Consider the following 57,671-nt stretch of genomic DNA (forward strand, 5'->3'; position numbering starts at 1 on the left):
AGTTTCATATAAAGGTTCTTCAAAAGGAGCATTAATATGAACTGGACCTTTTTGAAGAATTGCTGCTTCAATTGCTTCGTTTATTTTTAAATCGTTTATTTCAGAAGCTTCTTCAGTCAAATTAGCATTATAAACAGAATGGTTTATAAAAACATTTTCCTGTCGGATGGTTTGTCCGTCGCCAATGTCAATTTTGCTTTGAGGGCGATCTGCCGAAATTACAATCAAAGGAATCTGACTGTAAAAAGCTTCGGCTACAGCCGGATAATAATTTAACAATGCCGATCCGGATGTACAAACAAGTGCTGTTGGTTTTTTGGTTTGTTGTGCAATTCCTAGTGCGAAAAACGCAGCGCATCTTTCGTCTGCAATACTATAGGAAGTAAAATTAGGATTTTGGGCAAAGCCAATCGTTAAAGGTGCATTTCTTGAACCCGGAGAAATTATGATGTTTGTGATTCCTTTTGCTAAACAAATTTCGATAATGCTTTGTGCTAGCGGTATTTTGGGGTAAATCATTCGTACGGTGTATTATTTTATAAAGAAAATCTTTTGTCAAAGATTCTTTTCAGGAAAACAAAGTTACGAACTTCGGGTTTGATTTAACTTATAAATGGGAATATATTAAGACTGGTTATAGAAAAAGGGAATATATTTGTAAAAGCGAATTTTGATAAAATCTAAATTAATGATGCGTTTCTTCTCTATTTTCTTTTTTGTGCTTGTTTTGCAGACAGTGAATTCTCAAAATCAATTTGTGCCTCAGGATACTCCTTATAAAACAGGCCTTGAAACTGCAAAAACACAAGGGAAACCGCTTTTTATAATGCTTTATGCAGATTGGTGTCCGCATTGCAATCAAATGAAAAAAGAGGTTTTCAGCGATCCTAAAGTGATGGATTTCCTGAACAAAAATTACGTTTGCATTTGGAAAAATATTGAAAAAGAAGAAGGAACTGCGCTTAAAAACAAGTTTCGTACTACATCACTTCCGGCTTTTCTTTTTTTAGATCCTTCAAATGAAACACTTTTGTACGCTTTAAAAGGAGAAATGAAAACGCCGGAGTTTATGGCAGAAGCAAATTATGCTTTAAATCCAAAATTCCAGCTTCCGTATTTAGAAAAAAGCTTTTTAGATGATCCTTCAAATTCAGATAAATTCTTTGCTTATCTGAATACATTAAAAAAAGGAAAAGACCGAGCAGAATTATCGATTCCTACGCATACTTATTTAAACACACAATCGGATGCTCAATTAGTATCTGAAACAAATTGGCGTGCCATTGCAAATGGTGTTACGGATATTAATTCAAGAGAATTTCAGTATGTTTTGAAACATCAGAAAGAATTTGCAGCCGTAGCTTCGCAAAATCGCGTAGATCGAAAAGTAGAGAATATCGTTAATGAATTGCTTCGTCCTCTGGTTGATAATTTGGATACTATTAATTATTACAAACAACGTGAAGTTGCAAAATCAATACATTTGCAAAAAACAGATTCACTGGTTTTTAAGTTTGATCTGACCATGGCTGAGCGTACAGAAAAATGGCAGTTCTACAAAAAAGTTACGCTTGAAGATACTGAAAAATTGGTTTGGAATGATGCTACTTTCCTGAAAGATATCGGGCAAACTTATCTAAAACATATTAAAGACACGGAAAGTTTAAAAAAGTCAATTTTTTGGGTAAAACATTCTATAGAGTTAAATGACAGCTATGACGGAAATTTGCTTTTGGCTCGTTTATATAATAAAATAAAGGACAAGAAATTAGCACTTCAATATGCTAAAGAAGCAAAAATTATTTGCACAGAAATGACCTGGAATACTAAAGAAGTTGATACTTTACTGGCAGAATTAAACACAAAATAATTACATTATAAATACAATGGAAGTTACGCTTAGACCAGCAACAATAAATGATTTAGAAAAAATTCTGGAAATCGTTAATTACTCAATTTTGCATACTACTGCCAATTACAGTTATGATATTCAAACTCTTGATGTGCAAACAAAATGGTTTGAGGATAAAAAAGCTAAAAATCTTCCTGTGGTTGTTGCAGAATTAAATAATGAAGTAGTTGGTTTTGGAAGTTATGGGCAATTTCGCGAAAAAATTGGCTATCAATATACTATTGAACATTCGGTTTATGTGGTAGACAATGTGATAGGAAAAGGAATTGGATCAAAATTACTAACAGAGCTTATTCGTTTGGCAAAACAACAAGGTTATCACGTTATGATTGGTGCAATCGATGCAGAAAACGCCGGAAGCATTGCTTTTCATGAACGGTTTGGTTTTGTTGCAACGGGAACAATTCGTGAAGCGGGTTATAAATTTGACCGTTGGCTGGATTTGGTTTTCATGCAATTGATTTTAAAATAAATGCAAAATCTTCCTTTACATAAAAAAATAATTCTCTTTGACGGCATTTGTAATTTATGCGACAGTTCTGTTCAGTTTGTCATTAAAAAAGACAAAAAGGATATTTTCCGCTTTGTTGCACTTCAATCTGATTTAGGAAAAGAGATTTGCCAATATATTGGTGTCGATTCAGATAAAATGGATAGTATTATCCTATACAATCCAGGCGTTGCATATTACTACAAATCATCGGCTATTATTGGGATTGCTAATGCTCTTGGCGGAATTTACAGCCTTTTTTCAATAGCTAAAATCATTCCTGAGAAAATTCGAAATATACTTTACGATTATATAGCCAAAAATCGCTACAAGTGGTACGGGAAGAAAGAAAGTTGTATGATTCCTACACCGGAACTAAAATCGAAGTTTTTATAATTGTTGTTGGAGTTTCTTTAAAGCCTTACAAACGCTTCGTTTACTTTATAATCTCCAGCATAAGGAATTAAAGATTTAAAGAAAGGATTGTTTTCGGACATTTGATAAACCTCAAAAATAGATTTATTAGATGAAAAATGTATATTCTGTAAAAATCTATCATTTAAGTCTCCGTAAACAGTAAAAGTTTCAATAAACATGGAAATACCTTTTTTTAAGACTGAAGGATTAGTAAACTCTTTTGGGAGAAACATATTTATGAAAGTATTATTATCAATGTATAATTCACCTGTACTGTCATTAATAGGTTTCAAAGTACCATACGGCGTTCTCTCTAAAAAAAGAATTAATCTCTGACCAGCTTTTAATTCATTAACTCTCGGATCACAAAGCCATTCTTCCCAAATTGAAACTTTAATTTTTGCGCCTGATTTTCCTTTTACAAATTGGTTTATAGTGAATTCATAATCGTTTTTCGAAACTTTAGAAATAATTCCGTCAACAATTAAATCAGCTTTTGCAATAACAATTGAATATGGTAATTCATTTTTTTTAAATCCATAGTTTAAAATTGGAAGCAAAAATAAAATTAGACATGCAACTTGTTTCATACAGTTATTATTTTTTACTAAAATAACACTTTTTTGTTATACTGAACGAAGTCAAAGTTCCACAAACTAATTAAACAAATGGGACTTCGACTTCGCTTAGTCTGACAAGATTGTGTTATCGCAATTCTCCTGATTATTTCTGACGTTTTTTCAAAACTTCAATAACGTCATTTAGTTGAAAACCTTTTGCTTGTAACAAAATCAAATAATGAAAAAGTAAATCGGCGCTTTCGCTAAGAAACAAATCATCATTATCATCTTTGGCTTCAATAACAACTTCTACAGCTTCTTCACCAACTTTTTGTGCAATTTTATTAATTCCTTTTTCGAATAAAGAAGCCACATAACTTTTCTCAGAATCTGCGTTTTCTCTTCTGGTTTTGATTGTGTTTTCTAATTGCGAAATAAAACCATAATTTGCTTCATTTGGTTCTTGCCAGCAAGTATCTGCACCCGTGTGACATGTTGGCCCGACAGGTTTTGCCTGAATTAAAAGCGTATCACCATCACAGTCGTTTTTAATGCTTACCAAATTCAAAAAGTTGCCACTCTCCTCGCCTTTTGTCCAAAGTCTTTGTTTTGAACGGCTGAAAAAAGTTACTTTCTGCGTTTCAATCGTTTTTTGAAGCGATTCTTCATTCATATACCCCAGCATCAAAACATTTTTAGTTTCTGAATCCTGGATAATCGCTGGAATCAATCCGTGTGCGCTTTTTATATCTATGTCCATAATTTTAGTCTAAAGTTGTAAAGTCGAAAGTCTTAAAGTTAAAACTAAAGTCTGACTTCTATATTGTTATTTTTTAATTCTTGTTTTAACGCTTTAATTTCAATCTCTTTAAAGTGAAAAACACTTGCTGCCAAAGCTGCATCCGCTTTTCCTTTTTTGAATGAATCAACAAAATGCTGAATGTTTCCGGCTCCTCCCGATGCAATAATTGGAATATTCACTAATTCTGAAAGTTTTGCCAAAGCTTCGTTTGCAAAACCGTTTTTAGTTCCGTCATTATCCATTGAAGTGAATAAAATTTCTCCCGCGCCACGTCTTGCTACTTCAACAGCCCAATCGAAAAGATTCAATTCGGTTGGTACTTTTCCACCAACCAAATGTACGATCCATTGCCCGTCAATTTGTTTTGCATCGATTGCAACTACAACGCATTGACTACCAAATTTCTGAGCCAAATCATTAATCAACTGCGGATTTTTTACTGCCGATGAATTGATCGAAACTTTATCAGCCCCGTTATTTAGTAAGATTTCAACATCTTCTACAGATGAAATTCCACCACCAACCGTAAACGGAATGTTGATTTTCTCGGCAACACTTCGAACCATATTTACTAAGGTTTTACGTCTTTCTTCTGTAGCCGAAATATCCAAAAAAACCAATTCATCTGCACCTTCAGCCGAATAAATTTCGGCCAATTCTACCGGATCACCGGCATCGCGCAAGTCAACGAAATTAACGCCTTTTACCGTTCTTCCGTTTTTTATATCTAAACAAGGTATGATTCTTTTTGCTAACATTTATCTAATTATAAAATCCTCTAATTGTTTTAAGCTAATTCTTCCTTCGTAAATTGCTTTTCCTATAATAGTTCCTTCGCAACCTAATTCGGCTAATTTTGGTAATTCATCAAAAGTTGAAATTCCTCCTGAAGCGATTAGTTTTACTCCTTTTGCTTCCGCTAAAATTTTACTATACAAATCAAAACTTGGGCCTTGAAGCATTCCATCTTTTGCAATATCCGTGCAAATAACGTACTGAATTCCTTTGCTTTGATAATCCTGAATAAACGGAACCAAATCTTCATTTGATTCTTCTAACCAACCCGAAACTGCGATTTTTTCATCTTTTGCATCAGCGCCTAAAATAATTTTTTCTGAACCGTATTCTGAAATCCATTTTTCGAAAATTGTTCTGTTTTTTACGGCAATACTTCCACCAGTAATCTGATTTGCTCCACTTTCAAAAGCAATTCTCAAATCATCATCCGACTTTAATCCGCCTCCAAAATCAATTTTTAAACTGGTTTGTGTTGCGATTTGTTCTAATATTTTATAATTGACAATTTTGCTTGATTTTGCACCGTCAAGATCTACTAAATGCAGGAATTCAATTCCGTGCGCTTCGAATGATTTTGCCACTTCAAGCGGATTTTCATTGTAAATTATCTTGGTATCATAATCACCTTTGGACAAACGAACGCATTTTCCTTCAATGATATCTATGGCTGGTATTATTCTCATTTTTTATTAGTCTTAAAGTTTGAAAGTCTAAAGTCATAAAGCCTTTTCTGATTTTCAAAATTGATATTTTGATTGATTTTTGATATTGAAATATTTACAGCTTCAGGAAATTTCCAAGGATTTTTTCCCCAACATCACCACTTTTTTCCGGGTGAAACTGTGTTCCGTAAAAATTATCTTTTTGTAGAGCCGAAGCATATTCAATATCATAATTCGTTGTTGCAATAGTTTCGGCACAATTTGGTGCGTAAAAACTGTGAACCAAATACATGAACTCATTTTCAGAAATTCCCTTAAACAAATCAGTTTTTAAATCGTAAATCTGGTTCCAGCCCATTTGAGGTACTTTTACGTTGTTTGAAAATTTCAAAACGTCAACATCAAAAATTCCTAAACCTTCGGTATTTCCTTCTTCTGTTTTATTGCACATTAACTGCATTCCGAGACAAATTCCTAAAACCGGCTGTTTCAATTGCGGAATCAAATTATCCAAACCGCTTTCGCGAAGTTTTGTCATCGCTGAACTCGCCTCGCCAACTCCAGGAAAAATCACTTTATCTGCCAGTTTAATTTCGTCAGGATTATTACTCAAAACAGCTTCAAATCCTAATCTTTCAATAGCAAACATAATGCTCTGAATATTTCCTGCTCCGTAATTTATAATTACTATTTTCATTTTATAAAGCTTTAGGCTTTAAGCTGTAGGCTATAGGCTTATTGCCTATTGCTTATAGCTTAAAGCGTTTTACAGCATTCCCTTGGTCGAAGGCAAAATCATTTTTTCTGTATCTCTTTTTACGGCTACTTTTATTGCTTTCGCGAAAGCTTTAAAAATCGCTTCAATTTTGTGATGTTCGTTGATTCCTTCTGCTTTGATATTTAAGTTGGCTTTTGCACCGTCTGTGAATGATTTGAAGAAATGATAAAACATTTCAGTTGGCATTTTTCCAACCATTTCACGTTTGAATTCTGTTTCCCAAACCAGCCAGTTTCTTCCTCCAAAGTCAATTGCTGCTTGCGCTAAACAATCATCCATAGGAAGACAAAATCCATAGCGTTCGATTCCAAGTTTGTTTCCTAATGCTTTCGCGAAAACTTCTCCTAAAGCAATAGCTGTATCTTCGATTGTATGGTGTTCATCTACCTCTAAATCGCCTTTTACCGTGATTTCTAAGTCCATTTGACCGTGACGTGAGATTTGATCCAGCATATGGTCAAAAAACGCAATTCCGGTGTCGATTTTGCTTTTTCCTGTTCCGTCAAGATTTAAGTTGATATAAATATCTGTTTCATTGGTTTTGCGGGTAATTGAAGCCGAACGTGCTTCTAATTTCAAAAACTCGTAAATTGTTTTCCAATCCATTGACTGCAAAACAATTGTTTCATCCAGTTCTTCACGTTTTGATGAAATTTCATTGCTTCCAATTCCGTCCGTATTGTTCATGAAAATAGCTTTTGCACCTAGATTTTTAGCTAATTCCACATCCGTCAAACGATCTCCTAAAACAAATGAGTTTGCCAAATCATAATTTGGATTATTCAAATATTTGGTCAACATTCCAGTTCTTGGCTTTCGTGTAGGCGCATTTTCTTCCGGAAAAGTTCTGTCTACAAAAATTTCATCAAATAAAACGCCTTCGTTTTCAAATGCTTTTAAAATAAAATTTTGTGTAGGCCAAAATGTGTCTTCCGGGAAACTGTCCGTTCCCAATCCGTCTTGGTTGGTTACCATTGCTAATTCATAATCTAATTCATTTGCAATTTTAGCCAAATATTGAAAGGCTTTTGGATAAAATTCAAGTTTATCCAAACTGTCTAATTGATAATTCTCTGGTTCTAAAACAATCGTTCCATCACGATCGATAAAAAGTACTTTTTTCATGGTTTATTTTTCTTTTGCCACAGATTATACAGATTAAATGGATTTTTTTTCGCCATGAATTCACGAATTGCAAATTAAATTCGTGCTAAAAATCACGTCTAGAAAGAAATCATTTTAATCTTTCTAATCTGTGGCTAAATATTTTTAACTTAATAATTTCAATTCTCTAATTACAACAGTGTTTTCTTCTTTTGTTCCAATTGTAAAACGTAGACAATTTTCGCATAAAGGCTGCGTCGTTCTATTACGAATTACGATTCCTTTTTGAATTAATTGATCATATCTTTTATTTGCGTCATCTACTTTTGCTAGAATAAAATTCGCTTCTGTTGGATACACTTTTTCAACAAAATCAACTTCAAGTAAAACTTTAAGTAATTCTTCTCTTTGCTCAATTATTGAAACTATTTCTTGTTTTATCTTCTCTGAATCTTTCAGTCTTTCTATAGCTCTTTGCTGCGTTAATTCATTAACATTATAAGGTGGTTTTATTTTGTTTAAAATAGAAATCACAGCTTCTGATGCATAACAAATTCCTAAACGAATTCCAGCCAAACCATACGCTTTAGAAAGTGTTTGCGTAATTACCAAATTTGGATACGCGTCGATTTCTTGCAACCAACTTTCTTTATTAGAAAAATCAATATAAGCTTCATCAATTACAACTAAACCTTTAAAGTTTTGCAATAATTTCACCACACTTTCATCTGAAAAAGAATTTCCTGTAGGATTGTTTGGAGAGCACAAAAAGATGATTTTTGTATTCTCATCAACAGCTTCCAGAATCTTTTCAACTTGAGGCTGAAAATCTGTTGTAAGTAAAATTTCTCTGTTTTCTACCGCATTTATGTTTGCTAAGACACCGTACATTCCGTATGTTGGCGGCAACGAAATAATATTGTCTTTTTTAGGTTCGCAGAAAGCTCTGAAAAGTAAATCTAAAACTTCGTCGCTTCCATTTCCCAGCAAAATTTGACTTTGTTTTATCGAATTGTTTTTGGATAAAATGGCTTTAACCGAATTCTGTTGCGGATCCGGATAACGATTTACGCCATTTTGAAACGGATTTTCATTAGCATCCAAAAAAATCATTTCGGCTGTATCAAAATCTTCAAACTCATCTCTTGCAGAAGAATATGGTTTTAAGGATTTTACGTTTTCACGTGTTATTGTATTTATATCGAAAGTACTCATTGTATTATCTTTATTCCTACAAGGTTTTTAAAACCTTGCAGGTATTATTTATTTATCATCTAAATCGAAAATTTATTAATACCTACGAGGTTTTGGAAACCTCGCAGGACTGTAGACGTAAAGTTACTGCGTTTTTATGCGCCTGTAAACCTTCGGCTTCAGCCATAGTTTCGATCGCTTTTCCAATATTTAAAATACCAGTTTTGGTTATTTTCTGAAAAGTCATTGATTTCATAAAACTATCCAGATTTACGCCGCTGTAATTTTTAGCATAACCATTTGTTGGAAGCGTGTGATTTGTTCCGGATGCATAATCTCCCGCACTTTCCGGAGTATAATTTCCAATAAAAACAGATCCTGCGTTTATAATTCCGTTGCAATAGAAATCATCATATTCTGAGCAGATTATAAAGTGTTCAGGCCCATATTCATTAATTAAATCCAAAGCGATTTGGTCATTTTCTACAAAAATCAATTTTGAATTTTCAATCGCTTTCTCTGCAATTGCTTTTCTTGGAAGAACTTCTAACTGTGCTTGTACTTCTTCTTCTACTTCTGAAATAAGTTTTCGTGAAGTAGAAACTAAAATAACCTGACTATCTGTTCCGTGTTCTGCCTGCGATAATAAATCTGAAGCTACAAAAGCTGGAACTGCTGTGTCATCTGCAACAATTAATAATTCTGATGGACCGGCCGGCATATCAATTGCAACTCCAAATTGTGTTGCCAATTGTTTCGCCACCGTTACAAACTGATTTCCTGGTCCGAATATTTTATACACTTTCGGAATTGATTGTGTACCGAAAGTCATTCCTGCAATGGCTTGAATTCCTCCAACTTTTAAAATTTTTGTTACACCGCATAAATTCGCCGCATATAAAATAGCCGGATTAATTTTTCCTTTTTTGTCTGGTGGAGAACACAATACGATTTCTTTACAACCGGCAATTTCAGCCGGAACAGCCAACATTAAAACTGTAGAAAATAAAGGTGCAGTTCCGCCTGGAATGTATAAACCAATTTTCTGAATTGGTCTTTTCTCTTGCCAGCAATTTACTCCTTCAATAGTTTCAATTTCAACTCTTTCCGTTTTTTGAGCGCTGTGAAACTTGTAAATATTGTCTTTTGCCAATTGAATTGCTTCTTTTAACTCGTTCGGAATCAATTGAATTGCTTCCTTTATTTCTTCTAAAGAAACTTCGTAATTGTCTTGTGAAATTCCGTCGAAAATTGAAGTGTATTTTGCGACAGCTTCATCTCCTTTTCGCTGTACTTCTTTGAATATTTCTTTTACCGTAACCTCAATATCATCAATGGTTTGGGTTGGTCTTTTTAATATTTCTGACCAGTTTTCTGGTTTTGGATTGTCTATTATATTCATTTTTTTTCAGGCTTTAAGCTTTAAGCTGTAGGCTTTAGGCTTTATTATCGTTGTGTTTTTTTTAAGGCTTAAAGCTTATTGCTTACAGCCTATAGCGGGCGAAGCCCTAAAGAACCATTTTCTCGATTGGGCAAACTAAAATTCCTTCAGCTCCCACTTCTTTTAATTGATCGATTACGTCCCAAAAAGTGTCTTTGTCGATTACGGAGTGAACACTGCTCCAACCTTCTTGCGCTAACGGAAGAACGGTTAAACTTCTCAAAACCGGAAGAATTTTTCCAACAGCATCAATTTTATCATTTGGAACGTTCATCAAGATGTATTTTGAATTTCTAGCTCTTAAAACAGCCTGGATTCTAAATTTTAAAGTGTCAATGTGTTTTTGAATTTCCGGAGAAACTTTTGGTGAAACTGCAAGAACGGCTTCACTTTTTAAGATAACTTCAACTTCTTTTAAGTTGTTTTTGAATAAAGTACTTCCGCTTGAAACAATATCTACAATTGCATCTGCAAGACCAATATTTGGTGCAATTTCTACAGATCCTGAAATTTGGTGAATATCGACAGTTATGCCAAATTGATTAAAATATTCGTTGACAGTATTTGGGTAAGAAGTTGCAATACGAAGATTTGCCAAATCCTGAACAGAGTTATATTCGAATGTTTTAGGCACTGCAACAGAAACCTTGCATTTTGAGAAGCCTAATTTCTGAACCACTTCGATTCCTTTTCCTTTTTCTACCAAAAGGTTGTCACCAACAATAGCCAAATCTACTACTCCATCAATTAAATATTGAGGAATGTCTGAATTTCTAAGGTATAAAACTTCAAGAGGAAAATTTGAAGCTTCAGCTTTTAACTGATCGATTCCGTTGTTGATAGAAATACCACAGTCTTTTAAGATTTGGATGCTATCTTCGTTTAAACGACCTGATTTTTGAATTGCAATTTTTAAAGTACTCATTTTTTAGTTGTTTGTTGAATTAATAGTTTGAGTACAAAGAATTGGTATAAAAAAACCCGTTTGATGTACTCAAACGGGTTTTAAAATATGATGATTTACACACATACCATTAACACATCGCTTGAGAGCAATAATGAAAATGATGATGATGTAATTGATTTGAAATCATTGTTTGGTTTGTTTTATAATTCTTTGATTCGGTTGCAAATATACTAGTTAATTTCATAAAAAAGCAATTTTTAATATAACTTAACGTAAGTTTATTGTTAAATAAAAATTGAAGTACCGTTTTTGCTAGTGATTTTTTATTTACTATAACGTTTTCTTGTTTTCATTAAAAGTCAAAGTTACTGTTGTTCCAACGTCTAATTTACTTTCTATTTTAAACTTAATATTTAATAATTCTGTAGTTCGTTTTACAATCGATAAACCAAGTCCAGTTCCTTTAATTTCAGGATGATCGGTAGAATTTGAGCGGAAAAATGGATTTAAAATTGCTTCTAAATCGCCTTTTGCAATTCCGATTCCATCGTCCTTTATTTTACAAACTATGCTATCGTTTTGCTTGAGAAGAAAAATTAAAATATGTCCGCCATTATTGGTATATTTTATTGCGTTTGAAATTATATTTCTAAGAATTGTAATTACCAAAAAATTATCGGACTGAATATAACAATCTGCTACAGCATCAAATTTGACATCAATATTTTTAGTCGAAATTTTCTCTGAATTAAGATTTAAAACGTCCAAAATTAATGAATTCAAATACACAGATTCTGTATTAATATTATGGTGTTGGTTCTCAAATCTCGCCATTAAAAGTAATTGATCAACTAATGTATTTAAATGATCTACTTCATTAATACAATAATTTATTTTTTCTTCGTATTCCTTGTTATCTCTAGGTTTACGAATCAATACTTCAAGCGTTCCTTTAATAACAGTAAGAGGCGTTCTCAACTCATGAGAAGCATCAGATGTGAACTGTTTTTCGCGTTCAATAGCATCTTCGATACGATTTAAAAGACTGTTTATGGTTTTTGAAAGCGTATATAATTCGTCACGGCTTTTAGGTAAAGGAATTCGTGTTTTCAGGTTATCTTTTGTAATAACTTTTGAGGTATTGATAATCGCATTAATTGGTTTTATGCTTCGTCCTGCAAAGAAACGGGCGATTAAAAACAGTAAAACCAAAATGATAGGAAAAGAAATCAATAAGGTATCTAGAAGGTTTTTTAGAACTTTAGCCGAATCCGATAGTGACATTGCAATAATCAGATAACCAATCTTTTTTGATTTTAAATGAAGCGGAACCTGAATCTGTCTAATTTTATTGCCCAATAATTTGGTGTCAAACAATTCATAATGATCTTTGCTTTCATGAAAAACAAGCTTTTCATTTTTTAAATTGGGTGATTTTTCAATTATTTTCTTGTTTAAATCCAAAAACTGAACAAAAACAGGGTTTACATCAACAGAATTGTGTTCACGTTCTTCCCATTCTTCAGCATCCATAAGAATTACTTTCTTATTTTCAACCTTGATTTCTTTTAAATGATCTTGAATTTCAATCATTAAATTTTCATCAATATGCTTATAAACAGTAAATTTTACGATAGAATAAGTTGCCGAGAAAACTACTAAAATCAACAAACCCGTCGTGATAATATAGTTTAATGCAATTCTGTTTTTAAAGGAAAGCTGCATCATTTATAGATCGTTGGCGATATAACCAATACCGCGGATTGTTTTTATATAATCTTCCTCGATTTTCAGATTGAGTTTTTTTCGAATAGCATTCATAAAAACATCAATTACGCCGGTATCATATTCAAAATTGATTTCCCAAACATCTTTAAGAATTTGATTTCGTGTACAAACCTTCCCTTTATTTTGAATTAAATAAGTCAACAGTTCAAATTCTCTTTGCGTAAGAGAGACTTCTTCGTCATTTTTTAATACAATATGCTTAGACAAATCAATTTTTATTGTGCCTAATGTTAGTTCTTCTTCTCTTTTTCGATGCCTAAAATGTACTTTAATTCGTTCTACCAATTCTTCAAAACTAAAAGGCTTTTTGATATAATCATTGGCTCCGGCTTTTAAGCCCGCAATAGTTTCCTGAACTGTATCTTTTGCAGTCAGAAAAATAATTGGAGTATGCTGATCTTTAATTCTGATGGCTTTGCATAAATCCAGACCGTTAATTTTTGGAAGCATCCAATCTAATAAAATGAGGTCGTACTGATGGTTCTGAATCAATTCAAATCCTTTTGAGCCATCGTTAGCTGTTGTAATCAAATAGCCTTCTTCCTGCAATCCCTGCTGCAAAAATTGTACAATCCCTAGTTCATCTTCAACTATTAAAATATGCATGTATTGTAATTTAAATTAAGATTAATCTGTCTTAATGGTTTTTCAAAGATACCGATTTTCATGCATAGAAATCGCTTAATAATTACTTAAAAAATTTACAAGCAATTACGTTTTCATTATCTTAAGGAAACATTAAGTTAACACTAAGCAAGGTAAAAGCCTAACTTCATCAGCTATTCATTTATGCAAATTAATTTTGCATAAATTATAATGATATGATTTTTTACAAAAAACTTTCACCATTCTACAATCTCGCAATTTTCTATTTCATCATTAGTTTTATCCTGCGCATTGTTCTTTTCTTCCATCCTATAACGCAAAGTTCATTTACAATTATTGAAAGTTTAAAGATTTTCAGTTTAGGTTTGATTTCAGATTTCTTTGTGTTTATTCTGGCAAGTGTATTTTTGTGGCTTTATTTGATTTTTATTTCGAATCTAAAATACAATAAACCTTACGGTTATATAATTTTGGGTGGTTTTATAGCTTTGCTTTTATACATTCTATCGGGAAAAAGTATTTTAGATGAATACGGCGGCGCTTTGCCACGAATTGTTTTAATATTTATTGGAATAAAAACATTGCTTTTTTCTCTTTTATTATTTCTTCCAAAATGGAGAGATAAAATTAGATTCTGGCTTTTTACTTTCGTTATTTTCCTTTATGTTTTATTGATTCTTCAAAATGGCTTAAGCGAGTACTTCTTTTGGAATGAATTTGGTGTAAAATATAATTTTATTGCAGTAAATTATTTGATTTATACCAATGAAGTAATTGGAAATATTATGCAGTCTTACCCTGTGATTCCAATATTTTCTGCGCTTTTCCTTATAACTGGTGTCATAACCTATTTTATTCTGAAAAGATCAAAAAACTATATTGAAGAGATTCCTAATCTTAATGAAAAACTAAAAATTTCCGGGGTTTATATCTGTTTGTTTGTGATTTCGCTATTTGTAATTCCGGCTTTATCAAAAACGGAAAACTCGAAAAATGTTTTTGTCAATGAACTACAGTCAAACGGAATATATAAATTTTATCTGGCTTTCCAGAATAATAAATTAGATTATTTTAAATTCTACAAAACACTTCCAAAAGACAAAGTTTTTGCAAATTTGAGAGAACAATTTCCTGATATTTCCGGCGAAAATACGGGACGAAAAATCATTAGTGATTCTCTTGAAATCCATAAAAACGTGGTTTTAATAACGATCGAAAGCTATAGTGCTGATTTTATGAAGGCTTACGGAAACAAGCAAAATATAACGCCATTTCTAGATAGTCTGGCTCAAAAAAGTCTTCAGTTTACCAATTTATATGCAGCCGGAAATCGTACTGTACGTGGCCTGGAAGCTGTAACATTATGTTTGCCACCAACTGCCGGAGAAAGTGTTGTTAAGAGAGAAGACAATAAAAATAAGTTTTCAACAGGATCTGTTTTCAAACAGAAAGGTTACAATGTGAAATTCATGTATGGAGGCGATGCTTTCTTTGATAATATGCAGGATTTTTATTCTGGAAATGGGTACGAGATTGTGGATAAATCCAGTTTTTCTCCATCAGAAATCACTTTTTCAAACGTTTGGGGCGTTTGTGATGAAGACATGTACAACAAGGCGATCAAAATAATGAATGCCGAAGCTAAAGAAAATAAACCTTTCTTTAATCATATTATGACAGTGAGCAATCACAGGCCGTTTACATATCCGAATAATAAAATTGATATTCCAGGCGACATTAAATCTCGTGACGGCGGCGTAAAATATACTGATTTTGCGCTTCGTAGATTCTTTGAAATGGCTAGTAAACAGTCTTGGTTTAAAAATACAGTTTTTGTTATCGTAGCTGATCACTGTGCTTCAAGCGCTGGAAAGACGCAGCTTCCGCTGGATAAATACAGAATTCCGGCTTTTATTTATACACCAAATAAAAAGCCAGCTCAATACAACCAATTAATGTCGCAAATTGATTTGATGCCAACATTGTTTGGATTGTTACATTTTGATTACGAAAGTAAATTTTTCGGTCAGGATGTTTTTAAATCCGATTATAAACCGAGAGCTTTTATCGCTACTTACCAAGATTTAGGTTTAATAAAAGATAATGTATTGACTATTTTATCGCCTAAGCAAGTTGTAAAACAATATGATTTAAAAGTGAAGCCGACAGCAGGAGTTGCACCAGAATTCCAGGTTTTATACGATGAAATCCCTTTAAAAACAGATAGAACCGATTTAGTAAATGACGCCATTTCTTTTTACCAGTCGGCGTCGTATTTATTAAAAGAAAAACAATATCAGTTTGAAGATTTAAAAGCGAAGAATAAGAAATTATACGCAAATGTTCGCTAGAGAAAATAGAAACAAGACGAAAGAAGCAAGAAAATAGTTTTAAAAAAAAGCCCCAAATTCATTTGAATTTGAGGCTTTTCTTTTTTTTAAGCTTCAAGTTTTACCTGCAACTTGAAACAAAAACTTAATCATTCTGATTTTTCATTCCGAATAAATCACCTTTTTGATATAGTTTTAAATCTTCTTGTAAAGCTTGGTGATTTCTTTGTGTAACTGCAGGTGCGTCTAAATCGCTTAAATCAGGTTTTCCGGCATTTACCCACGCTGTGTACCAAAAACTTGCTGTTGCAGCAATTGCTTTTCTCATTTGTTTTTCAACCATTCCGTTCAAATCAGCGTGAAGTTTTGTAGCATACTCATCAGCAAAAACAGCGGTGTTATATTTGCTTTTCATCACTTTTCCTTCAGCATCTAATTTAAAAACTTTGTTTTCCGGAGTTGATGTACGTAACTTTTTATCGATATCTAATAAAGGTTGAACTAAACTGTGTGTGTCGTTAATCATATCCCAAGTCGCTTTATGAACATCTGCATAATATTGCGCTTCAGGAACATTTAATTTGTAGTTTTTTGCAAACAATTCAGGCAATCTGCTTTCCCAAAGCGAATGAATTCCTTTTTGGTCGCTCAATTGTCCGTCATGATTTGCAGACGTGTGCAACGGCATGTGGGCATCACCAATATAATGACCTAAATCAGCCGCAAGAAATAAGATTTCAGCTCTGTTTTTATCTTTGAATGCTTTAGTTAATTTAGCCATCATATCTTCGATATACCAAGGCAATATTCCATTATCGTTCAAGAATTTAGCATTATATTTTTTCTTTGCTTCTTCCATTGTTTGCGGAATAGTATCAATAGAACCGAAGTTTTCCATATCGAAATAATGTCTCGGATTCTCATCTTTATAATTCAAAGCATATTTACGAATGTCCGGAACAGAAGCTTCTTGTGTAATAAAATCAATATGATTGTAAAAAAATACCTGAACCTGTTTTGGCAAAGCCATTACGGCTGCTTTGTTGATTCTTTCGTGACCGACAATTCCCCATGATAGAGTGAAAAAACCAATAACTAATGCAAATAAGGCGATTAATTTTGGTCTCATTTTGAAGTTTTTCATTTTGTTTTTGTATTTGGAAGGCAAAGTTACCGTATTTAAAGATAATTTAAAAATTTACCAATTAAGATTATCTGAATTTGATTTTTTGCAGTTTTTATACCATATATGTGATATAAGTTCATGTTGAAAGATTTTTTATTTGTATGTTTGATATTAAGTTAAATCTTACAAATATGCGTCTTTCTTATCTAAATCTTATTTTTCTAGTTTCTACTTTTTGTTTAGCGCAACAATCTGATGTACAGCTAAAAAATGTAAATGATACTATTTTAAATTCCAAAAGAGTACTTAAAATTGCTGAGCCGTTTGATGGAATAAAAACAATGCAGAAGCTTTTTCCAGGTAAATTATATAAACTTGAAGATGACAATACTTTTATAAGCTGGAACTGTAAAGCTTGCAAGCCAACAGCTTATCTTGATGTAAATGGTGTCGAAGGCGATCAAATGTTTCCGTATCAAGATGGTGTGGCAACAAGACTTTTAAGCAATATCGATTATACAGATTCTAAAGGAAATCAATTTAAATTGTTAACCTTTAATCATTCAGTTTATGATATGGATGGTTTACAGACTGGCCGATTTTCCGGCGGATTAATAGGCGTGGCCAAATTTGCGAAAAATGGGAAGGTTTGGGAAATGCGTTCTTTTCAGCCAGCAGTTTTTGCATGTGGTGCATTCTCAAGAGCTCCGCAACCAAAACTAGTTGAAATTGGTGAAGATCAATTTGCATTGACAGTTGTGCATTCTAACGGAGGTCCGGGCGCTCCTTATTCAGGATTTTTATATCTTCTTGTTGGTTTTGAGGGTAAATACCAACTATTAATGGAAGTTGATTATTATAGCCTTTTTAATAGTCCTAGTTCAGACTGGTCAAGTTCATTTACGGTGGTCAAGGATAATAAAAAGTTTTTCCGTGATTTTATCGTTACTACAACGGGTTCTTATAAAAAAGCAAAAAACACTGAGGATGATTTCGAAGTAGATCTTCCGAAAGAGTTAGCACAAATGGCAAAAACTAAAAAGCAATTTGATTTTGAAATCGTAAGGCGTTTTTCATTAAAAGGAAAATTCTATAAAATGACAGGTCAACCAATCTTAAAGTTTTCCAAAGTGAAATAATTTAGCCCAAATAAATAATCGCCATTAAACTTAAACTTGCAATAAAGATCCAAAGAAAAATTCCCTGAAGTAACGGCTTCACTCCTACTGATTTTAAAGTATTTATATTTAAAGTTGCACCAATTAAGAACAAAGTTATTGTTAAACCAATCTTTGCCAGATTTACAATATGCGGCGCAAAAAATGAAATACTTGGAATATATGAATTCAAAAGCATTGCAACAATAAATAGCCCGATGAAATAAGGAATCTTGATTTTTGAGTTTTTGTTTTTAAAAATAATCGCAGTAATAATCGAAATCGGGATGATCCATAAGGCTCTTGCTAATTTTACTGTTGTTGCAATTTGTAAAGCTTCTGCTCCGTATTTATTCGCTGCTCCAACTACAGAACTTGTGTCGTGAATAGCGATTGCGCACCATAAGCCAAAATCTTTTTGTGAGAGACCTAATTGATGTCCTATAAAAGGAAAAACAAAAAGCGCAACAGAATTCAGTATAAAAATAACACCCAAAGCAATAGATGTCTGGTTTTCATTTGATTTTATTACCGGAGAAATCGCTGCGATTGCACTTCCGCCACAAATTGCTGTTCCGCAAGAGATCAAGTGTGATGTTTTTCGTTCTGTTTTCAGCCATTTTCCCAATAGAAGTCCAAAAATAAGTGTGCTGAAAATAGATAGAATTGTCAGAACAAAACCTTCTTTTCCCGCAGAAATGGCGCTTGAAGCATTCATTCCAAAACCTAAACCAACAACGGAGAACTGAAGTAAAAAAGTAATAGCCTTGTGGTTAAATTCTATAAATGGGTTTCCGAAAATATTTACAACTACAACGCCAAACAACAAAGCAATTGGTGGCGATATAATAGAGAATAAACACAGAATAATTATAGTTGCGAAAATTGCAGTTTGGAAGTAGTGACTAATTTCAAACAATTGTGGTGCTGATTGTTCTTTTGTTTTCAAAATAGAATAATTAATATTTACTCTGCAAAGTTCCGTTGTTTGAACCAGAATAACCAATCATAAATTACAATTGACTATAACTTAAAATTATAATGAGTAGATAGATTCTGAATAAAAAGCTCTGATAGCGGATCTGATTTCCCTTGTAATGTTATAATATAAAAAGATCTTTCAATCGATAATTTTTCTACGTCTAAAACTATTAATTCGTTGTTTTTTAGCTCTTTATTAACTGCGTGAATGGACATAAAAGCAAAACAATCGGAATTTAATAAATAGGATTTTATGCTTTCTGTGCTTCCTAATTGCATTTCAATTTGTAAATCGGATAATTTTAAATTTACATTTTTTAAGGCATATTCAATAACTTCAAGTGTTCCTGAACCACGTTCTCGAGTTATGAATTTCATTGATTTTAAATCGTTTATCGAAATTTCGTTTTGCTGCACAAATGGATTTTTGCTATTGCATACCAAAACCAATTCGTCTTTTAAAAACGGAATGTATTTGATAGACTGATTTTTAGACTGTCCTTCCACAATTCCGATTTCGATTTCTTTGTTGATCAAAGCATTTTCAATTTGCTCTGTATTTCCGTTCAGCAAATTGACTTTTATGTCTTTTTGTTTCTGATGAAAACGTGCTAAAACCGGAGAAATTATATATTGAGAAATCGTTGTACTCGCTCCTAATCTCAATAAACCTTGACGTTCGCTAATAAAAGAGCTCATTTCAAAATCGATTTCATTGTAAATTTCTAAAATCTCTTTTGTATGCTTTAGCAGAATTTCTCCAGCAGGTGTTAAAGCGATTTTTGAACCATTACGCTCAAAAAGTTTGGTTTTGTAGGTTTCTTCCAACTCCTGAATATGTTTGGAAACCGCAGGCTGTGAGATATACAATTCTGTCGCCGCTTTAGTAAAGTTAAGGCGGAGTGCAACGGTGTAGAAAACTTTTAGCCTGAAATCCATTTTTTAATACTCTATAAAATGATATAATTTATACTTTAAAACACGTAAAACTTATATAGTCCCTACGGGACAAATCTATTGGGGTGTCTATTTTTATTTCTACCGAGCTGAAACCCCTAACGGAGTTTTTTATCGCGTTGATCCTTTTTAATGGAATTTTATTTAAACAATAAAACTTATACTTCCAAAACACATATATCTTATATAGTCCCTACGGGACAAATTTATTTGTGCATTGATTTTTTCTACTGATATTAAACTCCTGACGGAGTTAACACATAAAAAAGCAGTCAAGAAATCTCGTAGAGATTAAATATCGATAGCCAACCAATGTTTTAAGTACAATTTTGTCCCGTAGGGACTTTACATAATAATGATAAACTATAAAAGACCATTATATTTCCTAACAAACCATTCTGTCGTCAACAAAGCAGCGATTAAAACCAACAACCAAATCCAGTCAATTATTGGTGTTTTAGTTGAAACGTTTTTCTCAATCGATTTGTATTCTTTGTTTTCTAAAAGCGTATTGATCAAATCGTCAGCTTGATTTACAAAGAAAGCTTTTCCATTGGTTTGTAAGGCCAACTGTTTTAATTTTATAACGTCAGGATTTACAAACTGCTTCTCGATATCAAAATCCAAAATCTCAAAATGACTTGAATATGAAGTGTTAGAATTTAATTCTTTTACAGTGAAATTGTATTTTCCGGCTGTTAACCCGTCTAGATTTACAGAAAATGAATTATTTCCTTTTAGTAAATCGTAGTTTTTACTTTGCTTGGTTTCTGTATTTGTAACCGAAATTGTTAATCTCGCTTTTTCATCAAACTCATAGTTTTTATTAAAATACTGTGCATTGATTATCAATTCATCTCCCGAATTATAAAAACTTTCATGTGTAACTACTAAAGATTTTTTTGAAGTTGATGTAGCCAGAAACTGAATCACTTTATCTACAAAAACATCATATTTTTCAAAGGATTGATTGTCTACATGACTTTGCAGACGCCATTTCCAACTGTTTTCTCCTAAAAGAAAAGCAGTTCTTTTTCCTTGATTTTCGGCGAAAGCCAATAACGGAGCATTTGTAGAAACGTTTCTAATTTTTGAAGAAAGTAAAACTGAAACATTTCCATTTGTAGTAACCGTTCCGAATAGATTTTGTAATGGTGGAAAATTTTCAAAACCAATATCATCGATAGCAAACAAATTAAACTGAGATTGAAATTCGGACAAATAATCTTCAATTTGACCACTCATTTTAAAATTCAGATTGTTTTGTTGTTGGTTTAGAAAGTTGAAATCGGTGTTGTTTCCTGTTATAATAAACGTATTTCTTCCTGCATTTTTATTGTTATCAAAAACAGCTTTAAAAGCAGCTGTCGGCTGATATAAAACCAAAACCGAAGCTTCTTGCAATTGACTGATATCATTTGGTTTAACCAAAATCACTTTACGCTGTGCATTAATTTCGATTGAACGTTTTAGCGCCGCAATATCAGGATGATTTATGGCTGAAACTATTGCAATAGTCGATTTTTGATCGATAATTTCGACAGCAAAATTCTTGATATTATTATAGCTATTTTTTTCTTTTGCGTTTGAAGTTATGGCTGCTTTAAAAATTTGTAATCCCACTTTGTCAGCCGGTAAAAGTAAATTTAATGAAGCGGTTTTCTTTGAAGGCGAAAAAGAAACTTTCTCTTTCACAACAACCGAATTTCCCTGAGAAATGGTAAAATCAGCAGTTGTTGCTTTATCTCCTGAATATTGTAGAAAAACTTCTACGGGAAATTTATTTTTATGAAAAGCGTATTTATTAACGTTAAGCTGATTGATTTTTAGATCAAAAAAAGTAGTTGTATCTCCCACAACCAAAGGATAAACTTTATTGACAGGATCAAAACGATATACATAATCATTTCCTGTAGTTTGATTTCCGTCGGTAATTATAACCGATGGAAAAATCAGATTTTTGTTGATGCTTTTTAAGTTTTTGGCAACTTCATCCAGATTGGTTTGTTTTCCTTTGAAATCAAATTTGTCCGAAGGTTTAAAATCAGCATCAAACTGATACGACTGAATCTCGAATTTTTCCTTTAAAGCAGGATTTGAGATTAGTTTTTGATATAATTCGGTTACTTTTTTATCCGATTTTAAAGCTTCAATCGAGCTCGAATTGTCAACCGCAATTGCTAAAGGTGTTTTTGTTATTTCAAGCGAACTTTTAGAAATTACCGGATTTATCAATAAAACCAATAATCCAAAAATGGCAAGAAAACGTAAAAAAGCCAAAAACCAAATCAGATTCGATTTGTTTTTGGCTTTAAAAAAATATTGAAAATACGACAACCCACCAGCTATTACTAAAGAAAGCAATAATAATAAAATCGAGTTTGTGGTCATATGTATAGTTTTCAGTATCGGTTTGCAGTAATCAGATAAAAAATTGTGTTCTGTTCCAGAGTCAGATTAAAAAACTTAGTAGCTCAGAACCTTAGCAACTTAGAATCTTAAGTAAGCATTCCTCCACAAACGTTAAGAACTTGTCCTGTAACGTATGCACTCATATCTGAAGCTAAGAAAAGACAAGCATTTGCAACATCTTCTGTAGTTCCTCCACGTTTCAACGGAATTCCGTCTCTCCATCCTTTTACTACATCTTCAGGTAATTTCGCAGTCATTTCAGTTTCGATAAAACCTGGAGCAATTGCGTTGCAACGAATGTTACGAGAACCTAACTCAAGCGCTACAGATTTTGTAAAACCAATTGCACCTGCCTTAGAAGCTGCATAATTAGTTTGCCCTGCATTTCCTGAAACCCCAACAACAGAACTAATATTGATAATAGAACCAGCACGTTGTTTTAGGAAAGTTTTCTGAATTGCTTTTGTCATATTGAATACTGATTTCAAGTTAACATCAATAACCTGGTCAAAATCAGCTTCAGACATACGCATTAAAAGGTTGTCTTTTGTAATTCCGGCGTTGTTGATCAAGATATCAACAGTTCCAAAATCAGCTAAAACAGCGTCAACAAACGACTGAGCTTCATTAAAATCAGCAGCGTTAGATTGATATCCTTTTGCTTTTACTCCTAAACTATTTAATTCAGCCTCAAGAGCTTCTGCAGATGCAGCAGATGAGCTATATGTAAATGCTACGTTTGCACCGTGTTTCGCAAAAACTTCTGCAATTCCTTTTCCAATTCCGCGGCTAGCGCCAGTAATGATTGCTACTTTTCCTTCTAGTAATTTCATATTAAGGTATTCGTTTTTATTTTTTGAATTACAAATATAGATTATTTGGGCGTTTAATAAAATTTGAAATACAAAAAATGGTTTACAATCGAATTTTAAAGAATAAAAAAAGCAGCTCAAAAAGAGCTGCCTTTCCTCCAAAAATTAAAAACAAAACTAAAATTCTCAATAATTTGATATTGACAATGCATTTAATTTGTAGGGATATAAAAGCAGTTTATTACAACTGCATTTTTAAAGTTTAAAATTAGTTAAGTTTCCAGGTTGTCATTCTAAACGGATTTGATGCGCTTGTTATAGTATAAACCGGTTCAGAATAAAAAAGTTTAAAGCTTTCTTTTTTGATGTATAAACCATTGGCATCCATTAAATGCTTGTCAAAACTAGCAAGGAATGACGGTGTTGGCGCAGTTGTATCTCCGTCCCATGCTCTATGTTTCAGGATAATCTTTTTACCTGCTGCATCTTCTTCAACAGTAACATAATGCTGAATTGGATCTCTTCCTTCAAAACTGTAATAGATAATAGTTCCTGCCGAAGTATTAGTATACAATTCTACTGATAGTATACTTTGTCCTTCTGGCAATGCTGCATTTATTTTGCTAATTTCATCATTAAACAATTTTGAGTTTGTTGGAGCTTCTACCGTATAATCGTTTGTGAAATATCCAAACCAATACAATGGCTGTCCAGGAAGCATCAACTTATAATCATCTGTAAGTACCAAAGGACTATCCGTATATTTTATTGTGGCAGTTACACCATTTGTTCCCGTTGCAGTAAAACTACCGTCGGCATCATTGTAGACGAAATCTGTTAATTTTTGTCCACCAACTTCTACTGCCGGACTTACCACGATTCCGGTTGGGGTGTATCCTACTCCCATATCGTGACTCACAGCGTAACCAGTTTCAACTGAATTGGATTCTACAAATCGGGTTGCGGCACTAAATAGGAAATCGAATTTATGAGTGGTTGTTCCGTCATTCGTTTCAAGCATTCTAAAAAGCGGACGATCATCACTTCCGATCACGTTTTTCTCCATTTCAAGATTTTTAGACAAATCAGCCCAGTCAGCGGCGGTTGCCTTTACGAAACGAAGTTCACGATTGTTTCTGTTGGTTCTGAAAATAATTTCTCCATTTTCCTGACCATAATATAAAAACTGAAAATCTCCTAAATATCCTTTTGCTTCCAATGCCGGAATCGGATAGTTATTTGATTCTGACAAAAGATGAATTCTGTTTTTTGTGGTAAACGTAACGCTTACTGTACTTCCAAGTTGAATGGCATATTCGCTTTTGTAAACTTTCGTATCAGCATCAAAATCGGATGCCATTTCTACAGTCCCGTCTTCTGCAAACTTAAAAAGATGTGTATATCCTCCCAAAACGGTATTATCAGTAAAATAAACGGCTTTCCATCCAAACTCAGATGACAATAAAGCGGTGTTTAATTCTGATTTTTGATTGTTTAAACGTGTTGTTGGTGTTTCGTCAAACAATGGATCAGCGTCTGTATTATTAGTACAGGAATAAAGATGCAGTATCAAAATAGCTGCAGATAAGTACTTATATAGGTTTTTTATTTTCATGATACTGGTTTTAGTTAGTTATAACAGCTGTAGTATTCTTTTCTGCTTCATCTCTCAAAGCATAAAAATCCATATTGAAAGCTTCTTTGAAGTATTTAACAACAAGCGCTTCTTTCTTTTTTAAAGCTTCAAGAGCAAACGGACTTTGAATTCCTGCTAAAAATGCAGCATATTCATCTTTCGAATAAATTAATATCATCGATGCTGTTTCTGCAAAATCTTCGTTGATATTGGATCTTGCATAACTAGTAATAAAACCAAGCTCGTTTGATTCTGGAATTTCGTAATTGTACCAGTCTGCTGTATAACCACCAGGAGTAATTACAGTCCATGATTTTTCATCAAAAGGTTTGTTTTGATTTAAAATGTGAATGTATTCATGCTGAATGGTATGAATAAACTCTGCAACATTTTCACGGTTAGATTTATCGATATAATCAGTTTCAAACAAGGTAACACGCTGTCCACCTTCGGCTAAACCTAAAGTTCTGGTTCCTACACTATTTAAATTTACTCCTCCAACCAAAACAATTTCACGCGGAGCAATTTTCTTTACGAAATCTGCACCTCCAATTGTGGCGTAACTTTTTAGCCAAATCGTTTGCACAATTTCAAGAGCAGGTTGTACCTTTTCTATTGTTGGTGGAAATAAATAACGACTATTGTCAACGGTATTTTGATTCCATTTATATTGAACATTGATGTTGTATGGAGTCAAATAATTAGTTGTAATCCAATTGTCCAATTTTGTTTTAACCGGTTGTGTATAGTCCAATTGGCTATCTCCCGGCTGATCATCATTGCCACAAGAAACCAGTGCAATCGAAACCAGTGCTAAAACTGCTATTTTATTATATTTAAATAATTTCATGATTTTAATTTTTAGATTATCTTGGGTTTAACTCAATACCTGTATTTGATGCGTGAAGCGGAATTTGTAATGCTCTGCGGTTATCATCTTTTTCCAGTTTATTTACCGGTTTATTTGCAGTTGCATGAGTAACAACAAGATTAAAACGTTTTATATCAAACCATCTCATTCCTTCGTGCATGAAGTCTCTTCTTCGTGCTTCAGCAATTGCTTTTACATATGAAGTCTGAACAGCTGTCATGGTATAAAAAGGAGTAAATTCATCTGGAATTACAGGATATTTTGCAACAACCATTGCTTCAGTCAAAATATCTCTGGACGGATTGTAAGTTGGTGTTCTGGTAGCTGTAAAATATTCCAATTCAGCGTTTGCCACTACAATTTCGCCTTTCATTACGTGTGCTTCGATTCTGTTTAGGAAAAATTCATCATTGCTAAGTAAAACTTCTGCAACATAAGGATCTCCAATTCCAGCTGTAACATTCGAATACTTAAAGTATTCATAGAACTTAGGAACAAACAAAGTTGTGCTTCCGTTAGAAGAATATAAATTGTAGTAATATGGCTTTCTGAAAAGGTTTGTTGCCGAACCGAAAATTTCAGGCTGATTTACACCAGACAGATTAAAACGGTTTGAGTGGTATACTCTGCTCACAATAGTATTTGCAGAAACAATAAGCAAATTAGTTTCGGCATCGCTGTTGGCGTATTTTAATTGCTGATCTTCAACACCAATTGACTCATATGAAGCAAGATTTCTTAATTTTCCAACCGGTTTAGAACCTAAATCATCTGACAATGAAATAACTTTATCCCAGTTTCCTTTTACTAAATAAAATCGGCTGGCAAAAGCTTTTGATGCATTTACATTGAAATGAAATCTTGGCTGTTTATAATCATTTGTAACATACTTTAAACCTTCTTCAATGTCTTTTTCAATAAAATCAAAAACTTCAGCAACGGTGTTTCTTTTGTATTTAACTAATAATTCCTTTTCAGGTTTTGTTACATACGGAATTCCTAAATCAGTTGTTGCTGTAGCCGGGTTATAACGTTTCGACCAAAGCGAAACCAGCATAAAATGTGAATATGCTCTTGCAATTAAAGCTTCTCCTTTTTGCGGATTAAGACTTGCCGGGCTTCCTAGCTCTTCTATTGCTTCTAATGCTTTATTGGCGTGTGCGATTGCTTTGTAACAAGCATCCCAGTAATAAGCCTGCGTATCAATATCGGTAGCTTCTGTATTAATTTCCCAATTGTAATTTTGCTCATTTCTGATTAATGTTTCCGGAAGACCGCTGTCTATTACATTGTCTGACATCGTTTCGGCAATCTCGAAATAACTCATCTGAGGATAAGCTTCAACCAATAACTCTTTTATTTTCTCAGGTGTATCAATTTCTGTTCTATTATCTGGCTTTTCTGATAAGAAATCATCACAGCTATAAATACTTATAAGTATCAATAGGGATAATGTTATTTTTAAGTTTCTCATAATTTTGACTATTATAATGAAAGGTTTAAAGTAAATGTATATTGAGAGGTTACCGGTAAAGCAACTCCTCCAGAATTACGAAATTCAGGATCCTGACCATTTAGTCTTTTATCAGAATAAATCAACCACGGATTTACTGCTGATCCTTTTAAAGTAAAGGTGTTCACACCGATTTTTCTTTTGAAATCCTTTGGAAATTCCCAACTCAATGAAATATTCTTCAATCGCACAAAATCGCCATCGGCAATTCGAGCATCCGAATAGTTATACGTATTGTAAGCTCTTGCCAATGTACGTTCTCCACCGTAGTTTGCATTTAGACGTTTGTCTGCAATTACAGGAATATTGGTATAATTTTCATCTCCCGGATTGATCCAACGATTTGTAAAATCTTTAGTAAATACAGTCAAATCATCATAAGTACTGTCGTAAACAGGATTTAAACGAACTTTATTTCCTCCTGATCCAACAATGAAAACATATAAAGACCAATTTTTGTAAGTGAATGTATTGGCAAAACCAAATGATTTATTAGGCTCAATTGATCCTTCGTATTTTAAATAATTAGTAACATTTAAATTGTCCTGAAAATTGGCATCAGTAATATTGTTTTCTGCACCGTCTTGCAAAATGAATGTTGGAAGCCCTTGATTATTCAAACCTGTAAATTGGTAAGAATACAATGAGTTTCTCGGATGACCAACCGTATTTCCTCCATTTGCATCAACTAAATCAAATGCAGTTGGAGTATTTTCAAGTTTTGTAATTTCCTGATTGTAAACAGAGAAATTAAGAGTTGAAGTCCATTTAAAATCTCTGTTGTCTATGTTTTTGGTTGTAAAAGCTACCTCCAAACCTTTCGTTTCCATATCAGCATTGTTTCCTTGTCTGATTCTCTGACCTCCAACACCAGAAGTAATCACATAATCAACTAAATCAAAAGCTTTACGACGATAGATATCTGTGGTTAATTGCACTCTGTTGTTAAACATTCCAAGATCAACACCAATGTTAGTTTCGAACTGTTTTTCCCAAGTTAAATCGCCGTTTTGTAATTCTTCGATTCTAATACCTGATTCTCTATCATCTAATATGAAACGATCAGTAATTGCACTTTTATAAATTGCCAAAGAGTTTGTTGCTGGTCCCGCAGTTGCTGTTAAACCGTAAGAAGCTCTAAGTGCCAAAGTATTAACCGATTCTACGTTTTTCATGAAACTTTCTTCAGCAGCATTCCATTTTCCACTCACAGTATAAGTCGGAAGCCATCTTGAAGAATTGCTATTTCCTTGTCTGTTCGATCCGTCATAACGGCCTGTAAGTGAAGCAGTATAACGACGATCATAAGTGTATCCTACTTTCCCAAAGAAACCAACCGTTCTCTCTTGCTCTTCATTAAAACCATAATAAGAATCTCCTCCATTTATAATTTTTTCTATTATTCTTGGATCAGTAAAAGCAGTTAAACCTCTGTCATATTGCAAACCAGCAGCAGTAAACTGATCACTGGTTCTGTCAATAGATCTCATTTCAGTTCCGAATAAACCTTCTACTTCATGTTTTTCGCCGAAAATATTTCTGTAATTAACACTGTTTCTTAAATTATAAGAAGTCATGTCATTGGTAAATTTTCTTAAAAAACCACCATTTGGAAGAACAGATACTTTTGGCGCTGTCAAATCATTTGGATCTTGGTATAAAAAGATATTTTGATCTCTCACTAAGGTGTTTACACCATCTTCTCCATCAGGTGTTCCTGCTTTATAAGCACCAACAACATTAGAGTTTTCTAAGATTTTATGTTCACGACTTGTATTTGCATAACGGGCAGAACCAGTTAAGTTATAGGTCAAATGTGGCGTTATTTTATAATCAAGATCTAATTGGAAACGAATATCTTTCACTTCGATTTCCATGAAATTATTTTCTAATTCATTAATGATGTTCATTTTAGCCCAGTTGTTTCTGTAATACTCCAGATTACCTTTTTCGTCATAAGGACGTAAAGTTCTACTCGTATTTAATACATAGTTGAACGGGTTGATATCAAAATCACGTGTTACTTTTCCGAAAACAACGTCTTTTTCACTTTCATAACTTCCCGGAGCGCCCTGATCGCGCACAGATGCAAGTGTAGAAAGCGTTATGTTTAATTTATCGTTTACATAAAATGTTCCTTTAATGTTACTTGAGATTTGTTTAACATCATCGGCAATTGTCCATCCTGGATCTGTATAATATCCTAAAGAAGCATAAAAAGTGTTATTTTTTCCTCCTCCTGAAAAACTCAAAGAGTGATTTTGTGTAATAGATGGTCTAAACAAAACTTTGAACCAATCTGTATTTGCCTGCTCGTATTTTCTCAAAAAGTTATTTCGACTAACAGGGTCATTGCTTACTAAATAACTGTCTGTTTCAGGAATATAAGTATTGATTGCGCGGCCTAAAATGTTGTAGGCTCCACCGTATCTACCATTTACAGTTGAAGGCAAATCTAAATATCCTTTAGCTTCCATTTCTTTTAAAATACTCATCGATTCCTGAGAATTCAAAATATCATACTGGCTGTAATTTGGTACCGTTCTAACCGTTTGCTCTAAACCGTAAGTTATTTTTAGTGGTGAATCTCTTCGTCCTTGTTTGGTTGTTACGACCACTACTCCATTTAATGATCTTGATCCATAAATTGACGTAGCCGATGCATCTTTAAGAATTTCAATACTTTGAATATCATTTGCATTTAGCCCTGCAACAGACGAACTTAACAATGTTTCTGAATTACCTGATGCCAAATCTGCGAAAGACATATTGATAATATCTTCCTGCACAACACCATCAATAACCCATAACGGTTTTGTATCTCCAAAAATAGAAGAAGAACCACGCACTGTAATTTTAGGAGCTGTACCAAAGGTTCCAGTAACATTCTGTACTGTAACTCCGGCCGCTTTTCCTTCGATCATTCGGCTTACGTCAACTACTCCATCAACTTTTAATTCGGTTCCGGAAATTTTGCTAATAGCCCCTGTAAAAGTTCTTTTAGACGTTTTTTCATATCCGGTAGTAACCACAACTTCTTTAAGGTTTTGTCCTAATTCATTTAAAACAACTGTTGGTGTTGTATTGCCAATTCCTATTTCTTTAGTCTCCATACCTACATAAGAAATAACAAGTGTGTCTGAATTTGCAGGCATTTCGATTACGAAATTCCCGTCAAAATCAGTTAACACAGCAACCTTTGTCCCTTTTGCCATTACAGTTGCACCTGGAAGTGGACTTCCCGTTGCATCTGTAATTTTTCCTCTAATAACAGGTCCTGCTGATAATTTTTCAAAAAGTGAATCAGAATTATCTACGCTTTCAAAAGGAGTTGCTTCTGCATTTTTTTGCAATATAATCTGATTGCTCACTTCCGAAAAAGTAATATTAAAAGGTACCAAAATTCGGTTCAGAATACTGGAAAGTGTTTCCTGATTCGCCTCAATACTAATTTTATTATTGAGCTGCGGAAGTCTGGAGTTATAAGAGAATTTTACATGTGCGGACTTTTCGATTTTAGACAAAGCATTATCAAGAGTCAGATTTTCAACTGTAATTGTAACTTTTGTATCTAATTTCTTTTGTCCACTAACATTATTTGCCACAGCAAAGCTTGAAAACACAAGTGCTAAGACAAACTGAAATAGTGTTATTTTCATGATTCTATGGAGTAATCGTTGTTTAACAACTGGTTTTTTCATAATTTTGGTTTGTTTTGATTAATACTGATTCGCATGTATTTTTAAGAAACGAATGAATCACTCTTTACAGAGAGCAATTCAACTTTAATAAGTGTCGATAATGTTACAGCATTTCGGCACTTTTTTTTATAAATAGTTTTACATAGGCATTTAATGGTTTTTACTTTGGTTTTGGTTAGTTGATTTTTTTAAATAAAAAGAAATAATTTACATTTTTGATTCAGAAAATAAGATTTTACCTTAAAAACTTAGAATTACAACAATAATTTTCCAGAGTGTAATTACAGTTACACCCAACAAAAATCTTAATTACAACCTTCTGAAATTATCGTAATTTGATTTCCATTCATTTCAAAACTGGTATTATTTCCAATGCTTTTGCAAATAATTTTTAATTTTTCGGTTAATGGCTGATCACTTAAAGATGTGGTCAAATGACAATCTTTTAATTTGTCTTTCGGAAAATCGATATCAATTAAATAAGCCTGTTCGATGGTTTCGAATATTTGTGAAACAGGAATATCAGTAAATTCAAAACTTAACTGTTCAATACTTCCAATGCTTTTTGAAAGACTTATGTCCTGTGTGATGTCAGTGATTTTATTGAATTTCATTTCGCTTCTCTGAAAGCGTAAAGCCTGATTAGGTAATAAAACAATTTCTTTATTATCAGACTTGGCAGCCAGATTATTAGATCTCACCTTGACTTTTCCGGTTCTAACAAGGACTTCAACATCTGGTTTGTCTGAATAGGCTTTTACTCTAAAGCTTGTTCCTACAACTTTGGTAACAATTTCGTTTGCAAAAACAAAGAATGGTTTCTTCGGGTTTTTACTTATTTCGAAAAAAGCTTCGCCTGACAGGTATACTTTTCGCTCGTTACCGTCGAATATTTTTGGATAACTCAATTTACTGTTAGGTTGAAGCAAAACAGAACTTCCGTCTGAAAGTGTAATTATTTGTGGTTTATCAGAATTGTTAGTTTGCTCCACTAAACCTTCGTTGTCATCATTTATCAATTCGTTGTACGTTACAACTGAATTTCCTGATCTAAAATAAGTGGTATACAACCATGCAGAAGCCATACATATAAACAAGGTTGCAGCAATTCCTGAAAGAAAATATTTTCTAAAAACATTAATTTTAAAAATTTGAACTGTTTTTTGATTTTCTTTCTCACGGATTTTTGCCCATGTGTTTTGCAACGCTTTATGAATATCTGAAGCAGAAAATTCGTTTTCAGGTAATTTCATGGCAAGAAGTAGTAATCTTGCATCTTCAACTAGTTTCGCGCGCTGAAGACTTTCTAAGGTCCATTCTTCCCAGCCGTCATTATCAATTTTAGATAAGATCCAGGATCTAAAAGAATCATCAGATAAAAAATCTTCTATTTGGGTATATGTGTTACGTTTTTGCATTTAAATATAAGGTTACAAAAACATAGAGGACACTTCTCTTATTATATACTCACCAAATTGTGATTTTTTTTATTTTTTTTGAAATAATTTTAAAAACTTCCTGAAGATAGTAGTAGGATAATAGGGAAAGAACCTTTCCATTCCTTGCGAAGACTAAGTAAACCGCGGTGTAACAAGTTGCTTGCCGATTGATAGTTAACATCGAGCATTTCAGCAATTTGTTCGACAGTTAAGCCTTGATGATAACGAAGATATAGCGCTTCTTTTTGTCTTGCAGGTAAATCATTTAGTAACTTATTCAAATGATTTACTTTTTCTTTTGTAGCATAATCGTCATCTACAAGTTCATGCTGAACTGAAAATTCAAGTAAAAATGCTATTGAATCTGTAGTGGTTGTTTTACGAAAAATATGATCACGTTCATGTAAGCGTGCAATACGTTTACGAACACTCGCCAATAAATAAGCTTTTACTACGACTGACTCTTGAAGCGAATTTCTATACACCCACAAATCTGTAAAAACATCCTGAATACAATCCTGAACTTTTTCTTCGAATAGAGAAAGAGAATTTCCATATCGTACCAAATCGGCATAATAACGCTCAAATAACATGGAAAATGATTTTTCATCACCGTCTTTCAAATTATTCCAAAGTGTATTATCATCAAAAAGATTGATCGTTGCGGTTGCAGTTTTCATTGTTTATTGGGGCGGTATTCGTAAAAATGGTTTTTATACTTAATGAGATGATAATACTATTTTAACATTATCTCTCATTTTTGTTCGATAAATATATAAAAGCTATTATTTAAAACCAATTATTTTACATAAAAGAACTAATATATTAGTATTAGGATATAACTCCAACGCTTTAGAACAACTGTATTTCTTGAACTATTTTCTTCTATTTCACTACTTAAAATGATTTATTACTTCTAAACTTTTACAAAAAAAGCCTTACTAATAAAGTAAGGCTAAGAATAAAATTTTAATAAAAGTGCTTTTTTAGAAAGCTACATTCCATCTAGGCAATTTAGCATTTTCATCCAAGAAACTTTGAAGTACCTGCCCTTCAACAGCTGTTGGAATTGCTTTATTATCTGCGTTAAAAGTTTCATACCAGAAAACTTCAAGAACAGAAATATTCTCTAGTTTCATTTGTGCAGGCCATGAATATTTTCTTCCTGTTTTTGCAAATTGATGTCCGTTTACGATTTTATCGTATAAGCCACCATTTTTACTTTTTAATGTTCCGTCATTTTGAACTGTTCCGGTAGAACCTACCATAATTAATTCTTTCTCTGCTCCTTCAACAGCATAAACAACAAAAACCCCAGCACTTCCTTCAGGAGCATTGCAAACTTCTTCTAAACTGTCTTCAATAGTAAAAGCAAAACTATTGCTTACTTTAAATTTTTCTAACTCTTTACTCATATTTCTTTTTTAAGCTTCTAAGACACTGAGATACTAAGATGCTAAGTTTTTTCAATTTACGCCTCAGTCTTTAAAATGGAAAAAAGTCTCAACAGAATATTGAGACTTTTTTTGAATTTATTATTTAGAATATTTGGAGATTATCCAAGTACTTCTTTTACTTTTTTACCAATTTCAGCTGGTGAATCAACAACGTGAATTCCGTTGTCTCTCATGATTTGTTTTTTAGCAGCAGCTGTATCATCAGAACCACCAACAATAGCACCTGCGTGACCCATTGTTCTACCAGCAGGAGCAGTTTCTCCAGCGATAAATCCAATTACTGGCTTACGGTTTCCATCAGCTTTTACCCATTTAGCAGCATCAGCTTCTAATTGACCACCAATTTCACCAATCATAATGATTGCTTCAGTTTCAGGATCGTTCATTAATAATTCAACAGCTTCTTTTGTTGTAGTTCCAATAATTGGATCTCCACCAATACCGATAGCTGTAGTAATTCCTAAACCTTGTTTTACAACTTGGTCAGCAGCTTCGTAAGTTAAAGTTCCAGATTTAGAAACGATTCCAACATTACCTTTTTTGAAAACGAAACCTGGCATAATACCAACTTTAGCTTCACCTGGAGTAATTACACCTGGGCAGTTTGGACCAATTAATCTAGAATTTCTTTCTTTAACATAATTATTTGCTTTAATCATGTCTGCTACAGGAATTCCTTCTGTAATAGCGATAATTACTTTAATTCCAGCATCAGCAGCTTCCATAATTGCATCAGCAGCAAAAGCTGGCGGAACAAAAATGATAGAAGTATCTGCACCTGCTTGATCTACAGCATCTTTTACTGTATTAAAAACCGGGCGGTCTAAATGGCTTGTTCCTCCTTTTCCTGGAGTAACACCACCAACAACATTAGTACCGTACTCAATCATTTGAGAAGCATGGAAAGTACCTTCGCTTCCTGTAAATCCCTGAACAATTATTTTGGAATCTTTATTAACTAAAACACTCATGATATATATTTTATGTAGTTTTTAAAATTGTGTTGCAAAAATAAGGTTTTGTAATCTATTTTAGCCCTTTTATTGTCAAAAAAATATTAAGAAAATTGGCTCATCTGATATCCTCGGTAAAGTTTATCATCTTTTATTTGCCAAATTGTCGCAAAATGTGCTAACAACATTTCTTCTCTTGGATTCTCAATTGTTTTTACAAAATGAGAATAACGAATTGAAACCAGATCTTCTTCGGCTAGAATATGACTAATTCTAACTTTTGAACGCACATAAGCACGGTTTAATTCGTTTGCCATTTCAAGCATCGAATCATAATTCATCTGAATTAATCCTTTACTACTGTTCCATTCCAATATAACATCAGGATGCAAATAAGTTTTGAGAATTTCACTATCAATTAAGGCATCCGACTTATAAAATTTTTGAACAAACTCTTTAATAGACATATTATTTCAATTTATTTAGAATTTCAGGAATCTTTTTGATATTCGCCAACTGTTTCAATTTTTCTCTTGATTCTTCTATCGGAGTTCCAAAATAGGACTTTCCTCCTTCAACTGATTTTGTCACTCCGGTCTGTCCCATTACAACAGCTTTCGCTCCAATTGTGATGCCACTTGTAGTACCAACTTGTCCCCAAAGTGTCACTTCATCTTCAATAATCACGCAACCAGCAATACCAGTTTGTGAAGCTATTAAACATTTTTTACCAATAACGGTATCGTGCCCAACGTGCACCTGATTATCCAGTTTTGTTCCTTCTCCAATTGTTGTATCTCCAGTTACACCTTTGTCAATTGTACAAAGCGCACCAATACCAACATTATTTTCGATTACTACTCTTCCTCCAGAAATTAACTGATCAAAACCTTCAGGGCGTTTTTTATAATAGAAAGCATCTGCTCCCAAAATTGTGCCTGCATGAATTATTACATTATCACCAATTATAGTGTGATCGTAAATCGAAACATTTGAATGTATTAAACAGTTTTTACCAATTTTTACATGATTTCCAACAAAACTGTTTGGCTGTATTAAAGTTCCTTCGCCAATTTCTGCCGTGGGAGCAATAGCAACATTAGCAAACTGAAAAGGTTTGAAGTGTTTGGTTAATGTATTAAAATCTCTGAAAGGGTCATCAGAAATTAAAAGCGCTTTACCTAACGGACATTCTACTTTTTTATTTATCAAAACAATTGTAGCAGCCGATTGTAAAGCTTTATCATAATATTTTGGATGGTCTACAAAAACAATATCACCAGGCTCAACAACATGAATTTCGTTCATGCCTAAAACCTGAAAGTTTGGGTCGCCAATAAATTCGCATTGAAGCAAATTTGCAATTTCTTGTAAAGAATGACTCTTTTGAAATTTCATATGTAATAATTAGAAAATTTGTCAATTAGAAAATGAGTCAATTAGAAAATGAATGTACAAAAATTATGTCGATTCACAAATTATCTAATTGACTCATTGTCAAATTATCTTAATTAAGAAATTACTCTTTAACACGCTCCATATAAGAACCTGAAGCAGTATCAATTTTAATTTTATCACCTTCGTTGATAAACAAAGGTACGTTTACATTTGCTCCAGTTTCTACTGTTGCATTTTTTGTAGCGTTTGTAGCTGTATTTCCTTTTACTCCTGGTTCAGCATAAGTAACTTCTAAAATTACTGATGCAGGCATATCTACAGATAAAGGCAAATCAGTTTCAGTATTAATTTGAACCATTACATTTGTTCCTTCTTTTAACAAATCTGGTGCATCTAAGATGTTTTTGTTTAAAGAAATCTGCTCAAATGTTTCAGCATTCATAAAATGAAATTCATCTCCTTCTGGATATAAATATTGGAATGTATGTGTCTCAACACGAATAACGTCAATTTTATGACCTGCAGAAAATGTATTGTCTAATACTTTTCCTGAAGTTAAACTCTTCAATTTTGTTCTTACGAAAGCTGGTCCTTTTCCAGGTTTTACATGAAGAAATTCAATAATTTTATAGATATCGTGATTAAATTTAATACACAATCCGTTTCTAATATCTGATGTAGATGCCATTGTAATTTGTTTTATTTTATTTGTTGAATCGTTGAATCGTTTAGCTGTTTTTTTCGATAGAACGATTAAACAAATAAACAATTAAACTTTATTTTTAATAGTTTCCTGAATAACCTTTCATAATTCCTCGTGATGAATTTCGGATAAAATCCAAAATTTCATCTCTCTCAGGAGTAGCTTCCATCTCTGCTTCAATAATACTCAAAGCCTGAGTTGTATTGTAATTTTTCTGATACAGAATTCTATAAATTTCCTGTATCTCCCTAATTTTTTCTGTTGTAAAACCTCTTCTTCTCAGTCCAACTGAATTGATTCCAACATAAGATAAAGGTTCTTTTGCAGCTTTTGTATAAGGAGGAACGTCTTTTCTAACCAATGATCCACCTGAAATCATTGCATGATCCCCAATATGAATAAATTGATGAATAGCTGCCAAACCACCAATAACGGCGTGGTTTCCAACTACAACGTGTCCAGCCAAAGCAACTCCATTTACTATAATGGCATTGTTTCCAATTTCACAATCGTGTGCGATATGTGCATAAGCCATTACTAAACAGTTGTTTCCAAGAATAGTTTGCCCTGAAGCAACTGTTCCTCTGTTGATAGTAACACATTCTCTGATGGTACAATTATCTCCTATAATAGCCAAAGAATCTTCTCCGCCAAATTTTAAATCCTGTGGTACAGCAGAAATTACCGCTCCTGGAAAAATATTACAATTTTTTCCAATTCGGGCACCTTCCATGATGGTTACATTTGAACCAATCCAAGTACCATCACCAATAATAACATTATTGTGGATTGTTGTAAAAGGTTCAATTACAACATTTTTAGCGATTTTAGCGCCTGGATGAACATATGCTAATGGTTGATTCATCTGTGAGTTTTATATTTTAAATTAAAATAATCTGATTTAGGGCAACAAACGTAAACAATAAAATCGATTAATTATTATTGTTTTTTTGCAATTTGAGCCATTAATTCTGCCTCAGTTACCAATTTCCCATTTGCGTAAGCGTTAGCCTGCATGTGACAAATTCCTCTTCTGATTGGAGAAATCAATTCACATTTGAAAATTAATGTGTCCCCAGGCAATACTTTATGTTTGAATTTAACATTATCTATTTTCATAAAATAAGTCAAATAATTCTCTGGATCCGGAACTGTGCTTAATACCAAAATTCCTCCAGTCTGAGCCATTGCTTCAACAATTAATACTCCCGGCATAACTGGCGCTTCAGGAAAATGTCCTACGAAGAAGTTTTCATTCATAGTTACATTTTTCATTCCCACAACATGACTGTCAGACATTTCTATAATTCTGTCGATTAATAAAAATGGAGGTCTGTGAGGTAAAACAGCCATAATTTTATGGATGTCCATTAATGGCTCCTGATTCAAATCGTATACAGGAACATGGTTTCTTTGCTCAATTTTAATAATTTTTGCAAGTTTCTTAGCAAATTGTGTATTTACGTAATGCCCTGGTTTATTTGCAATGATTTTTCCTTGGATTCTTACTCCAATCAAAGATAAATCTCCAATAACATCTAATAATTTGTGTCTTGCAGCTTCGTTTGGATAATGTAAAGTAAGATTATCTAAAACACCATTTGGTTTAACTGAAATTTCATCTTTACCAAAAGCTTTCTTTAAATTTTCCATTGTAGACTCAGAGATTTCTTTATCTACATAAACAATGGCATTATTTAAATCTCCACCTTTAATAAGTCCGTTTTCTAACAATGATTCTAATTCATGTAAGAAACTGAAAGTTCTTGAATTTGCTATTTCGTCTTTAAAATCTGAAATACTTTTAAGAGTAGCATTTTGAGTACCTAAAACTTTTGTACCAAAATCTACCATTGTAGTAACTTGGTAATCATCGCTTGGCATAACCAAAATCTCGCTTCCTGTAGCTTCATCAGTAAATGAAATTACTTCCTTTACTACATAAACATTGCGACTTGCAGCTTGTTCTTCGATTCCGGCTTTTTCTATTGCTTCTACAAAATATTTTGAAGAACCGTCCATAATAGGAAGCTCTGAAGCGTCTAATTCGATAATAACATTATCCAGATCACAGCCTACTAATGCAGCCAATACGTGTTCCGGAGTCTGAATTTTAACGCCTAGTTTTTCTAGATTTGTACCTCTTTGGGTATTAACAACATAATTAGCATCAGCCTCAATGACTGGTTGACCTTGCAGATCTACTCTTACAAAAGTGAAACCATTATTAATTGGAGCAGGTTTAAAAGTCATTGTAACTTCTTTTCCAGTGTGTAATCCAACTCCTGTTAGCGAAATTTCATTTTTGATGGTCTTCTGTTTAACCATTATATCCATTTTTTGGGTTTATTATTTGTTTTTTTAATTCTTCCAGTTCGGTCACAATCTTAGGTAAATTCTTAAAATGAACGTAAGATTTATTGAAATCGGTATAAGCCAGAGAAGGCGTTCCTTGTAGCGTTTCATCATCTTTGATGTTCCTTGCTACGCCAGATTGTGCCTGTAGTCTTACATTGTTTCCTATAGTCAAGTGACCTGCGATACCAACTTGGCCGCCAATCATACAGTTTTCGCCAATTTTCGTAGAACCTGCCACACCAGATTGCGCCGCAATCACAGTGTTTTTTCCTATTTCTACATTATGGGCAATCTGAATCTGATTGTCTAATTTAACTCCTTTTCTAATTATAGTGGAGCCCAAAGTTGCTCTGTCGATTGTAGTGTTGGCACCAATATCAACATTATCTTCAATGATAACGTTACCAATTTGTGGTACTTTACTATATACTCCCTCTTCATTTGGCACGAAGCCAAAACCATCTGCACCAATTATAACTCCGGAATGAACCGTGCAATTGTTTCCTATTACAGTTTCTGAATAAATTTTAGCTCCGGCGAAAATAAAAACATTGTCACCAATGGTTACATTGTCACCAATAAAACTGTTTGGGTAAATTTTTACATTATTACCTAAAACAACATTTTGACCAATATAACTAAAACTACCTAAATATAGGTTTTCCCCATGTTTAGTTCCTTCAGACATAAAAGACTGCGGTTCGATACCGTTTTTGTTTAATTTAACCTGATTATAAAAGTGCAAAAGTTTAGAAAACGCTGCATAAGCATCTTCCACCTTTATCAATGTTGTAGTAATTTCCTGTTCAGGCACAAAGCTGTCATTAACAATCGTTACTGTCGCTTTTGTACTATATATATAATTGATATACTTAGGGTTAGCTAAAAAAGTAAGAGATCCTTCCTCTCCTTCTTCTATTTTAGAAAGCCGAGAAACTTCTGCATTGGGATTCCCAACAACTTCTCCTTCTAAAATTCCTGCTATTTGTTCTGCTGTAAATTTCATCGCGACAAAAATATAAAAAATAGATTTTAAATGTTAATTTTAGATAAGTTGTTTTGGGAAACAGATGTAATATTTTGTAACCAATTTAGATAACGATTTCAAATTCAGCTGGTCAGAGGCTTCGACAACATCTTCAATTGTTTTGTCTTTTTTCAAAATACGTATTGGTTCAGCTGCTTTACTATATGCTTGGTTTTTTATTTTCCCTCTAAAGATAAAATAACCTGCTTCTAATTGCGAAATACGATGTTCCTCTGCAAATTCTTCTTTCATGGACTGAGATTCTTCCATAGAAATTTTCTCAGCGCTCATTTTAATTTTAAGCAAATCTCTGTTAATGATCATTTTACTTAAGGTTGAAAGTATAAAATCATCTTGTCTTTGCCATGCTTTTAAGGCGCTTATTATGTCAAAATCATCCAATTGTGAAAACAAATCCAATTTTTCTGCATCAAAATCTTCAAGTGTAATTTTATTTTGCATAAAGTACAAAAGCGGCTCGCTGCAAGGAAGTTTAACTCCTTTTAATGTAAGCTCTTTTGCTCTCTTTAATACTTTCATCAAAATCAGTTCTGCAACAAGGCTTGTTTTATGTAGATAGGCCTGCCAGTACATTAATCTTCTGGAAAGAAGAAATTTTTCGACTGAATAAATTCCCTTTTCTTCAATAACCAAAACATCATCAACAACATTCATCATCTGAATCAATCGTTCCGAATTCACATTTCCTTCTGCAACACCAGTATAAAAGCTGTCACGCTTCAAATAATCCATTCGATCCATATCCAATTGACTTGAAATCAATTGCAACATAAATTTTCGATGGTACTCTCCTCTAAAAACTTTAATAGCCAGACTTAATCTTCCGTCAAACTCTTCATTTAGCTGATTCATAAACAATAATGAAATCGCTTCATGGTGCACATCTTCAACAATACTTTTTTCCATTGCGTGTGAAAAAGGTCCATGCCCAATATCATGAAGCAAAATTGCTATTAACAAAGCATTTTCTTCTTCATCAGAAATTGCAACATCTTTAAAACGAAGCGTGTCGATTGCTTTTTTCATTAAATGCATACAACCTAAAGCATGATGAAAACGTGTATGATTCGCTCCAGGATACACCAAATACGATAAACCCATTTGTGAAATACGGCGCAATCGCTGAAAATACGGATGCTGAATTAAGTCGTAAATAAGTTCGTTCGGGATTGTGATAAACCCGTAAATGGGATCATTGAATATTTTTAACTTATTGATATGAGTCACTATTTGGTTATTTTTAGGTCAACAAATATAAGTAAATAACTATAGTTTTTCATTTAAATCTTGATATTAAATTCAATTGATTTTGAGGTAAATACCTAAAAAACAAAATGATTTTATCTTGAATTTAGATTTCATTTTCGCGAAATTTATACTATTTTTAATACTTTTTAAGTTCTATAACTTTAAATTGCAGTAAAAATTATTAATTGATTTATGGATAAGATAAAAATACTTTGGGTCGATGATGAAATCGATCTTTTAAAGCCTCACATATTATTTCTCGAAAAAAAGAATTACGAAGTTACAACCTGTAATAATGGTCTTGACGCTGTTGCTTTATTCGAAGAAGACAATTTTGATATAGTTTTTCTGGATGAGAATATGCCAGGAATGAGTGGTCTGGAAACACTTTCTGAAATGAAAGAAAAAAAATCGGCTATTCCGATGATTATGATCACCAAAAGTGAGGAAGAATATATTATGGAAGAAGCGATTGGCTCTAAAATCGCTGATTATTTGATAAAACCGGTTAATCCGAATCAGATTTTATTGAGTTTAAAGAAAAATCTCGATGATTCCCGATTGATTACAGAAAAAACAACTTTGGATTATCAGAAAGAATTCAGAAAAATTTCTATGGAATTAGCCATGGTGAATTCTTATGAAGACTGGGTTGAATTGTACAAAAAGCTACTTTTTTGGGAAATGAAACTGGAAGATATCAACGATCAGGCGATGATTGAAATTCTTGAATCGCAGAAAGTCGAAGCCAATTCTCAATTCGGAAAATATATTGAACGAAATTATGAAGACTGGTTTGCTCCAAAAGCTGATAAACCAATCCAATCTCATGATTTATTTAAAGAATTAGTTGTTCCGGAAATCAAAAAGAAAGACAAGCCAATTCTATTTGTTGTAATTGATAATTTGCGTTACGATCAATGGAAATCTTTTGAAACTGTAATCTCTAATTATTATAAATTAGAAAAAGAAGTTCCCTATTTTTCAATTCTACCAACTGCAACACAATATGCAAGAAATGCTATTTTCTCTGGCTTACTGCCTTTGGATATGGAAAAAAAACATCCTGAATATTGGAAAAACGATGTAGAAGACGGAGGGAAAAATTTGTATGAAGCGGAATTTTTATCGGCTCAGCTAAAACGTCTAGGTCTTAATATTAAGGAAGATTATTTTAAAATTACCAATTAGCCAGTGGTAAAAAACTAGCTGAAAATTTCAAAGCATTAAAAGGCAATGATTTGGTAACTGTGGTCTACAACTTTGTTGACATGCTTTCGCATGCAAAGACGGAAATGGAAGTTGTAAAAGAATTAGCTTCTGATGACAAAGCTTATCGTTCGTTAACCTTGAGTTGGTTTAAAAATTCACCTCTTTTAGAACTTATTCAACAAGCTCAATTATTAGGTTTTAAATTAATCCTTACAACAGACCACGGAACGATTAATGTAAAAAATCCGTCGAAAGTTGTCGGAGATAAAAATACAAGTTTAAATTTGCGCTACAAAACTGGTCGTAGTTTGACGTACGAACAAAAAGATGTTTACGTAGTTAAAGAGCCTAAAACAATTGGTTTGCCAGCTATAAATATGAGTAGTTCGTTTATTTTTGCCAAAAATGATTTTTTTCTGGCCTACGTAAACAACTACAATCATTATGTAAGTTATTATAAAAACACATATCAGCATGGCGGAATTTCATTAGAAGAAATGATCATTCCGTTTTTGGTATTTAACCCTAAATAAAGTTTTCATTCGCAGTTTTCAGTCTCATTCTGGAAACTGCGAATGAGATTAAAGACAAATAAAAATAAAATGAATATCATTTTTTCATTAGATCAAATCCAGGAAGTTGCCCAGCAGATTTTAGATTCAAATCCTAAAAAAATCATTCTTTTTAACGGAGAAATGGGAGTTGGAAAAACTACTTTAATAAAACAACTTTGTAAAACTTTAGGCGTTCAGGATGCAACTAGCAGTCCAACCTTTTCTTTAGTTAATGAATATTATACTTCTGATAATCAAACTGTTTATCATTTTGATTTTTATCGATTAAATAAAGAAACCGAAGCACTTGATATGGGTGTGGATGATTATCTGTATTCCGGAAATTGGTGTTTTATCGAATGGTCTGAAAAAATTGCAAATTTACTTCCAGAAGAGACGTCAAACATTACAATTGAATTACTGGCTGACGGAAAAAGAGAGCTAAAATTAGTATAAAAGCTATGAGAAGATTTTGCCAAAACCTTTAGCTTGCGGTACTAATTAGGTTTGCAGTAAAATTTACACAAAATCTTCAAAAAATATCTTAACATTGTCGTTATAGTATTAGCAGAATTTTTGCACTAATTGTAAATCTTTTTGCGTAATTTGTACCTTTAATTTTTTGCATAACCCATGTCAATCACGTTAACTCCATTTACTAAACAACAATTACTGCCACAAGAAGAAAAGCTTGAGGTTGGCCGTTTTAAAAGAGAACTTTTTATAGGAATTCCTAAAGAAACAAGTTATCAGGAACGTCGTATTTGCTTAACTCCAGATGCTGTAAATTCTTTAACTTATGAAGGTCATCGCGTTATGATTGAATCTGGTGCGGGAGAAAGTTCTAGTTATTCAGATAAAGAGTATGCGGACGCTGGTGCAGAAATTACAAAAGACACAAAAAAAGTTTTTGGTTGTCCATTTTTATTAAAGGTAGAACCACCAACGTTAGCTGAAATTAAAATGATAAATCCTGAAACGGTTATCATTTCTGCTATTCAGTTAAAAACCAAAAAGAAAGAATATTTTGAGGCTTTAGCACAAAAGAAAATCACTGCGCTTGCCTTTGAATACATAAAAGATGAAGACGGATCTTATCCGGCTGTAAAATCTTTAAGTGAAATCGCCGGAACTGCTTCCATCTTAATTGCTGCCGAATTAATGATTACAGATGAATTCGGAAAAGGACTTTTATTCGGAAATATTACGGGCGTCCCTCCTACTGAAGTTGTTATTTTAGGAGCCGGAACTGTAGGTGAATTTGCTGCAAAAACCGCAATTGGGCTTGGGGCAAATGTAAAAGTTTTTGATAATTCTATTACAAAACTACGTCGTTTACAGAATAATCTAAATCAGCGAATCTTTACTTCTACTATTCAACAAAAAGGTCTTTTAAAAGCTTTAAGGCGTTGTGACGTGGCAATTGGTGCCATGCGCGGAAAAGAACGCTGTCCAATTGTTGTTACCGAAACAATGGTTGAACATATGAAAAAAGGTGCGGTGATTGTTGATGTCAGTATTGATACGGGCGGATGTTTCGAAAGTTCAGAAGTAACAACACACGAAAAACCAACTTTTATCAAAAACAATGTTTTGCACTATTGTGTACCAAATATTCCTTCAAGATATTCTAAAACTGCTTCATTATCAATAAGTAACATCTTGACTCCTTATTTGCATCAGATAGCTGAAGATGGTGGTTTGGAGAGTGCAATTCGTTGCAACAAAGGTCTTAAAAATGGTATTTATTTATACCACGGAATCCTTACAAATAAAGCAATTGGAGACTGGTTTGATTTGCCGGACAACGATATTAATTTACTTGTATTTTAAAGGAACTTTAATGTACCTTTGCAAAAATTTTATTTCATGAAGTTCGTACACCGTTTTGCATATTATTTGATTGGTTTAGTGATGGGTTGTTTTTTTGTAGCCCTTGTATTTAGTGGTAAAGACACTCGCTGTAACTATTTTCCGAACGCAAGAGTTTTAAACAATCTTAGAACGAAACCTTTTCAGTATTCTGATAAAGCCATTCAGGTTTTAAATGAAAAATGGATAGACACGGCTGATATTAAAAGTACTTTGACTCATGGTGATGTTGACTTTGACCAAAGTAATGTTCCGTTTAAAAACGGAAAATTATACATAATTGAAGGGAAAACAGTAAAAAATCAAGAGATTATTTTAAAAGTAGTGAATTACGAAAAGAAAGCTGTCTTAGAGGAAATTATTAAGAAACCTGCAGATAAATAGTCTGCTGAATCAAAATTAATTAAGATTTTTGTCATTTCGAGGTATGAGAAATCACACGTGAAATTCGACAAAGATTGAAGATATTGTCTATGAAATTTCTAGTGTAATTTCTCGTACCTCGAAATGACAAAATTGCTAAAAATTCGTGTAAATTGGTGTAATTGGTGTTTTACAACCAATCAATTTCTTTAATTCCTTTCGATTTCAGAAAATCATTTGTCTGACTAAAATGTTTGTTTCCAAACCATTTCCCTTGATTAGCACTCATTGGTGATGGATGTCCTGATTCTAGAATATAATGTTTTGAACGATCAATTTTTGATCCTTTTTTTTGAGCAAAACTTCCCCATAAAAGAAAAACAACATTTTCTTTCTGATCAGAAATAGCTTGAATAACAGCATCTGTAAAAAGATTCCATTTTAAATGTTTATGACTATTTGGACTGTCTTTTCTAACAGTCAATGATGCGTTTAAAAGCAAAACACCCTGTTGCGCCCATTTTTCAAGATTCCCTGATGTTGGCATAAAAATCGAATCAAAATCGGTATTTATTTCTCTGAAAATATTGCGCAAAGAAGGTGGAATTTTAACATCATTATTTACTGAAAAACTTAAACCATTGGCCTCGCCTTCTCCATGATAAGGATCCTGACCAATAATAACAACCTTTAAATCCTTAAAACTGCAATTATTAAATGCAGAAAAAATTAACTCAGTCGGCGGATAACAAGTGTGCGTTTTATATTCGATATCCAAAGCCTCCATTAATTCAGTGAAGTATGGTTTTTGAATTTCATCTTTTAAAACTGCTTGCCAATCTGAGGATAAATTAATTTTCATTTTAAAATTTTATTACAAATTACGCAAAGTTTTATTCAAACTGCCAATTATTAGTGCTATTTAGTTTTAAAACTTTGTAACTTTGAAATCTTTACAACTTACGATATATAATGATATCTATTACAGAAAAAACATTACAAGATTTACAATTTCCAACGGTGCTCGAAACTATTTCTGCAGGCTGTAATACAGACATTGGAAAAGAAAAAGCTTTACAAATAACACCTTTCAGAGATAAGGAAACTTTGATGCAGTCTTTAATGCAGACATCAGAGTATGTATCTTCTTTTCAGAATAACAACGCGATTCCGAATCACGGATTTGACGCCATAACACACGAAATTAAGTTTTTGGCAATTGAAGATAGTTTTCTTGAAGTAGGAAGTTTCAGGAAAATTGCCAATCTTTCTGCGACCACAAATGTTTTATTGAATTTCCTTAAGAAGTTCGATGATTATTATCCAAATTTAAATGCAAGAGCTTCGAGAGTTGAACTGACGAAAGATATTATAACAGCAATTGATGCAATCGTTGACAAATATGGCGAAATCAAAGACAATGCTTCGCCGGCATTAGCCAGTATTCGTCAGAATATGAATTTGGTTCGTGGCAAAGTAAACCAAAGTTTTGGTGTTGCTTTAACGCAATATAACAGTTTAGGCTATTTAGATGATATCAAAGAAAGTTTTGTTCAAAATCGTAGAGTTTTAGCGGTTTTGGCAATGTATCGTCGAAAAGTAAAAGGTTCAATTTTAGGAAGTTCTAAAACTGGAAGCATTGCTTATATTGAACCTGAAGCTACTTTAAAATATTCAAGAGAATTAGCCAATTTAGAGTATGAAGAAAAGGAAGAAATTACAAGAATTCTAAAGAATTTGTCTAATGTAATTCGTCCTTTCTTACCATTATTGATAGAATATCAGGACTTTTTAAGTGATATAGATGTCGTAGCCGGAAAAGCAAAATATGCCAACCGAATCAACGGGATTTTACCAACTATTACAGAAGAAAGAAGGTTGTTTTTCAGAGAAGCTTATCATCCGATTTTATACCTAAATAATAAAGAAAAGAAGGAAGTTACGCATCCACAAACTATCGAATTAAAGCAGGAAAATAGAATTATAGTAATTTCAGGGCCAAATGCCGGAGGAAAAACAATTTCCTTAAAAACAGTTGGTTTACTGCAATTAATGTTACAATCAGGAATTTTAATTCCCGTACATGAAAGAAGTGAAACGTTCTTATTTGATCGAATTCTAACCGACATTGGCGATAATCAATCAATTGAAAATCATCTTAGTACGTATAGTTATCGATTGAAAAACATGAATTATTTCTTAAAAAAATGTAACAAGAAAACCATGTTTCTGATTGATGAATTTGGTACAGGTTCTGATCCGGAATTGGGAGGTGCTTTGGCAGAAATTTTCTTGGAAGAGTTTTACCACCGTGAAGCATTCGGAATTATTACAACGCATTATTCTAATTTAAAGATTCTTGCAAACGAACTTCCTTTTGCTACAAATGCCAATATGATGTTCGACGAAAAATCACTTGAGCCTATGTATAAACTGGCTTTAGGTCAGGCCGGAAGCTCATTTACTTTTGAAGTTGCTCAGAAAAATGGTATTCCGTTTGGTTTGATTAACCGCGCAAAAAAGAAAATTGAAGTTGGGAAAGTTCGATTTGATAAAACGATTGCAACACTTCAAAAAGAGCGTTCAAAGCTTGAAAAGACTTCTTTAAACTTAAAAGAAGAAGAAACCAGAGCGCGCGAGGAAAGCAAAAAGATGGAAAACATCAATGTAAAAATCAAGCAAAAACTGGAAAGTTATCAGGAATTATATGATAGCAATCAGAAGACAATTTACATTGGTCAAAAAATTGAAGATATTTCTGAGAAGTATTTCAACAATAAAAATAAGAAAGAACTGATTGGTGAATTTTTGAAAATTGTTGAAATTGAAAATTCGAAACGTAAAAAAGCTACTCCAAAAGAAACTAAAGCAATAATTGAAAAGAAGAAAGAAGTTATTGCGGAAGTTAATGTTAAAGTTGAAGAAATTCGGAAAGAGAAAAAAGAAAAGAAACTTAAACCGGTTATAGAAAAACCAAAACCAATTTTAAAAGTTGGTGACAGAGTTAGAATGCTCGATGGTCGATCTGTTGGAAGCATTGATTCGATAGAAAAAAATAAAGCAACTGTAAACTATGGAATTTTTACTTCAAAAGTAAGTTTAGATGAACTAGAATTAGTTGAAGCTGTTAAAAAATAATATTCTTTTAAAATTTAAAAAAAATATCAATTTTAAGCAGAAAATTAAAATAAGGCGATTTTATAGTCGATTTTTAAAAATTGAATAAAGAAGATGTAGTTTTTTAAAAAGCCTCTTAAAAACACTTTATGAAAGCTGTTTTTGATTGTGTTTATCTATGAAAATATCAAATTTAATAGATTTTAAAAATCATCATTTTAAACTATTAATAATTTTGTTTTTATAAATCAAATTAATGTTTATAAAATTCAAAACAAAGTCCATTTAGATATTTCTTTATTGCTAATAATTAAAATTTTGAAAAATTGAATTCATCAATAAAAACAAAAAGTGGATATCTGAATGTAAGTAAAATTCATTCCATTTATTATGAGGTTTGTGGTAATGAAAATGGAGAACCCTATTTATTTGTACATGGTGGTCCTGGCGCTGGTTTTTCTGAAAGCGATAAACGTTTCTTTGATTTTGAAAAACACAAAGTGATTTTCTTCGATCAAAGAGGTGCTTCAAAAAGTAAACCGTTTGGTTGTATTGCAGAAAATTCAACTCAGGAACTTGTTAATGATATTGTTTATCTTTTAGATTATTTAGAGATTCCTAAAGTTACCATTTTTGGAGGATCATGGGGAACAACTTTAAGTTTAGTATTTGCGATTCAATATCCTGAAAAAGTCAAAAGTTTATTGCTACGCGGAATTTTTCTTGGAGACAAAAGATCAATTAATCATTATTTAGATGGTGGCGTTGAAAAAGAATTTCCGAAAGAATGGAAAAGATTTAAAAACCTGGTTCCTGAAAATTCAACGTTGACAATTCCCGAATATTATCTAGATCAGATGCTAAACGGAACACCACAAAACAAAGAATTATATTGTTATGAATGGGTTTTCTACGAGATATCAATATTCAAAAAAGGAATATTAGAGAACGAAATTGATACGATTATTAATCAATTTCCCTTTCAGGCAATGGCCATAATGGAAGCATATTTTTTAAGTAATAACTGTTTTCTGGAAAATGACTATATACTTAAAAACTGTGAAGTTTTAGATACTATTCCGACAACTATTATTCATGGAAAATACGATGCAATTTGCCCAGTAGAATACGCTGAACTATTGCATGAGAATCTAAATAATTCCGTTTTGTATATTGAAGATGCTGGTCACTCGGACTCTGAACCCGAGATTGAGCGAAGGATATTCGAAGTTTTACTACAATCATAGTAAATATTTTATTCTAAAATATTATCAAGATTACCATCAAAAAAAAATCCACAAAACTGAAAATATCAATTTTGTGGATTTTTTTTTTCTAAAATTTAAACTAGCTTTTAATCCAATTTATAACTTCAGGTTCTGTTACCAATGTTTTTGGTTTAATTACTTTAACCAATTCTCCTTTTTCATTGATTAAGTATTTTTGAAAATTCCATTCAACTTCAGAATCCTGCAATCCGTTTTTAGATTTTTGAGTTAAAAACTTATACACCTCGCACATATCATCCCCTTTTACAGAAACTTTGTCCATCATAGGAAAAGTTACACCGTAGTTTTGCTGGCAGAATGTTTGAATTTCTTTATTTGTTCCAGGCTCTTGAGATGCAAAATTATTTGCCGGAAAGCCCACAATTACAAAACCTTTGTCTTTATACTCTTTGTAAACTGCTTCAAGATCTTTGTATTGTGGAGTTAAACCACATTTTGAAGCTGTATTTACAATCATTATTTTCTTTCCTTTTAAAGAAGCAAAATCAAAAGTGTTTCCTGATAGATCTTCGACTTTAAACTGGTAAATGGTTCCTTTTGACATAACTTTCTCCGTTTTTGGTTTATTACTCGTTTGAGCGTGAACCTGAGAGGCCATCATAAACAAAGCGCTGCAAACTAAAAATGCTATTTTATTCATTGTTCAATTTTTTATAAAATTAGTTAAAATCTGATTCTCGAAAAAGGTTTTGCATCTTTTATTTTGTATTAAAGATTCGTTAAAAAAATGAAGCCTAACGTTAATCAGACGTTAGGCTTCCCCCCATACAAACAAATCAAACCATGAATTTATTTTTCTGCTTTAAGCAATGTCTTTAAATATAGTTGATGCCTCAGTTTATAGTAAAAATATTTTTAGAATTTAAATGCTATATCATAATATATTTTCTGGCGTTGATTTGATTTTTTTATGGGCGTAAAATCAAGCAAATTAAATTCGGACTAAAAATTTTTAATTGGAAGTCTGAGGACACCAACTATTATCTTAAATATTATGATGTCTATAAATTATATTTTGAACTGACTGGAATTTTCGAAGAATTACTTAATACAAATTCATTGCAAAAACCATCTTTGCTAAATTTCATTAGCGTAAAAATTGTGGTTAAACCAACGATCAAAATTTTAAGTTTAGACATATTTTTTATTTTTTTAATGATGCTTTTTATAGCAATATTTAACTACTTCTACATTATTACGGTCCTAAATCCCTATTTCAACACTTAAACAATTGTTAATTTTAAATGTCATTCGTCTACTTTTACTGTTATCAGTTTAATTTATTTTGTCTTTTAAATTCATATACGTAATTGGTTTGTTTTTGGTTTTAAAAAAAGTAGAAAAAATGCAAAATTTTTTCAAAACCCAATATTTACTGGCTTTAGAGGTGCTAAAAAAAATATTTTTTTCATAAAAAAATAAATTATCTTTAACACAATGATAAAATACAGATCTACTAAAATTTTGTTTAAACTTTAAAATATTAATCTATGAGTCAAGAAGAATTGCTAGTTTTAATTTATAAGAAAGACGAAAAGGCATTTACCCACTTGTACGATATGTACTCGAAAAGTCTGTTTTCAGTTATTAGTATGTTGATAAAAAACCGCGAAGAGGCCGAAGACGTTTTACAGGAAGTTTTTGTGAAAATTTGGAAAAACATCGATTCATACAACGAGAGTAAGGGCCGGTTTTATACTTGGATTCTTAATATTGCAAGGAATACATCGATTGATACTTTGAGGTCTAAAAATTTTAATAATAGCCAAAAAAACCTTTCTACCGATAATTTCGTAAATCTGTTAGATGACAGTAATAAGTTAACGAATAAAATTGATACCATTGGAATTCAGGAGTTTGTAAAAAAACTCAAGCCTAAATGTATTGAAATCATTAATTTATTATTTTTTAAAGGATATACCCAACAAGAAGCTTCAGAAGAATTGGCAATGCCATTGGGAACTATCAAAACGCAAAACAGAAACTGTATTAACGATTTAAGAAATTATCTAAAAATATAATGGAAGCACAAGAATATATAGAATCAGGGATTTTAGAACTTTATGTTTATGGCTTACTAAGCGAAAAAGAAAATCTTGAAATTGCTGAATTGGCGAAGAAAAATCCAGAAGTTGATCAGGAAATAATTTCGATAGAAAAGGCAATTGTTGCCTTGTCATCGAGCTTCTCTCCTTTCCACTCTGTTGCCAATTTCGAAAAAATCAAGGCTCGTCTTGAACTTAAACATGGCAAAGTAGTTGAAATGAAACCAACTTCTGTCTGGAGCCAGTATGTTGGCTGGGCTGCTGCAGTATTATTGCTTCTTGGTCTAGGTTACCAAACCTTAGAATTAACAAAAACTAAAGAAGCAATTGCTACTGTTGGTACTGAGAAAAACAAAATTCAAAGAGATTATGCTTTCTTAGATCAGCAAAATAAAGAAACAGAGAAAAATTTAACTATTGTTAGAGATATCAAAAATACTGGTGTAACATTAGGCGGTCAAGCGGTTTCACCAACATCTTTTGCAAAAGTGTATTGGAACAAAGACACCAAAACGACTTATATTGATGCTGCAGGTTTACCAAAACCACCAAAAGGAATGGTTTATCAGGTTTGGGCATTAAAATTAAGTCCGGTGTTGACGCCAACGAGTATTGGTTTACTTAGCGATTTTGAAGGAAACTCTCAAAAAATATTTGCAGTTGACCGTACAAACGAAGCGGAAGCATTCGGGATTACGCTTGAGCCTGCTGGAGGAAGTTTAACACCAACAATGACTCAATTGTACACATTAGGAAAAGTATAAAAATTATTTTCTTTAAAAACAGGAAGCGCATATTAGTTTTAATATGCGCTTTTTTATTATTTTTAGTTTACTAATAGTCAAACAACTAAAATGAACGGAAATTTACTTCTAAGAATTGCGGTTTCAATTATTCTCCTCACCCATTCTATTTTCGGAATGTTTAATAATGGTATTAATGATTTCGGAAATTTATACCTCAATCAAATTGGTTTTGCTCCTTTTGGCGTTTTTCTGGCCTGGAGTATCAAACTATCTCATGTTGTTACAGCTATTCTTTTTCTGCTTAATAAATATGTTAAACTAGCCGGTTTTGTAACCATTTTTGTATTATTGATGGGAATTATTCTGGTTCATTATCAAGAAGGTTGGTTTGTTGTGGGTGGCGGAAGAAACGGCGTTGAATATAACTTTTTATTGATTGTAGTAGTATTAGCTATCATGTATCCAAATGGATATAAAAGAATAAAATCTAATTAAAACAATACAAAATCTCATGGAAATTATCTGTAAAAATTGCCATCACGTTTTCACAGGGCATTATTGTAGTAATTGCGGACAGCCTTCAGCAACTCATAAAATTAATGCTCACTTTTTATGGCATGATATCCAGCACGGTTTATTGCATTTTGACAAAGGAATTACTTATTCGCTAAAACAATTATTTACAAGACCAGGACATTCAATACGTGAATTTATCGAAGGGAAACGTGTAAGACACTTCAAACCACTATCATTGGTAGTTGTTTTGGCAACACTTTATGGTGTGCTTTATCATTATTTCAACATCAATACTTTTCCCCTTCGAACAGAAAAAACTTTAGATTATAATGAATTTAATGAATGGATGGCAACACATTTTTCTTGGGTTACAATCGCTACAATTCCAATATATACAATTGGAACCTATGTTGTATTTAGGAAACAAGGTTATAATTTTTTCGAGTATTTTGTTTTAAATACTTTTAAAGCGTCGCAAAGACTTTTTGTCCAGATTCTGACATTTCCTATCCTATTTTATTTAAACGGAAGTGCAGAAATTCAAAAGTTTTCAGCGTTTACGTACGCAATTGGTCTTATTTTGATTTTTTGGACAAACATTCAGTTTTTCAATAAAATATCAAAAACAAAAGCTTTTTTCATGAGCATTCTAAGTCATTTGATTTTTTTGATTTGTTTTCTAATAATTACAGCAATAATACTTGCAATAACAGGAAAACTATCTTCGTAGAAAGTTCAATCTATAATATAAAAAAAGAGGTTCAGTAAAAACTGAACCTCTTTTTTGTCTGAATTAATAATTATTTACCTGTATAAATTATTTCTTCTTTACTTTTTTGCTTTTATAGTATTTATGATATTTCGGATAAGTCAAAGCCCCAATTATCGCTATTGTTCCCATTGAATAATAAATCCAACTTAGTGAATGTGCTTCTCCACTTGCGTACGAGTGTAAACCAACTAAATGGAAGTTTACCCCATAATACGTGAACAAAATCGAAATAAAGCCAAACATACTCATTAAATTGAAAAACCATTTTCCTCTTAATGCAGGAACAAAACGAGCGTGAATAATAAAAGCATAGACCATGATAGAGATTAAAGCCCAGGTTTCTTTTGGATCCCATCCCCAGTAGCGTCCCCAGCTTTCGTTTGCCCATTGACCTCCTAAAAAGTTTCCAATCGTTAACATGATTAAACCAATAGTCAATGCCATTTCGTTAATGTATGTAACTTCCTTAATATTCAATTCCATTTTTGCTTTATTCTTTTCATTGGTAAAGAAAATAAGTACCAAAGCCACAAAACCTAAAATCATTCCGAGTGCAAATGGTCCGTAACTTGCCACGATAACTGCAACGTGAATCATCAACCAATATGAATTAAGAACTGGCTGTAAGTTTGCAATTTCCGGATCTATCCAGTTCATGTAAGCTGCCATTAAAATCATTGCCGTTACGAAAGCTGATGAAGCGACAGTTAATTTAGATTTCCTATCAAAAGCCAAACCGAAGAACATTGTTGCCCAAGCCACATAAACAATCGATTCATAAGCATTACTCCACGGTGCGTGTCCTGAAATATACCATCTTGCAATTAATCCTAAAGTATGAAGAGCAAACAAAAGCCCAACTATAATATGGAAAGCATTTATAGTAATGCGAAGCCATTTTTTCTCAAAAAAGATATTTAAAATGGTAAAAATCAGCATCAGAATTGATACAGTTATATACCAATATGGTAATACTTTAAAAACATCATATTTATTATACGCAATCTCGGCATCAATCTTTTGTTCGCTTGGACGAACTTTAGCACCAAATTTCTTTTGGAAACCATTTATACTTTCTACCAATTGATCGGCTGTATCCCAGTTTTTTGAAATAGAAGCATTATTTAAAGCACTAAAATATAACGGCAGGATTTGTTTTACGTAAGTAGAATCCATTCCTTTAAAGCCATTATTATCACGCTCTAAATAAGAAACCCATTTGTGATTTGGATCATTTGGCACAGGAAATATTTTCAAAATACTTCCGCTTAAAGCAGATTCCATTAAGTTTACTTTCTTATCTGTTTCGATAAAATCCTTCTCAAACTGGTTTGGATTAGCAGCTTTGTAAGCAGCATCTAAATAAGGAGAAAGTTTGTAGTTACCTTGTGCATCAAAAAATTGAACAAACGGAGCTCGTTTAGCATCTTTATCAACTCCAATAATTTTACGAATGCTGTCGTTTCCTGCTCTTAAATGAATAAGCGGAACCTGAATCCAAACCTGTGCATATTGTGTGATAGACAAGAATACTTGATCAGAATTCATTCCGTTGTATGTGTCGCTTTGACTTACTTTACGAAGTAATTCAGAAGAGAACGTATTAACAGGCTTCATTCTTCCGCCCGCATCCTGAATAATCAAGCGGCCAAATTTTGCAGCATGAGATTCCGGAGCTTTATAAATAGTCAATAAAGAATCTATTTGTTTCTGACTTGGCGCTGCTGTTACATGATTTGCATGATCATTAGGATCTGCAGTTTTGTGTTCATGCTCGTGTACATGACCTGGTGTGTGAACATGTGGTTCAGTAGTTTGAGCAAAACCACTTAAACTAAACATCAAAACTAAAATAGTAATTAGTTTTTCTTTCTTCTTTTTCACATTATCTAACTTACGTTTCAGATCAGCGAAACGAGAATGTTTGGTAAACATAATGGCCATTAAGCCGAAGAACAACATGAAATAACCTAAGTAAGTAATTGAAGTTCCCCAGAAATCATGATTAACTGATAATACTGTTCCTTTCTCATCCGGATCAAATGAAGACTGGAAAAAACGATATCCTTTGTGATCTAAAACGTGATTCATGTAGATGTCCGCGTCAAAAGTTTCTGTAGAATCCAAAACTGTTACTTTACTTTCAAAAGCAGAATAACTCTTCTCTGTTCCTGGATATTTTGTAGCAATAAAATCATTCAAACGAACTTTAAAAGGCAGAATATATGCTTTACTTCCAAAGAATAAGCTATATTCAATTTTACCAATTTTCACTGTTTGCGGCTCGCCTACACTTCCTTTAGAACCTAAAAGACGAACTTCTTTTTCCTGACCATCTGCTTTTACTTTTACAATTAAAGCATCTGAATGTGATTTTGCTTTAAAATCATTGTTTGATTCATAATCTACAATTCCTTTTACCGGTGGATCAGGGAAAACAATTCTAATATCTCCAATGCTGTAAAGTGAACGCATCATTAAAGGCTCTACTTTATCTTTAGAAACTGTACCTTTCAATTTATCAGCCATTCTCATAAATTCTCCTTCAAATGGCGTTTGAATCGTGTATGTGTCTCCTGTAGTATTAATATTAATTGCTCCGTCAGTTTGTTTATTTAATGCAAACAATACATTATGGATATTTTGAACTTCACCTTCTTTTAAAAAGTGTTCTTCACGTCCGCCGGCACCAGCTTCAACTAATTTTAAATAAAGTGTTCCTTTTGGGTCAGGTTTTATTGTTTCTTTAGCTCCCATGATGTAGTTTACATAACTTACTTCAAAAGGAGTTTCGTCGAACTTTCCTGAAAGGGTAAAATCATTATTAGTAACCGGAGACAGCAAAAGGCTTTTATCAAAAACTCTACGTTTCATTTCACCTTTATACTCACCATCAGCAAAGACGGTTATAAAAGTTTTATCTGAGTAAATTTGATTCTCTGCAGCACCTTCACGAATTGGCATCATTCCTTCATAACTGATGTAACGTGTAATAAAAGCTCCTAAAATAATAAACACAAAGGCAATATGAAGTAAAAAAGTTGCCCACTTTTCTTTTTTAAGTAATTGGTAACGCTTGATATTCCCGAAGAAATTAATCATAAAAATGGCCATTATAGCCTCAAACCACCAAGTATTGTAAATTAAAATTCTAGCTGTATCTGTATTGTATTTACTTTCGATAAAAGTTCCAATACCCATTGCGATTGCAAATGTTAAAAAAAGAACGGCCATTAAGCGTGTAGAAAACAAAAAAGAGAATATTTTTTTATCCATTTTTGAGGAATTACATTGTATAAAAGTGCCACAAAAGTACTTAAAAATGTTGAGTTCCAATATTTGTCAGTTGTTAATAAAAACTAAAAAATGGAGCGCTTTTTTAGAAAAAGAGAATTTACAAATAAGTCTATTACTACAAAATCAAACTCTTTGATAATTTCTTTGGATTTCAATAATTTTTTATAGATTTGTGTAATCGATTACATTTTTAAAATATTTATTATCATTGTCATTATTAAGCAGCCACTAACGTTTTAAATATACCATTAACCACCAACCAAGCCTATTAAAACTAATTTAAATGAAATCCATAACAATCAACTTTATCGCTTTGTTCTCGCTAATTA

At 32.7% G+C, this 57,671-nt stretch carries 51 protein-coding genes and 1 pseudogene (2 of these 52 only partly in view); 17 read left to right on the top strand and 35 right to left on the bottom strand.

The genetic code is table 11. The features are described 5' to 3' along the window. Positions 1–519, bottom strand: partial view of a 2-succinyl-5-enolpyruvyl-6-hydroxy-3-cyclohexene-1-carboxylic-acid synthase gene (gene menD / locus BD847_RS05290; protein ID WP_115887199.1) — the beginning only. The gene continues 1,152 nt to the left of window position 1, outside the view; only the first 519 of its 1,671 coding nucleotides appear in the window; it begins with the start codon at positions 517–519; its stop codon lies off the left edge, out of view. A gap of 169 nt (positions 520–688) precedes the next feature. On the opposite strand from menD, the gene BD847_RS05295 reads away from it, so the two are divergent. The 3 genes from BD847_RS05295 to BD847_RS05305 are packed head-to-tail and all read left to right on the top strand — an operon-like array spanning position 689 to position 2,798. Then, the gene (locus BD847_RS05295) at positions 689–1,870 is read left to right on the top strand and encodes a thioredoxin family protein (RefSeq protein ID WP_244201560.1); all 1,182 of its coding nucleotides are present in this window, start codon (positions 689–691) and stop codon (positions 1,868–1,870) included. Between the two features lie 16 nt (positions 1,871–1,886). After that, a complete protein-coding gene (locus BD847_RS05300) occupies positions 1,887–2,384 on the top strand; it encodes a GNAT family N-acetyltransferase (RefSeq protein ID WP_115887200.1) in 498 nt (165 codons plus the stop codon). Next, on the top strand, positions 2,385–2,798 hold the full coding sequence (locus BD847_RS05305) for a thiol-disulfide oxidoreductase DCC family protein (protein WP_115887201.1): 414 nt from the start codon (positions 2,385–2,387) through the stop codon (positions 2,796–2,798). It begins immediately after the preceding gene. Between the two features lie 17 nt (positions 2,799–2,815). Here the strand turns inward: BD847_RS05305 and BD847_RS05310 are convergent, their stop codons facing one another. From BD847_RS05310 to hisG, 9 genes are all read right to left on the bottom strand, one after another. Beyond that, positions 2,816–3,409, bottom strand: a complete 594-nt coding sequence (locus tag BD847_RS05310; RefSeq protein ID WP_115887202.1) for a hypothetical protein — start codon at positions 3,407–3,409, stop codon at positions 2,816–2,818. Positions 3,410–3,542: 133 nt separating this feature from the next. Continuing rightward, on the bottom strand, positions 3,543–4,139 hold the full coding sequence (gene hisIE, locus BD847_RS05315; protein ID WP_109193403.1) for a bifunctional phosphoribosyl-AMP cyclohydrolase/phosphoribosyl-ATP diphosphatase HisIE: 597 nt from the start codon (positions 4,137–4,139) through the stop codon (positions 3,543–3,545). Between the two features lie 44 nt (positions 4,140–4,183). Then, positions 4,184–4,939, bottom strand: coding sequence for an imidazole glycerol phosphate synthase subunit HisF (hisF, locus tag BD847_RS05320; RefSeq protein WP_115887203.1), 756 nt, complete (start codon positions 4,937–4,939; stop codon positions 4,184–4,186). Further along, the gene (gene hisA / locus BD847_RS05325; RefSeq protein ID WP_115887204.1) at positions 4,940–5,662 is read right to left on the bottom strand and encodes a 1-(5-phosphoribosyl)-5-[(5-phosphoribosylamino)methylideneamino]imidazole-4-carboxamide isomerase; all 723 of its coding nucleotides are present in this window, start codon (positions 5,660–5,662) and stop codon (positions 4,940–4,942) included. A gap of 94 nt (positions 5,663–5,756) precedes the next feature. Continuing rightward, the gene (gene hisH, locus BD847_RS05330; protein WP_115887205.1) at positions 5,757–6,338 is read right to left on the bottom strand and encodes an imidazole glycerol phosphate synthase subunit HisH; all 582 of its coding nucleotides are present in this window, start codon (positions 6,336–6,338) and stop codon (positions 5,757–5,759) included. A 69-nt stretch (positions 6,339–6,407) separates the two neighbouring features. Beyond that, entirely contained in the window at positions 6,408–7,544 is a 1,137-nt protein-coding gene (gene hisB, locus BD847_RS05335; protein WP_115887206.1) for a bifunctional histidinol-phosphatase/imidazoleglycerol-phosphate dehydratase HisB, read from the bottom strand. A 144-nt stretch (positions 7,545–7,688) separates the two neighbouring features. Beyond that, positions 7,689–8,738, bottom strand: a complete 1,050-nt coding sequence (gene hisC, locus BD847_RS05340) for a histidinol-phosphate transaminase (protein WP_115887207.1) — start codon at positions 8,736–8,738, stop codon at positions 7,689–7,691. A gap of 82 nt (positions 8,739–8,820) precedes the next feature. Continuing rightward, positions 8,821–10,119 (bottom strand): histidinol dehydrogenase, encoded by a 1,299-nt coding sequence (gene hisD, locus BD847_RS05345; RefSeq protein ID WP_115887208.1) that lies wholly within the window; start codon positions 10,117–10,119, stop codon positions 8,821–8,823. Between the two features lie 106 nt (positions 10,120–10,225). Next, positions 10,226–11,083 (bottom strand): ATP phosphoribosyltransferase, encoded by an 858-nt coding sequence (gene hisG, locus BD847_RS05350; RefSeq protein WP_115887209.1) that lies wholly within the window; start codon positions 11,081–11,083, stop codon positions 10,226–10,228. A gap of 87 nt (positions 11,084–11,170) precedes the next feature. Between hisG and BD847_RS21040 the strand changes: the two genes are divergently transcribed. Further along, positions 11,171–11,299, top strand: coding sequence for a hypothetical protein (locus BD847_RS21040; RefSeq protein WP_262511885.1), 129 nt, complete (start codon positions 11,171–11,173; stop codon positions 11,297–11,299). 96 nt (positions 11,300–11,395) lie between these two features. On the opposite strand, the gene BD847_RS05355 is transcribed toward BD847_RS21040, so the two are convergent. After that, positions 11,396–12,793, bottom strand: a complete 1,398-nt coding sequence (locus BD847_RS05355; protein ID WP_115887210.1) for a sensor histidine kinase — start codon at positions 12,791–12,793, stop codon at positions 11,396–11,398. After that, positions 12,794–13,459, bottom strand: a complete 666-nt coding sequence (locus tag BD847_RS05360) for a response regulator transcription factor (RefSeq protein ID WP_115887211.1) — start codon at positions 13,457–13,459, stop codon at positions 12,794–12,796. It abuts the gene before it with no gap. A gap of 215 nt (positions 13,460–13,674) precedes the next feature. Between BD847_RS05360 and BD847_RS05365 the strand changes: the two genes are divergently transcribed. Then, positions 13,675–15,810 carry an LTA synthase family protein gene (locus BD847_RS05365; RefSeq protein ID WP_115887212.1) on the top strand — a complete coding sequence of 712 codons (2,136 nt, stop codon included), beginning with the start codon at positions 13,675–13,677 and terminating at the stop codon, positions 15,808–15,810. 124 nt (positions 15,811–15,934) lie between these two features. Here the strand turns inward: BD847_RS05365 and BD847_RS05370 are convergent, their stop codons facing one another. After that, complete coding sequence (locus BD847_RS05370) at positions 15,935–16,933, bottom strand: zinc dependent phospholipase C family protein (protein WP_115887213.1); 999 nt, start codon at positions 16,931–16,933, stop codon at positions 15,935–15,937. A gap of 143 nt (positions 16,934–17,076) precedes the next feature. Between BD847_RS05370 and BD847_RS05375 the strand changes: the two genes are divergently transcribed. Further along, positions 17,077–18,054 (top strand): hypothetical protein, encoded by a 978-nt coding sequence (locus BD847_RS05375; RefSeq protein ID WP_244201561.1) that lies wholly within the window; start codon positions 17,077–17,079, stop codon positions 18,052–18,054. Between the two features lies 1 nt (position 18,055). Here BD847_RS05375 and BD847_RS05380 read toward each other — a convergent pair whose 3' ends face one another. The 19 genes from BD847_RS05380 to BD847_RS05470 form a co-directional block, all read right to left on the bottom strand. After that, complete coding sequence (locus BD847_RS05380; protein WP_115887365.1) at positions 18,056–19,021, bottom strand: YeiH family protein; 966 nt, start codon at positions 19,019–19,021, stop codon at positions 18,056–18,058. 74 nt (positions 19,022–19,095) lie between these two features. Continuing rightward, entirely contained in the window at positions 19,096–19,992 is an 897-nt protein-coding gene (locus BD847_RS05385; protein WP_115887215.1) for a LysR family transcriptional regulator, read from the bottom strand. 381 nt (positions 19,993–20,373) lie between these two features. Further along, a complete protein-coding gene (locus BD847_RS05390; protein ID WP_115887216.1) occupies positions 20,374–22,401 on the bottom strand; it encodes a hypothetical protein in 2,028 nt (675 codons plus the stop codon). 107 nt (positions 22,402–22,508) lie between these two features. Then, on the bottom strand, positions 22,509–23,255 hold the full coding sequence (gene fabG, locus BD847_RS05395) for a 3-oxoacyl-[acyl-carrier-protein] reductase (protein WP_115887217.1): 747 nt from the start codon (positions 23,253–23,255) through the stop codon (positions 22,509–22,511). A 247-nt stretch (positions 23,256–23,502) separates the two neighbouring features. Then, entirely contained in the window at positions 23,503–24,849 is a 1,347-nt protein-coding gene (locus tag BD847_RS05400; RefSeq protein WP_115887218.1) for a DUF4302 domain-containing protein, read from the bottom strand. 10 nt (positions 24,850–24,859) lie between these two features. Then, on the bottom strand, positions 24,860–25,720 hold the full coding sequence (locus BD847_RS05405) for a substrate import-associated zinc metallohydrolase lipoprotein (protein WP_115887219.1): 861 nt from the start codon (positions 25,718–25,720) through the stop codon (positions 24,860–24,862). 16 nt (positions 25,721–25,736) lie between these two features. Beyond that, positions 25,737–27,215 carry a RagB/SusD family nutrient uptake outer membrane protein gene (locus BD847_RS05410; protein WP_115887220.1) on the bottom strand — a complete coding sequence of 493 codons (1,479 nt, stop codon included), beginning with the start codon at positions 27,213–27,215 and terminating at the stop codon, positions 25,737–25,739. Between the two features lie 11 nt (positions 27,216–27,226). Further along, complete coding sequence (locus BD847_RS05415) at positions 27,227–30,955, bottom strand: SusC/RagA family TonB-linked outer membrane protein (protein ID WP_115887221.1); 3,729 nt, start codon at positions 30,953–30,955, stop codon at positions 27,227–27,229. Between the two features lie 305 nt (positions 30,956–31,260). Next, positions 31,261–32,373, bottom strand: a complete 1,113-nt coding sequence (locus BD847_RS05420) for a FecR family protein (RefSeq protein WP_115887222.1) — start codon at positions 32,371–32,373, stop codon at positions 31,261–31,263. A gap of 89 nt (positions 32,374–32,462) precedes the next feature. Further along, positions 32,463–33,074 (bottom strand): RNA polymerase sigma factor, encoded by a 612-nt coding sequence (locus BD847_RS05425; RefSeq protein WP_115887223.1) that lies wholly within the window; start codon positions 33,072–33,074, stop codon positions 32,463–32,465. Between the two features lie 306 nt (positions 33,075–33,380). Then, a complete protein-coding gene (locus BD847_RS05430) occupies positions 33,381–33,809 on the bottom strand; it encodes a hypothetical protein (RefSeq protein ID WP_115887224.1) in 429 nt (142 codons plus the stop codon). Positions 33,810–33,949: 140 nt separating this feature from the next. Continuing rightward, positions 33,950–34,822 carry a succinate--CoA ligase subunit alpha gene (sucD, locus tag BD847_RS05435; protein WP_115887225.1) on the bottom strand — a complete coding sequence of 291 codons (873 nt, stop codon included), beginning with the start codon at positions 34,820–34,822 and terminating at the stop codon, positions 33,950–33,952. An 86-nt stretch (positions 34,823–34,908) separates the two neighbouring features. After that, the gene (locus BD847_RS05440; RefSeq protein ID WP_115887226.1) at positions 34,909–35,271 is read right to left on the bottom strand and encodes a nuclear transport factor 2 family protein; all 363 of its coding nucleotides are present in this window, start codon (positions 35,269–35,271) and stop codon (positions 34,909–34,911) included. Position 35,272: 1 nt separating this feature from the next. Continuing rightward, positions 35,273–36,202, bottom strand: a complete 930-nt coding sequence (locus tag BD847_RS05445) for a UDP-3-O-(3-hydroxymyristoyl)glucosamine N-acyltransferase (protein ID WP_115887227.1) — start codon at positions 36,200–36,202, stop codon at positions 35,273–35,275. A gap of 121 nt (positions 36,203–36,323) precedes the next feature. Beyond that, entirely contained in the window at positions 36,324–36,890 is a 567-nt protein-coding gene (efp, locus tag BD847_RS05450) for an elongation factor P (RefSeq protein ID WP_115887366.1), read from the bottom strand. 94 nt (positions 36,891–36,984) lie between these two features. Then, a complete protein-coding gene (lpxA, locus tag BD847_RS05455; RefSeq protein WP_065450097.1) occupies positions 36,985–37,770 on the bottom strand; it encodes an acyl-ACP--UDP-N-acetylglucosamine O-acyltransferase in 786 nt (261 codons plus the stop codon). Positions 37,771–37,844: 74 nt separating this feature from the next. Beyond that, the gene (locus BD847_RS05460; protein ID WP_115887367.1) at positions 37,845–39,233 is read right to left on the bottom strand and encodes a bifunctional UDP-3-O-[3-hydroxymyristoyl] N-acetylglucosamine deacetylase/3-hydroxyacyl-ACP dehydratase; all 1,389 of its coding nucleotides are present in this window, start codon (positions 39,231–39,233) and stop codon (positions 37,845–37,847) included. Beyond that, positions 39,226–40,269: a UDP-3-O-(3-hydroxymyristoyl)glucosamine N-acyltransferase gene (gene lpxD, locus BD847_RS05465; protein WP_115887228.1), complete on the bottom strand. Its 1,044-nt coding sequence runs from the start codon at positions 40,267–40,269 to the stop codon at positions 39,226–39,228. The genes BD847_RS05460 and lpxD overlap by 8 nt, the downstream gene beginning before the upstream one ends. Before the next feature lie 39 nt (positions 40,270–40,308). Next, complete coding sequence (locus BD847_RS05470; protein WP_115887229.1) at positions 40,309–41,538, bottom strand: HD domain-containing protein; 1,230 nt, start codon at positions 41,536–41,538, stop codon at positions 40,309–40,311. Between the two features lie 213 nt (positions 41,539–41,751). Between BD847_RS05470 and porX the strand changes: the two are divergent. The 4 genes and pseudogenes from porX to BD847_RS05490 all read left to right on the top strand — a co-directional run bounded on the left by porX (position 41,752) and on the right by BD847_RS05490 (position 45,581). Next, positions 41,752–43,304: pseudogene (porX, locus tag BD847_RS05475) on the top strand (T9SS response regulator signal transducer PorX). A 69-nt stretch (positions 43,305–43,373) separates the two neighbouring features. Next, on the top strand, positions 43,374–43,781 hold the full coding sequence (tsaE, locus tag BD847_RS05480; RefSeq protein ID WP_115887368.1) for a tRNA (adenosine(37)-N6)-threonylcarbamoyltransferase complex ATPase subunit type 1 TsaE: 408 nt from the start codon (positions 43,374–43,376) through the stop codon (positions 43,779–43,781). Between the two features lie 177 nt (positions 43,782–43,958). Next, entirely contained in the window at positions 43,959–45,158 is a 1,200-nt protein-coding gene (locus tag BD847_RS05485) for an alanine dehydrogenase (protein WP_115887230.1), read from the top strand. A gap of 36 nt (positions 45,159–45,194) precedes the next feature. Next, on the top strand, positions 45,195–45,581 hold the full coding sequence (locus BD847_RS05490; protein WP_115887231.1) for a DUF4258 domain-containing protein: 387 nt from the start codon (positions 45,195–45,197) through the stop codon (positions 45,579–45,581). A 169-nt stretch (positions 45,582–45,750) separates the two neighbouring features. On the opposite strand, the gene BD847_RS05495 is transcribed toward BD847_RS05490, so the two are convergent. Next, positions 45,751–46,422 carry a uracil-DNA glycosylase gene (locus tag BD847_RS05495; RefSeq protein ID WP_115887232.1) on the bottom strand — a complete coding sequence of 224 codons (672 nt, stop codon included), beginning with the start codon at positions 46,420–46,422 and terminating at the stop codon, positions 45,751–45,753. 110 nt (positions 46,423–46,532) lie between these two features. Between BD847_RS05495 and BD847_RS05500 the strand changes: the two genes are divergently transcribed. Both BD847_RS05500 and pip read left to right on the top strand, forming a co-directional pair. Then, positions 46,533–48,698 carry an endonuclease MutS2 gene (locus BD847_RS05500; RefSeq protein ID WP_115887233.1) on the top strand — a complete coding sequence of 722 codons (2,166 nt, stop codon included), beginning with the start codon at positions 46,533–46,535 and terminating at the stop codon, positions 48,696–48,698. 305 nt (positions 48,699–49,003) lie between these two features. Further along, entirely contained in the window at positions 49,004–49,924 is a 921-nt protein-coding gene (pip, locus tag BD847_RS05505) for a prolyl aminopeptidase (RefSeq protein ID WP_115887234.1), read from the top strand. Between the two features lie 100 nt (positions 49,925–50,024). Here the strand turns inward: pip and BD847_RS05510 are convergent, their stop codons facing one another. After that, entirely contained in the window at positions 50,025–50,606 is a 582-nt protein-coding gene (locus tag BD847_RS05510) for a glutathione peroxidase (protein WP_115887235.1), read from the bottom strand. 850 nt (positions 50,607–51,456) lie between these two features. Between BD847_RS05510 and BD847_RS05515 the strand changes: the two genes are divergently transcribed. From BD847_RS05515 to BD847_RS05530, 4 genes are all read left to right on the top strand, one after another. Next, on the top strand, positions 51,457–51,987 hold the full coding sequence (locus tag BD847_RS05515) for an RNA polymerase sigma factor (RefSeq protein WP_115887236.1): 531 nt from the start codon (positions 51,457–51,459) through the stop codon (positions 51,985–51,987). Next, positions 51,987–52,775 (top strand): anti-sigma factor, encoded by a 789-nt coding sequence (locus tag BD847_RS05520; RefSeq protein WP_115887237.1) that lies wholly within the window; start codon positions 51,987–51,989, stop codon positions 52,773–52,775. Before BD847_RS05515 ends, BD847_RS05520 begins: the two co-directional genes overlap by 1 nt. A gap of 90 nt (positions 52,776–52,865) precedes the next feature. Next, positions 52,866–53,252 (top strand): DoxX family protein, encoded by a 387-nt coding sequence (locus tag BD847_RS05525; RefSeq protein WP_115887238.1) that lies wholly within the window; start codon positions 52,866–52,868, stop codon positions 53,250–53,252. A gap of 16 nt (positions 53,253–53,268) precedes the next feature. After that, positions 53,269–54,003, top strand: a complete 735-nt coding sequence (locus tag BD847_RS05530; RefSeq protein ID WP_115887239.1) for a DUF3667 domain-containing protein — start codon at positions 53,269–53,271, stop codon at positions 54,001–54,003. Positions 54,004–54,090: 87 nt separating this feature from the next. Here the strand turns inward: BD847_RS05530 and ccsA are convergent, their stop codons facing one another. Continuing rightward, positions 54,091–57,321, bottom strand: coding sequence for a cytochrome c biogenesis protein CcsA (ccsA, locus tag BD847_RS05535; RefSeq protein WP_115887240.1), 3,231 nt, complete (start codon positions 57,319–57,321; stop codon positions 54,091–54,093). Between the two features lie 304 nt (positions 57,322–57,625). On the opposite strand from ccsA, the gene BD847_RS05540 reads away from it, so the two are divergent. Continuing rightward, a protein-coding gene (locus tag BD847_RS05540) for a glycoside hydrolase family 28 protein (RefSeq protein ID WP_115887241.1) crosses the window boundary here: on the top strand, positions 57,626–57,671 show its beginning. The gene runs 1,634 nt beyond the window's last position; only the first 46 of its 1,680 coding nucleotides appear in the window; the start codon lies at positions 57,626–57,628; its stop codon lies beyond the right edge, outside the window.

Origin of the sequence: Flavobacterium cutihirudinis, from assembly GCF_003385895.1 — a bacterium.
Classification (GTDB): domain Bacteria; phylum Bacteroidota; class Bacteroidia; order Flavobacteriales; family Flavobacteriaceae; genus Flavobacterium; species Flavobacterium cutihirudinis.

Coding starts and splice junctions, on each gene's coding strand:
- BD847_RS05355 (WP_115887210.1), bottom strand. CDS start 12,793: ATGATGCAGCTTTCCTTTAAAAACAGAATTGCATTAAACTATATTATC.
- hisC (WP_115887207.1), bottom strand. CDS start 8,738: ATGAGTACTTTCGATATAAATACAATAACACGTGAAAACGTAAAATCC.
- BD847_RS05385 (WP_115887215.1), bottom strand. CDS start 19,992: ATGGATTTCAGGCTAAAAGTTTTCTACACCGTTGCACTCCGCCTTAAC.
- BD847_RS05420 (WP_115887222.1), bottom strand. CDS start 32,373: ATGCAAAAACGTAACACATATACCCAAATAGAAGATTTTTTATCTGAT.
- ccsA (WP_115887240.1), bottom strand. CDS start 57,321: ATGGATAAAAAAATATTCTCTTTTTTGTTTTCTACACGCTTAATGGCC.
- BD847_RS05390 (WP_115887216.1), bottom strand. CDS start 22,401: ATGACCACAAACTCGATTTTATTATTATTGCTTTCTTTAGTAATAGCT.
- sucD (WP_115887225.1), bottom strand. CDS start 34,822: ATGAGTGTTTTAGTTAATAAAGATTCCAAAATAATTGTTCAGGGATTT.
- BD847_RS05365 (WP_115887212.1), top strand. CDS start 13,675: ATGATTTTTTACAAAAAACTTTCACCATTCTACAATCTCGCAATTTTC.
- BD847_RS05530 (WP_115887239.1), top strand. CDS start 53,269: ATGGAAATTATCTGTAAAAATTGCCATCACGTTTTCACAGGGCATTAT.
- hisIE (WP_109193403.1), bottom strand. CDS start 4,139: ATGGACATAGATATAAAAAGCGCACACGGATTGATTCCAGCGATTATC.
- BD847_RS21040 (WP_262511885.1), top strand. CDS start 11,171: ATGATGATTTACACACATACCATTAACACATCGCTTGAGAGCAATAAT.
- BD847_RS05460 (WP_115887367.1), bottom strand. CDS start 39,233: ATGGTTAAACAGAAGACCATCAAAAATGAAATTTCGCTAACAGGAGTT.
- BD847_RS05310 (WP_115887202.1), bottom strand. CDS start 3,409: ATGAAACAAGTTGCATGTCTAATTTTATTTTTGCTTCCAATTTTAAAC.
- BD847_RS05515 (WP_115887236.1), top strand. CDS start 51,457: ATGAGTCAAGAAGAATTGCTAGTTTTAATTTATAAGAAAGACGAAAAG.
- hisD (WP_115887208.1), bottom strand. CDS start 10,119: ATGAATATAATAGACAATCCAAAACCAGAAAACTGGTCAGAAATATTA.
- fabG (WP_115887217.1), bottom strand. CDS start 23,255: ATGAAATTACTAGAAGGAAAAGTAGCAATCATTACTGGCGCTAGCCGC.
- hisH (WP_115887205.1), bottom strand. CDS start 6,338: ATGAAAATAGTAATTATAAATTACGGAGCAGGAAATATTCAGAGCATT.
- BD847_RS05445 (WP_115887227.1), bottom strand. CDS start 36,202: ATGAAATTTCAAAAGAGTCATTCTTTACAAGAAATTGCAAATTTGCTT.
- BD847_RS05430 (WP_115887224.1), bottom strand. CDS start 33,809: ATGAGTAAAGAGTTAGAAAAATTTAAAGTAAGCAATAGTTTTGCTTTT.
- BD847_RS05495 (WP_115887232.1), bottom strand. CDS start 46,422: ATGAAAATTAATTTATCCTCAGATTGGCAAGCAGTTTTAAAAGATGAA.
- hisB (WP_115887206.1), bottom strand. CDS start 7,544: ATGAAAAAAGTACTTTTTATCGATCGTGATGGAACGATTGTTTTAGAA.
- lpxD (WP_115887228.1), bottom strand. CDS start 40,269: ATGAAATTTACAGCAGAACAAATAGCAGGAATTTTAGAAGGAGAAGTT.
- hisF (WP_115887203.1), bottom strand. CDS start 4,939: ATGTTAGCAAAAAGAATCATACCTTGTTTAGATATAAAAAACGGAAGA.
- BD847_RS05410 (WP_115887220.1), bottom strand. CDS start 27,215: ATGAGAAACTTAAAAATAACATTATCCCTATTGATACTTATAAGTATT.
- hisG (WP_115887209.1), bottom strand. CDS start 11,083: ATGAGTACTTTAAAAATTGCAATTCAAAAATCAGGTCGTTTAAACGAA.
- BD847_RS05295 (WP_244201560.1), top strand. CDS start 689: ATGATGCGTTTCTTCTCTATTTTCTTTTTTGTGCTTGTTTTGCAGACA.
- BD847_RS05510 (WP_115887235.1), bottom strand. CDS start 50,606: ATGAATAAAATAGCATTTTTAGTTTGCAGCGCTTTGTTTATGATGGCC.
- efp (WP_115887366.1), bottom strand. CDS start 36,890: ATGGCATCTACATCAGATATTAGAAACGGATTGTGTATTAAATTTAAT.
- BD847_RS05485 (WP_115887230.1), top strand. CDS start 43,959: ATGTCAATCACGTTAACTCCATTTACTAAACAACAATTACTGCCACAA.
- BD847_RS05490 (WP_115887231.1), top strand. CDS start 45,195: ATGAAGTTCGTACACCGTTTTGCATATTATTTGATTGGTTTAGTGATG.
- BD847_RS05370 (WP_115887213.1), bottom strand. CDS start 16,933: ATGAAAAACTTCAAAATGAGACCAAAATTAATCGCCTTATTTGCATTA.
- BD847_RS05500 (WP_115887233.1), top strand. CDS start 46,533: ATGATATCTATTACAGAAAAAACATTACAAGATTTACAATTTCCAACG.
- BD847_RS05520 (WP_115887237.1), top strand. CDS start 51,987: ATGGAAGCACAAGAATATATAGAATCAGGGATTTTAGAACTTTATGTT.
- lpxA (WP_065450097.1), bottom strand. CDS start 37,770: ATGAATCAACCATTAGCATATGTTCATCCAGGCGCTAAAATCGCTAAA.
- BD847_RS05360 (WP_115887211.1), bottom strand. CDS start 13,459: ATGCATATTTTAATAGTTGAAGATGAACTAGGGATTGTACAATTTTTG.
- BD847_RS05400 (WP_115887218.1), bottom strand. CDS start 24,849: ATGAAAATAAAAAACCTATATAAGTACTTATCTGCAGCTATTTTGATA.
- BD847_RS05375 (WP_244201561.1), top strand. CDS start 17,077: ATGTTTGATATTAAGTTAAATCTTACAAATATGCGTCTTTCTTATCTA.
- BD847_RS05425 (WP_115887223.1), bottom strand. CDS start 33,074: ATGAAAACTGCAACCGCAACGATCAATCTTTTTGATGATAATACACTT.
- BD847_RS05440 (WP_115887226.1), bottom strand. CDS start 35,271: ATGTCTATTAAAGAGTTTGTTCAAAAATTTTATAAGTCGGATGCCTTA.
- hisA (WP_115887204.1), bottom strand. CDS start 5,662: ATGAGAATAATACCAGCCATAGATATCATTGAAGGAAAATGCGTTCGT.
- BD847_RS05305 (WP_115887201.1), top strand. CDS start 2,385: ATGCAAAATCTTCCTTTACATAAAAAAATAATTCTCTTTGACGGCATT.
- BD847_RS05300 (WP_115887200.1), top strand. CDS start 1,887: ATGGAAGTTACGCTTAGACCAGCAACAATAAATGATTTAGAAAAAATT.
- tsaE (WP_115887368.1), top strand. CDS start 43,374: ATGAATATCATTTTTTCATTAGATCAAATCCAGGAAGTTGCCCAGCAG.
- BD847_RS05405 (WP_115887219.1), bottom strand. CDS start 25,720: ATGAAATTATTTAAATATAATAAAATAGCAGTTTTAGCACTGGTTTCG.
- BD847_RS05525 (WP_115887238.1), top strand. CDS start 52,866: ATGAACGGAAATTTACTTCTAAGAATTGCGGTTTCAATTATTCTCCTC.
- BD847_RS05415 (WP_115887221.1), bottom strand. CDS start 30,955: ATGAAAAAACCAGTTGTTAAACAACGATTACTCCATAGAATCATGAAA.